Origin of the sequence: Candidatus Protochlamydia phocaeensis (assembly GCF_001545115.1) — a bacterium.
In the GTDB taxonomy this organism is placed as follows: Bacteria; Chlamydiota; Chlamydiia; order Chlamydiales; family Parachlamydiaceae; genus Protochlamydia_A; species Protochlamydia_A phocaeensis.
Genome location: NZ_FCNU01000007.1, coordinates 402,993 through 460,663 on the forward strand (window position 1 = coordinate 402,993; position 57,671 = coordinate 460,663).

General features: G+C 44.6%; 38 protein-coding genes (2 of these 38 cut by a window edge). 26 read left to right on the plus strand and 12 right to left on the minus strand.

Annotation, left to right across the window (positions count from 1 at the left end; genetic code table 11):
- Together BN3769_RS02680 and yidD are read left to right on the plus strand one after the other, a co-directional pair.
- On the plus strand, nucleotides 1–974 hold the 3' portion of the coding sequence (locus BN3769_RS02680; RefSeq protein WP_068467277.1) for a tetratricopeptide repeat protein. Its footprint begins 4 nt before the window's first position; only the last 974 of its 978 coding nucleotides appear in the window; its start codon lies beyond the left edge, outside the window; its stop codon occupies nucleotides 972–974.
- A 1-nt stretch (nucleotide 975) separates the two neighbouring features.
- Nucleotides 976–1,359, plus strand: a complete 384-nt coding sequence (gene yidD / locus BN3769_RS02685; RefSeq protein ID WP_068467280.1) for a membrane protein insertion efficiency factor YidD — start codon at nucleotides 976–978, stop codon at nucleotides 1,357–1,359.
- A gap of 143 nt (nucleotides 1,360–1,502) precedes the next feature.
- On the opposite strand, the gene BN3769_RS02690 is transcribed toward yidD, so the two are convergent.
- Nucleotides 1,503–3,446 (minus strand): SulP family inorganic anion transporter, encoded by a 1,944-nt coding sequence (locus BN3769_RS02690; protein ID WP_079989372.1) that lies wholly within the window; start codon nucleotides 3,444–3,446, stop codon nucleotides 1,503–1,505.
- A 630-nt stretch (nucleotides 3,447–4,076) separates the two neighbouring features.
- Between BN3769_RS02690 and der the strand changes: the two genes are divergently transcribed.
- Genes der through BN3769_RS02705 form a run of 3 tightly spaced genes read left to right on the plus strand, consistent with a single transcriptional unit; the run spans nucleotide 4,077 to nucleotide 7,144 of the window.
- Nucleotides 4,077–5,564, plus strand: a complete 1,488-nt coding sequence (der, locus tag BN3769_RS02695; RefSeq protein ID WP_068467282.1) for a ribosome biogenesis GTPase Der — start codon at nucleotides 4,077–4,079, stop codon at nucleotides 5,562–5,564.
- A 13-nt stretch (nucleotides 5,565–5,577) separates the two neighbouring features.
- Nucleotides 5,578–6,048: a hypothetical protein gene (locus tag BN3769_RS02700; RefSeq protein WP_068467284.1), complete on the plus strand. Its 471-nt coding sequence runs from the start codon at nucleotides 5,578–5,580 to the stop codon at nucleotides 6,046–6,048.
- Complete coding sequence (locus tag BN3769_RS02705; protein ID WP_079989373.1) at nucleotides 6,005–7,144, plus strand: hypothetical protein; 1,140 nt, start codon at nucleotides 6,005–6,007, stop codon at nucleotides 7,142–7,144. Before BN3769_RS02700 ends, BN3769_RS02705 begins: the two co-directional genes overlap by 44 nt.
- Nucleotides 7,145–7,215: 71 nt before the next feature.
- Here BN3769_RS02705 and BN3769_RS02710 read toward each other — a convergent pair whose 3' ends face one another.
- From BN3769_RS02710 to ald, 4 genes are all read right to left on the minus strand, one after another.
- Nucleotides 7,216–8,823 (minus strand): protein kinase domain-containing protein, encoded by a 1,608-nt coding sequence (locus BN3769_RS02710; RefSeq protein WP_068467289.1) that lies wholly within the window; start codon nucleotides 8,821–8,823, stop codon nucleotides 7,216–7,218.
- Between the two features lie 478 nt (nucleotides 8,824–9,301).
- Entirely contained in the window at nucleotides 9,302–13,072 is a 3,771-nt protein-coding gene (locus BN3769_RS02715; protein ID WP_068467291.1) for a DEAD/DEAH box helicase, read from the minus strand.
- A 152-nt stretch (nucleotides 13,073–13,224) separates the two neighbouring features.
- A complete protein-coding gene (locus tag BN3769_RS02720; RefSeq protein ID WP_068467492.1) occupies nucleotides 13,225–15,993 on the minus strand; it encodes a hsp70 family protein in 2,769 nt (922 codons plus the stop codon).
- 221 nt (nucleotides 15,994–16,214) lie between these two features.
- On the minus strand, nucleotides 16,215–17,327 hold the full coding sequence (gene ald / locus BN3769_RS02725) for an alanine dehydrogenase (RefSeq protein ID WP_068467293.1): 1,113 nt from the start codon (nucleotides 17,325–17,327) through the stop codon (nucleotides 16,215–16,217).
- A 283-nt stretch (nucleotides 17,328–17,610) separates the two neighbouring features.
- On the opposite strand from ald, the gene BN3769_RS02730 reads away from it, so the two are divergent.
- Both BN3769_RS02730 and BN3769_RS02735 read left to right on the plus strand, forming a co-directional pair.
- Nucleotides 17,611–18,804, plus strand: coding sequence for a hypothetical protein (locus BN3769_RS02730; protein ID WP_068467295.1), 1,194 nt, complete (start codon nucleotides 17,611–17,613; stop codon nucleotides 18,802–18,804).
- 27 nt (nucleotides 18,805–18,831) lie between these two features.
- Nucleotides 18,832–19,389: a hypothetical protein gene (locus tag BN3769_RS02735; protein ID WP_068467298.1), complete on the plus strand. Its 558-nt coding sequence runs from the start codon at nucleotides 18,832–18,834 to the stop codon at nucleotides 19,387–19,389.
- A 7-nt stretch (nucleotides 19,390–19,396) separates the two neighbouring features.
- Here the strand turns inward: BN3769_RS02735 and smc are convergent, their stop codons facing one another.
- Nucleotides 19,397–22,945, minus strand: coding sequence for a chromosome segregation protein SMC (gene smc / locus BN3769_RS02740; protein WP_068467300.1), 3,549 nt, complete (start codon nucleotides 22,943–22,945; stop codon nucleotides 19,397–19,399).
- 291 nt (nucleotides 22,946–23,236) lie between these two features.
- On the opposite strand from smc, the gene serS reads away from it, so the two are divergent.
- The 4 genes from serS (at nucleotide 23,237) to BN3769_RS02760 (ending at nucleotide 28,769) form a co-directional block, all read left to right on the plus strand.
- Nucleotides 23,237–24,514 (plus strand): serine--tRNA ligase, encoded by a 1,278-nt coding sequence (serS, locus tag BN3769_RS02745; protein WP_068467302.1) that lies wholly within the window; start codon nucleotides 23,237–23,239, stop codon nucleotides 24,512–24,514.
- A gap of 751 nt (nucleotides 24,515–25,265) precedes the next feature.
- Nucleotides 25,266–26,231 (plus strand): hypothetical protein, encoded by a 966-nt coding sequence (locus BN3769_RS02750; RefSeq protein ID WP_068467303.1) that lies wholly within the window; start codon nucleotides 25,266–25,268, stop codon nucleotides 26,229–26,231.
- A gap of 193 nt (nucleotides 26,232–26,424) precedes the next feature.
- On the plus strand, nucleotides 26,425–27,453 hold the full coding sequence (gene mnmH, locus BN3769_RS02755) for a tRNA 2-selenouridine(34) synthase MnmH (RefSeq protein ID WP_068467305.1): 1,029 nt from the start codon (nucleotides 26,425–26,427) through the stop codon (nucleotides 27,451–27,453).
- Nucleotides 27,450–28,769, plus strand: a complete 1,320-nt coding sequence (locus BN3769_RS02760; RefSeq protein WP_068467307.1) for a M18 family aminopeptidase — start codon at nucleotides 27,450–27,452, stop codon at nucleotides 28,767–28,769. The genes mnmH and BN3769_RS02760 overlap by 4 nt, the downstream gene beginning before the upstream one ends.
- A 76-nt stretch (nucleotides 28,770–28,845) precedes the next feature.
- Here the strand turns inward: BN3769_RS02760 and BN3769_RS02765 are convergent, their stop codons facing one another.
- Nucleotides 28,846–30,234 carry a hypothetical protein gene (locus tag BN3769_RS02765; RefSeq protein WP_068467309.1) on the minus strand — a complete coding sequence of 463 codons (1,389 nt, stop codon included), beginning with the start codon at nucleotides 30,232–30,234 and terminating at the stop codon, nucleotides 28,846–28,848.
- A 417-nt stretch (nucleotides 30,235–30,651) separates the two neighbouring features.
- On the opposite strand from BN3769_RS02765, the gene BN3769_RS02770 reads away from it, so the two are divergent.
- Nucleotides 30,652–31,416: a VIT1/CCC1 transporter family protein gene (locus tag BN3769_RS02770; protein ID WP_068467312.1), complete on the plus strand. Its 765-nt coding sequence runs from the start codon at nucleotides 30,652–30,654 to the stop codon at nucleotides 31,414–31,416.
- Nucleotides 31,413–33,428, plus strand: coding sequence for a heavy metal translocating P-type ATPase (locus BN3769_RS02775; protein ID WP_068467314.1), 2,016 nt, complete (start codon nucleotides 31,413–31,415; stop codon nucleotides 33,426–33,428). Before BN3769_RS02770 ends, BN3769_RS02775 begins: the two co-directional genes overlap by 4 nt.
- Nucleotides 33,429–33,469: 41 nt before the next feature.
- Here BN3769_RS02775 and BN3769_RS02780 read toward each other — a convergent pair whose 3' ends face one another.
- A complete protein-coding gene (locus BN3769_RS02780) occupies nucleotides 33,470–34,003 on the minus strand; it encodes a hypothetical protein (protein ID WP_068467317.1) in 534 nt (177 codons plus the stop codon).
- Nucleotides 34,004–34,259: 256 nt separating this feature from the next.
- On the opposite strand from BN3769_RS02780, the gene BN3769_RS02785 reads away from it, so the two are divergent.
- The 6 genes from BN3769_RS02785 to dnaK all read left to right on the plus strand — a co-directional run bounded on the left by BN3769_RS02785 (nucleotide 34,260) and on the right by dnaK (nucleotide 43,126).
- Nucleotides 34,260–35,111: a phosphotransferase family protein gene (locus tag BN3769_RS02785; RefSeq protein ID WP_068467319.1), complete on the plus strand. Its 852-nt coding sequence runs from the start codon at nucleotides 34,260–34,262 to the stop codon at nucleotides 35,109–35,111.
- The gene (locus BN3769_RS02790; protein WP_068467322.1) at nucleotides 35,098–35,769 is read left to right on the plus strand and encodes a nucleotidyltransferase family protein; all 672 of its coding nucleotides are present in this window, start codon (nucleotides 35,098–35,100) and stop codon (nucleotides 35,767–35,769) included. The genes BN3769_RS02785 and BN3769_RS02790 overlap by 14 nt, the downstream gene beginning before the upstream one ends.
- A gap of 276 nt (nucleotides 35,770–36,045) precedes the next feature.
- Nucleotides 36,046–39,108, plus strand: a complete 3,063-nt coding sequence (locus tag BN3769_RS02800; protein ID WP_068467326.1) for an NAD-glutamate dehydrogenase domain-containing protein — start codon at nucleotides 36,046–36,048, stop codon at nucleotides 39,106–39,108.
- Between the two features lie 97 nt (nucleotides 39,109–39,205).
- Nucleotides 39,206–40,372 (plus strand): heat-inducible transcriptional repressor HrcA, encoded by a 1,167-nt coding sequence (gene hrcA / locus BN3769_RS02805; RefSeq protein WP_068467328.1) that lies wholly within the window; start codon nucleotides 39,206–39,208, stop codon nucleotides 40,370–40,372.
- Between the two features lie 128 nt (nucleotides 40,373–40,500).
- Complete coding sequence (grpE, locus tag BN3769_RS02810; protein WP_068467330.1) at nucleotides 40,501–41,094, plus strand: nucleotide exchange factor GrpE; 594 nt, start codon at nucleotides 40,501–40,503, stop codon at nucleotides 41,092–41,094.
- 40 nt (nucleotides 41,095–41,134) lie between these two features.
- Entirely contained in the window at nucleotides 41,135–43,126 is a 1,992-nt protein-coding gene (dnaK, locus tag BN3769_RS02815; protein WP_068467332.1) for a molecular chaperone DnaK, read from the plus strand.
- Between the two features lie 95 nt (nucleotides 43,127–43,221).
- On the opposite strand, the gene BN3769_RS02820 is transcribed toward dnaK, so the two are convergent.
- Nucleotides 43,222–45,852, minus strand: a complete 2,631-nt coding sequence (locus BN3769_RS02820) for a RasGEF domain-containing protein (protein WP_068467334.1) — start codon at nucleotides 45,850–45,852, stop codon at nucleotides 43,222–43,224.
- A 245-nt stretch (nucleotides 45,853–46,097) separates the two neighbouring features.
- Here BN3769_RS02820 and BN3769_RS02825 point away from each other — a divergent pair, with 245 nt between their 5' ends.
- A complete protein-coding gene (locus BN3769_RS02825) occupies nucleotides 46,098–47,681 on the plus strand; it encodes a hypothetical protein (RefSeq protein WP_068467336.1) in 1,584 nt (527 codons plus the stop codon).
- Between the two features lie 182 nt (nucleotides 47,682–47,863).
- Nucleotides 47,864–49,540 carry an alpha-keto acid decarboxylase family protein gene (locus BN3769_RS02830; protein WP_068467338.1) on the plus strand — a complete coding sequence of 559 codons (1,677 nt, stop codon included), beginning with the start codon at nucleotides 47,864–47,866 and terminating at the stop codon, nucleotides 49,538–49,540.
- A 135-nt stretch (nucleotides 49,541–49,675) separates the two neighbouring features.
- Here the strand turns inward: BN3769_RS02830 and BN3769_RS02835 are convergent, their stop codons facing one another.
- Complete coding sequence (locus BN3769_RS02835) at nucleotides 49,676–50,179, minus strand: cytidine deaminase (RefSeq protein ID WP_228840596.1); 504 nt, start codon at nucleotides 50,177–50,179, stop codon at nucleotides 49,676–49,678.
- 84 nt (nucleotides 50,180–50,263) lie between these two features.
- The gene (locus BN3769_RS02840) at nucleotides 50,264–51,088 is read right to left on the minus strand and encodes a C40 family peptidase (protein WP_068467340.1); all 825 of its coding nucleotides are present in this window, start codon (nucleotides 51,086–51,088) and stop codon (nucleotides 50,264–50,266) included.
- A 221-nt stretch (nucleotides 51,089–51,309) separates the two neighbouring features.
- Between BN3769_RS02840 and BN3769_RS02845 the strand changes: the two genes are divergently transcribed.
- Genes BN3769_RS02845 through BN3769_RS02865 form a run of 5 tightly spaced genes read left to right on the plus strand, consistent with a single transcriptional unit; the run spans nucleotide 51,310 to nucleotide 56,697 of the window.
- Complete coding sequence (locus BN3769_RS02845) at nucleotides 51,310–52,902, plus strand: peptide ABC transporter substrate-binding protein (protein ID WP_068467342.1); 1,593 nt, start codon at nucleotides 51,310–51,312, stop codon at nucleotides 52,900–52,902.
- Nucleotides 52,903–52,919: 17 nt separating this feature from the next.
- On the plus strand, nucleotides 52,920–53,849 hold the full coding sequence (locus BN3769_RS02850) for an ABC transporter permease (RefSeq protein WP_068467496.1): 930 nt from the start codon (nucleotides 52,920–52,922) through the stop codon (nucleotides 53,847–53,849).
- 1 nt (nucleotide 53,850) lies between these two features.
- Nucleotides 53,851–54,762: an ABC transporter permease gene (locus BN3769_RS02855; protein WP_068467344.1), complete on the plus strand. Its 912-nt coding sequence runs from the start codon at nucleotides 53,851–53,853 to the stop codon at nucleotides 54,760–54,762.
- Nucleotides 54,759–55,766 carry an ABC transporter ATP-binding protein gene (locus tag BN3769_RS02860; protein ID WP_068467347.1) on the plus strand — a complete coding sequence of 336 codons (1,008 nt, stop codon included), beginning with the start codon at nucleotides 54,759–54,761 and terminating at the stop codon, nucleotides 55,764–55,766. Before BN3769_RS02855 ends, BN3769_RS02860 begins: the two co-directional genes overlap by 4 nt.
- A complete protein-coding gene (locus BN3769_RS02865; protein WP_068467348.1) occupies nucleotides 55,744–56,697 on the plus strand; it encodes an ABC transporter ATP-binding protein in 954 nt (317 codons plus the stop codon). The genes BN3769_RS02860 and BN3769_RS02865 overlap by 23 nt, the downstream gene beginning before the upstream one ends.
- Before the next feature lie 275 nt (nucleotides 56,698–56,972).
- Here BN3769_RS02865 and BN3769_RS02870 read toward each other — a convergent pair whose 3' ends face one another.
- On the minus strand, nucleotides 56,973–57,671 hold the final stretch of the coding sequence (locus BN3769_RS02870; protein WP_068467350.1) for a hypothetical protein. The gene runs 813 nt beyond the window's last position; 699 of the gene's 1,512 nt are visible here — the last part of the coding sequence; the start codon falls outside the window, past its right edge — the gene reads right to left on this strand; its stop codon occupies nucleotides 56,973–56,975.

Consider the following 57,671-nt stretch of genomic DNA (forward strand, 5'->3'; position numbering starts at 1 on the left):
CCTTGAAATTGGATCTTGGCAAGCGCTTCATTCATGTGCTCTTGATCGGTGGGCTGGCTTTTGCAGGAACAAGCTGCCAGCCCGTTCAAAGCAAAATGGATCCGGTAATTATCTACACCCCTCCTCCCCAACGCATCAGCGAGCTGCCCTCTGCTTTTTCTCCTTTATCCGAAGAAGAAAAACAGCAAGAATGGGCCCGAGAGCTGCTCATGGGAGATGCATTTGCCCGCGAATGGGATTTTTACCGTGCCATTACTTGCTATAAAAGAGCGCTTATCCTTATTCCTGATCAAGCGATAGAAAGGCGTTTGCAGCTGGACTATGACATGATCCTCTGCTACTACTTGGGACATAAGTATCAAGAAGCCATCAACATTTTTGAAGCAAGCGATCTGATTCAAGTCAATCCCCTTTTCCCTGCTTTTAACAATTTGCTGCTCATTCTTTACGAATGCTACCAGCAAACGCAGCAAGAGGAAAAAGCGGAGTGCATATGGGAAGTGATTAACAAATGCTCACCCGAAACGGCAATGGATCTATCCCTTTTCTGGCACCTTAAAAAAGGCCAAATTGAGGAAGCGCAGGCCGAGGTTTGCGGGCACCGCGATTTTCAAACCATGCAGCCGGACTTAGATCTCTATTATCAATATGCCAAATCTCCCACCAAGGCCAAATACTTAAATGCGATTCTACCGGGAGCTGGATATTATTATGTGGGACAGCGCAAAGCGGCCGTGACCTCTTTTATTATCAATGCCTTGTTCACAGCGGCCGCTTATCAATTCTTCCGGCATGGCTATCCGGCTGCCGGCCTGATTACTGCTAGTTTAGAAATGGGATGGTACTACGGAGGAATGAATGGAGCGCGCATTGAGGCGGAAGAATTCAATAATCGCCTTTATGAAGGTGTTTCTAAAAAGATTCTAACCGACCACCGCCTCTTTCCAGTTTTGATGTTTGAGACTAGCTTTTAATATGTTTAAAATGTTTTTGTTTGTTTTTTTTGGATTATTTATCTTTACGAATAGCTTACTGCTCGCCAATCCTTGGGGGAAAGACGCGGATCTGGCTCTTCCTCCGCCCGCCGCTTGTCAGCCTAGCTCCCCTTCATTGCTCGCTTATTTCGGAGAAAAAGCCATCCGCTTTCATCAAGACGTGATCTCCCCTGCAGATGGACCAAGAAGCCATTTTATTCCCAGCAGTTCACAATACACGCTGGAAGCCATGCGCAAATATGGCTTCTTCCAAGGTTATGTCATGGGGTGCGATCGGCTGATGAGGGAAAACAGTGAAGAATGGGTGTATCGAAAAATTCTCGATGAAAGAGGCCGCCTAACAAAATGGGATCCCGTCCCCTGATCTTCAAAAGCGGACTACAGCCTGCTCATTCCCATGAAAATCTTCTCATTTCCTTGCAGCGCATTCATTGCAACTAGGATTTGAGAAACGCCACACTCAGGTTAGGAAGGGATGGAAGACGATAATCTTGCTGCCGCCTTCCTTCATTTACCCTCCGCTAAGGCAGGCGTCAAATTCTCCTTTGGCGAAGAATGGGCGTCTTGAACGACAGGTAGAGCAGGAGTTAATGCAAGAGTAGGAGAAGCAGCCGCAGCCATTTCAGCTGCCTTGGCACCTTCTAAGCGCAATAATTCATGCGCCCTCATAAAAGCCTTTTGCACGGATAATTGTGGATGGCGTTCATCAAAAATAAATAAATTATTTTTTCCCATAATATCAATCATGCCTGAATCGCTCAGAACATCCCATATTTGATGGGTCAGGCCGCAACCGATTAAATGGCGTCCCGAGCTCTTTAAATAATTATAGAGCTGCTGAAGCGCTAAACAAGCCGTGGCATCGATATCTCTCGCATTCTTAAGCTGCAAAATGATCACGCGCGTTGTCGTATCATCTTCCGTAATTGACTTAAGAGCCGATTGAAAGAGATCGGCAGCGCCAAAAAAGAGTTCTCCCTCAACTTTGATAAAGCGAATTTTCCTTGGCTCATGCTGATGCAGATGGTCAATGCTATGCAAACTGCCTGATTCATCTACTGTGAATTCAACCAGCTGAGGGATGGCGGCTTTCTTCAAATAAAGGGAAATCGAGATGACCACACCAATATAGAACGCAATATCCAAGCTAAAAAAGATGCAAGATAAAATCGTTAAAACCAGGACAAAAGCATCGGATCGCGTGGCTTTTAGGCATAAGAAAAGCTGTTTAAAATTAACAATATTGCTAGCTGAAACAATTAGAAGGGCGGCAAAGGCAGTGACAGGGATATGCCGGATCAAAAATCCGAAAGCAAATAAAATGACAGCTACAAAGAGAGAATGAAAGATGGCAGCTAAACGCGTTTTGGCCCCATTTTCATAGCTAAGCGAACTACGCGATGGGCTTCCGGAGACGGGCATAGCGGCAATAAAAGAAGAAAAGAAATTTCCCATTCCAACGCCGAAAATTTCCTGATTAGTCGATAAGCGCTGTCCTGAGCTGGCTGCAATGGCTTTAGATGCGGATGTGGACTCCATGACACTAAGCAAGGCGACGGCAAAAGCCACGGGAAGCAAATTATTCATAATCCCCGTATTAAAATAAGGCCAGCTCCAATGAGGAAGCAATCCATCTCCTTTGGTATCCCCTACAACAGCAATGTTCTGAGAAAGCGCTTCAATCTTTTCCCAATCAAGAAATTGATAATCATGCGCCACAAAATAGTTGAAAAAATAACCGGTAAAATAGGCAATGACGGCGACAATTGCCAGCATAATCGCTCCGCTAGGCATCTTGCGATCAATCCGCCTTAATAAAATCAGTATTGAAAGGCATGTGACGCCAATCAAGGCCGTCGGCCAATCCGCCAAATTTAAGTGCATCAAAATATACGCGCTTCTTTCATACAAAGAAGAAACAGTCGAAGGCACTTGCATTCCCAAAAGAGGAAATGTTTGGTTGATGATCAAAGCCAGGGCCACCCCAGAAATATAGCCCACAATCACCGTATGGCTCACAAAATGAGTCAGACGCCCTAATTTAAAAAAAGCCGCTAAGATTTGAATAGCTCCCACCAGCAGCATCAATTGGGTCAAAATTTGCAAAACAAGCTCTTCCCTTTCTGGACCGGTTACATCGCGATAATAAGTAAATAAGATTGATGAAATCCCTCCTTGAATGAGAATGGCAATGGCATTACTCGGCCCTACAATTAAATGGCGGGAAGAGCCAAAAATAGCGACAATGATGGCAGAGAATATAGAGGCAAAAATTCCGCAAGAAACAGGCAGGCCGGCAACCAGCGCATAAGCCATTGCCTGAGGAACAGTTAACATAGATACGGAAAGGCCGGAGAGCATGTCCAAGCGAAAAGCTTCCCAAGAATACTTCTCAAAGTCTTTTTTAAAACAAGTTAACGAAATGTCGTCTTGATGAGCCGTATGTGACATAATAATGCAGATTTAAACAGTAAAACTTGGAATTAAGAAATAAATTCTGATAAGTTCATTATGAATATGAACGTATTTTTTTATATCCTACTTCTTGCAATAATTAAATAGCTAAAGGGATCGAAGTTCTAAGAGGATTTCTTAAAGTCATAATAACCTATATTTAAGATTATTTTCTCCCTTACGCGGATCCTGTCCCAGGAAAAAAGAACGCGAATCTAGATCATCAGCGGTTTTAATACGCCCTCTCAAAGTGAGCTCCATCCAATGAAAGGATGTGAAGAATTTAATAATATCATTAAATCTTTGCATTCAATTCTATAGATAAAAAAAAGCACTCGCGCTTGATTATAATTCTTTTAAGAATTATTTCTAAACAATAAATTAAAAAAACATATATTTTTAATCGTTTTTTATTTAAAATTTTCCATTCGGAAGAAAAATTTTTCGAGGGTGTTGGCAACTTTAGAGACTGCCGCCGAATTGCTAATTGTCTATATTCAAGATTACTTTAAGAATTTGAACTTTAGCCATTATGAATTCGACGATAGTCTATTAAATTATCTAAATTGCTAAGGCATATTAGAAAAACTGTAGACTTACCCTCCTGTCATAGAAAAAGGACTAGCCATGACGCATTTACCTAAATTAGCTATTGTCGGCAGACCCAACGTAGGCAAATCAGCTCTTTTTAACCGCATTTGTAAACAAAAAATTGCCATTGTAGATGAAGCGGAAGGAGTTACCCGCGATCGCCTTTATGCAGAGAGCGAATTATTTGGCTTTCACTTCCAAGTGATCGATACGGGAGGAATTAATTCTCGTTCCAAAGTTTTATTCAATGAGGAAATCAAACGGCAGGCAGAGATTGCCATTGAAGAAGCGGATACAATTATTCAAGTTGTCGATGCGCAGATAGGCATAACTGAACTAGATAAAGAAGTATCCAAAATTTTATTAAAAACGAATAAGCCTGTCTGCTTAGCAGTCAATAAAATTGATAACATGCAGCAGCTTCCTCTTATGCATCAATTCCACTCCTTAGGCATTAGCCGCTTGATCCCTGTTTCCGCTTCACAAGGATGGCAGATAGCGGAATTGCTCGAAGCAGCATTTGAGAATGTTCCTCATGAAACCGAGCCAGAACCTGATTCTTCTTCCATTAAGGTAGCCATTGTCGGCCGTCCGAATGTCGGCAAATCGTCATTAGTCAATTATTTGCTTGATGAAGAGCGCTGCATTGTCAGTCCCATTCCTGGTACAACTCGAGACAGCATCGATATTTCTTTTACTCAGGATGGCCATCTATATACTTTTATTGACACAGCAGGCATTCGGCGCAAAAAGGCCGAGCATGAGGTGGTGGATAAATTTGCAGCCATCCGAACAGAGCGGGCTATTGAAAGGGCGGATCTCTGCATCCTGATTTTAGATGTACAAGAGGGCATGACGGCGCAAGACAAAAAAATTGCCAATACGATTGAAGAAGCGGGTAAAGGCTGCATTATTTTGCTCAACAAATGGGATCTGGTTAAAGGTTTCCGCATGGAGCATTGTTTAAAAAGCATTGAGGAAGAAGTTCCTTTTCTCAAGCATTGCCCCAAAATTTTCACTTCGGCGAAAACCGGACGCAATGTCGATAAAATTTTCCCCCTTATCCAAGAAGTCTACCATAACTCTCTTAAGCGCATTACGACACACCAGCTTAATAAATTTATTGGATCCGCGCTTCAAAAAAATCATCCTCCTATGATCACAGGCAAACGCCTTCGCATTTATTATATGGCGCAAGTAGATGTCCAACCGCCCAAATTTATCTTGTTTGTCAATTATCCCGCTTTGATGACGGAAACGTATAAAAAGTACTTGTATAATCAATTTAGGGAAACGTATGCCTTTACGGGCGTTCCCATTTTGATGTATTTGAAAGGCAAAGAAAAGCGCGAAAAGCCTGCTGCCCGTTCAACAGATCCTGCCGATTTCGGACAGGAGCGAGAGCCAGAAGAAGAAGAAGGCTTTGCCTATACAGCTGAAGAGCACAGCGAGGATTATTCCGAAGATTCGGAAAGCGAAGATTATTTCTTTGAAAATGAAGAAGATTTAAGCGATAAGGAATAAGCGCATTCATCCAATGGCAGGGCTAGCAGAAAAAATTGCAAAAATTGAGGCGCTGATTGCACGGACCACTTCAGAAGGCGAGCGTCAAGCGGCTCAATTGGCAAAGCAGCGCCTTTTAGAGCGGCAGGATCAGCTTCCGGTAGAGTTTAAAATTTCTCATCAAAATATATGGAAAAAGAAGCTCTTTATGGCGCTTTGCCAAAAATATGGACTGGCGCCGTATCGCTATAAAGGCCAAAAACGGACAACGAGCATGGTCAAAACAAGCCCTTCTCTCATGGAAACCTATCTGTGGCCGGATTATCAAAAGCATGTGAAATTATTCGAAGGGCTCGTTGAGGAGGTGTTTGCCCACCTTCTAGCTAAGATCGAAGAAGAGGAAGAACGAAAAGAAGAAACAGAGCCCCGTCTATCAATTGATAAAAAGGAAAAGATAATTCATGCACGTTCAAATGATAGCCTCATGTCCCCAAGAAAATTATGAGCAAGCTCAATTCTTGTCTGTCGCTTATCCCCTATCTTCTACAGCCATAAAAGTAATGGAGCTTAATCCCAGTTTTATTTTAGGCCAATCCCACTTATTCCATTATAATTCCGCCAATCAATGCCTTACACTCTCCCCTCCCTTTCAAGAACTTTTAAGATTACTTGTCGAATTGAAAGAATTAAATCCAAATGTTTTAACAATTGAATCTCTTTATGAACTTAACACCATTCTCCAGCAGCCCCAAGGAGAGACTGGCGGCTTAATGCGCAAAGAGGGAACGGAAAGATGGCATTTGGAAGATAATTCCACTAAACGGCAACACCGCCAGGAATTAGAACAGCTGTTGGAACGATTGGGTTTTGTGCACCCTCTCTCTCTTGATCGTCAAATGATAGTCAATCATTGCTTACTCTTTGGAGCGCGGACAGAACGCATGGAGAAACGGATAAGAGAGACATTGCACTATTTAAGAAATACGCTTCAAGTGACCGATCACATTTTCTTGCTGGGATCTAATCGCGCACTGATTCCTGAAGAACTTGTGTACCTTAAAAGCAAGATGGAAAGATTGGAAGAGGCTGACAAAAGCTTTTGGAATGACGTTTTTAATGACTCAAAACAAGCGACTGAAGCCAACGCTTTTAGATGTTTATGGGAATGCTTAATTTGCCTAGAGCCACCAGAAATTCAAATGTCCCTAAGAGAAAAGGTCATTGGAATTAAATCAACACGAATCGGCTACTCTTATCGCGACAGCTGCGGCCATCGCGCCACTGCGGAAACAACTGTCGAGGACTGGATGTCTTTCTATAAAGAGAACGAGCCTCAGGCTATTTTCGCCCTCGCCGAGCAACCCTATATACGCTTGACCGATCAATTGCGCTTTACAGTTCTATCGAAAGGAAAAAAAGCCTCTAGGGAAGAGCTCGTCACTCGAATTAAGAATGCGACCTTTTATTTTGCTTCCCCGGTTCCCGATTCTCACCCTCTGCTGAGTGTCAGATTCGATGAGATCGCCCGCCATGTCTATCATGCGGTTAATTGCTTAAAATACCTGGAAAGTTTAGGAGAAGCGCCCCTTACTTCTAACTAAGTAAGCCACACGAGTGACGCATGGGCAGTAGCCGCGGGTATAGGCGTAGCCGAACCCCAGGGCTATTTTCCTTAATCTTCGTTAAATATGCTCGTTTCCCGATAAATTGATCCCTTTTCCTCTAAGTCTGCTAGCTTGCGCTCAAAAAATTTGACCACTTGATCCGCTGAAGGCCGTAAATCTTGAGAAAGACTCAACATACTTAAAATCATGTGCTTTACTTCGCCATCTGCAATTTCCTCTTCTAGAGCCTTCCAAGTTTCCGGCTGCTGCTTCCACGCCAAGCAAGCCGCGTGCTTTCCATTATGGGCATAGCCAATAGCGGCTGTAAAATCTTTTTCCCCTGCAAAATCCTGGAAGAGAGCTTCCAAATCCTGCATGGAATAGTTTAGCAGAATCTGAAAGGCGATTAAGCCTAACTGATAAACATCCGAAGCTGGTGAGAAAGTATTTTTCCATCCTTGGATCTGGTGCCAAGACGGATCCATATATAGAACGTGCGGAGAGCACATGGCATGTCTATTTTGAAGATCCATTAGAGAGCTGTGGCCAAAGTCCGTGATTTTTACCTTTACAATGTCTTGGATTGGATAAGTCATCACATATAGAACGTTATCCGGTTTGATATCCCGATGGATAACGCCTACAGCATGCAGCTGAGCAACTCCTTTAGCGATCCCGCAAATAAGCGTTAACCGATTCTCTTCGGTCAACATAATAGCGGATTGAGATCCAATTAACTCGTTGATATTCCCGTTAAATAGCTCGGCAAAACTGCCTTCATAGCTCTGCCTTAAAAAATCGCACTTTGGAGCCGACCTGTCTACGCTTTCTCCCTCCAGTTCGGTATGGCCTGTTCTATAATAAAAGCGAAACTCCTCATCAGAAAGATTAACATGCGATAAATTCTTGCTTAGGCTTTGATACTTAAGATAAGCGAGAATCTTTGCTTCATTTGTACTTGGATTCTCTAACTGATTTGTATCTACAGAATTGGTTTGAACGCCCTTAACCTGCTGCTTTAACGGTTTTTTCGAAAGAGAGACAGCCCTGGACGGCGGCAACTTAGACAAAAAATGATAATTGACGGCGACTTCTTGAACCGCATAAGTGCACTTAAATCCCCCCTCGCCTACTAGTTGCTGACTATAATAGGCTCGTCCATTAGGAGAAAAAAGCAAAAAAGAGCTGCCCTTCTGATTTAAAGGAAGAAGATGATAGCGTCGGGACTTCTCCGCTTCCAACCACAATCTCCGATAAAGAGAATCTCCCGTCTTTTCTTGTCCTTCACTTGTTTGATCTGACAAGAATAATGCCCTTGTTGCTAAAGAAGAAGATAAATCAAAACTCTCATCGTCATATCCCATATAAACGGATGCTGATCTAGAGGCATTTTCACAATTTCCGTCACTTGCGCGTTGTGAAGCCGATTTTTCTACCATCCAAGAAATCTGCCGATCCCCTTCAAAAGCCATCTCTTCATCCCTAAGCGAACTCGATTCTTGAGAAGAGGCTAAAATAGAGCGGGCAAACTTAACCATTGTTTGATCCAATCCATCTTCGTAATCCGACATTTGAGCTAACTCTTCGTCGTAATCTGAATGGGAAGAATTCTCCACTAAATGCGGAGGGATAAATGGATTCTGAGATGAAAAAGAAAAAAATTGAATATCATTCATATGGCAACTAAACTTATTAAAGTTAAAATTTAAAGATAAACACAAATTAAAATAATAAGAATATTTAGTTAAAATAAAATAAAGAAAATAAAAAGAAACAAACAAATATATTTCAAATTAAACAAATTAACTAAAATAATTTAATTTAGATGGAGGTTATTAATTAGGAAAGAGAAGGAAATATTGAAGAGCAGATAGTCTGGAAGTTATTTTGATAACCTGAATTTGGAGGTTATTAGCTTTACCCTTTTACATCCTTGATTCTTATTGCCAGCAGCTTTTTCACTCTTTGAAAGGTATGCTTCATATAAAAGGATGACACATCAAGTGATCCAGCTCAATGGCAGTTATACACCATCCGATAATTGAGTCAACTTGGATGCCAATGCAAAGGAGGGTTTAGCGGCTTAGAGGATTTCTTAAAACCGCTAATGACCTAGAGATTCGAGTTCTTTTCCCTTAGCGAGAAGTGGGCTTATCAATCGATATCCGATACGGTTGGATGCTCTTCTTCCGTTTCTGTCAATTCGAGCAAATCTAAAAGCTCTGCTCTTGTAAACTTCTTAAGCGTATTTTGGTCGTCGACTCCAACGACATCTTCCATTAATTGGCCTTTGCGGGCAATCATGGCATCGATTTTTTCTTCGAATGTCGATTTAGTCACGAGTTTAAAGACCTGTACGCCGCGAACTTGCCCGATGCGGTGAACGCGGTCGGTCGCTTGATTTTCACGCGCTGCATTCCACCAGCGATCATAGTGAATGACAACAGATCCGGCAGTTAAGTCCACGCCCAATCCTGCGGCCTGCAAGGAGCCGACAAAGACCTCGCATTCCGGATCCTGGTTAAAGCGTTGCAATTGCTCCTTGCGGTGCTGTGTCGCTCCTCTTAAAGCCGCAAAGCCAATTCCTTGATCGCTCAAATAGTGTTCTATAATATCTAACATGCCTAAATATTGAGAAAAAATGACGACTTTCTGTCGGCTTTCTCTGGCTTCGCGCAAGAGCTCCAAGAACAACTCCCATTTGCCCGATGTATATTTTGCATAATCCTCAGGCTTCTTAAAATACACAGCTGGATGATCGCAGATTTGCTTCAAGCTGGAAAGGAGGGCAAATATATGTAAATAAGGAATGGATGTCTGCTCGTTTTTCAGTTCTTCGACCAAATGCCGCCGTCTCTGTTCCAGTACTTCGGAGTAGAGCTGGTGCTGATAAGGGGAAAGATCGCAATAAGCAATTTCTTCTATCTTTTCCGGCAGGTCTGTCAATACATCTTCTTTTTTTCGTCTAAGTGTAAAGGGCTTGATCAAGCGATTGAGCAGATCTTTCCGATGGGGATTATGCTCCTTCTCGATTGGTTTAATGAAGAAGTCGCGGTAGTCCGTCTCATTTGGCATATAAGAAGGCAGAACAATATCGAAAAGGGATTTCAACTCGCGCAAATGATTCTCAATGGGCGTACCGGTCAAGCCTAGCTTCATTTTAGCCTTTACGCCTCTCAGCGCTGCATAGACTTGGCTGAATTGGTTTTTGGCTACTTGGATCTCGTCAAAGATGGCCACTTCGAATGAGACCTTGGACAGCAGCTCCTTCTCATTGCGCAAAATGCCATAAGAGGTCAAAAGGACATCGTATTGCTGATGAAATTCTTCCAGGCTGCGCTTGGTCCCATAAAAGGTGCAAACGCGCAGCTTGGGCAAGAAATGATGGAGCTTTTCCTGCCAATGATAAATCACCGAGGTCGGGCAAACGACTAAGAAATGGTGCTGGCTGCCTTCTGCATAAGATTGAAAGAGATTAGAAACGCTGGCCACAAGCGCCATTGCTTGGTGCGTTTTACCCAATCCCATGTCATCGCATAGTAATCCGGACAATTGCTGGGAATACAAAAACCACAGCCAATGGACGCCCAATTCTTGATAAGGCCGTAAATGACTGACTAAGCCGCCGATATCAGGGACTTCGGGCGTATGCAATTGAGTCAATTCATCAAAATACTCCTGGCTCTTTCGATGCCTTAGTTCTTCCCCTTTCGTCAGATAAACAGAGTCAAACGCATTTAAGCGCATAAACTCCAAAGCCGATAGCAAAATCGCATTTTTCTCTTTGTCAAAGCGGTCTTTGCCAAGACGCCTAATCCAGTCAAAGCGTTTGCTGTGCAAATCAAGGAGTCCCGCCTCAAAGAAGGCAAAGTGCTGTCGTTTTTTATTGAGCGCTTGGCGCAAAGCGAAGAGGGAAATTTGGCCGGCTTCTGTTTGATAGAATAAGTTGAACCAATACCATCCCCTTCCTTTATCTTTTGCTTGTTCAATTCCCTCTGTCATTAAGGTGAGACTTTGCGGACGGACTAAGCGCGGATCCAGATAAGTGATATATTTTTTAATTTCATTGATTTCGTAGCTTAAAAAAAGATCTAATTCTTCCCCTTCCACCTCGGTTGGATAGCGATATTTTTCTGGAAGGCGAAGCTCTATAGGCAACTCATGAAATCCTTCTCCTTCTAAGTAAACAAAATCATCGAACAATCGTACATCCTGCCCGGCATACTCGGAAAGCACATCATAGTGAGGAAAAATCTGGATTAAATGCTTATCTGCCAATTCAACGCGAAGTCCTGTTTGTGCAATTGGGCATTTTTCCGTAAAAAACTGGGGGATCAAAGCCAATTCATCCCGGTTCATGCGGATAAATAAGGGAATTTGTTCGGCACTAAGAGAGACGCCCGGTTTTAAAAGATGGCCAAACGATCCGGCTGCCTTAGCATAAAATCCATATCCTTCCAGATAAACCCATGCTCCAAAGTCTTGCATGCGCGCCTGTTCTTTAGCCTTGGCGAGCGTGCGAGAAAATGTTAACCGATTATTTTCGCTGATATGATAGGTCAATTGATATTCAATACTTCTCACATGCGTATGGAAGCCTTCTTGCGCATTCAACCACGCCCGATTTTGGGTTACAAAGTCCGCCACTTGATAAATGGGCACGATCATTTCGGCCTCATCAAATCGCTTTCCTTCAATTGGATAAAATCCATCTCCGTCCAAATAAGCCCAGTCACCGATAAGCTGTGAGTGATCGGCGCTGAGATCCCCCTCTTCAAACAAGTAAGCCTGAACATGCAAATTCCAATAAGAATCAAAGGCAAGCTTATAAGACAGCATCTGGGGATTGCGATGAATCGTGCAATCATCTAAAAGCGTTGCGATAAAGCGGCCATGTTCCGTCAAGGCTATAGACAGATCTTCACCTGCCAAATCAGGCGTCTGAAGAAGGATGTGCGGTTCATCCGTATAAAATCCTTCTTCTGGAACAAAGGTCCAGCCTTCTATTTGAATTTCCCCTTCCTCCTCCTTCTTTTTCTTTCTCGCTTTAGGCGTCTTTTCAGGGGGCGCGGATTCAATGTGCAAGACGCCTTCTGCGCGATCGTAATAAATGCGTTCAATGCCTTGATTGTAAGTATTGCGGATGGCAAGAGGACCCTTAACTGTTTTAAGGGATGGAATAATAAGCGGAAGATTTGCTTCCGATAAATAAAATCCAATATGGACATCTTCAAAGTCAATTTGAATCCAATTAGGCAGCTTCCTTTTCGAGTACTGGAAGGAAATCTGATAAGGCTGCTGCTCCTCTTGCAAGCGCATCAGCCACTTGGCAAGATCGCTCCAATAAGAAAGATCGTAGCGCAATTGAGGATTGGGACGCCCTTCACGCCATAGCAAAATGTCTTCTGCCGATAAATTAGAAAATTTCAACGATGTCTCTTCAGTCTCTTGAGAGCGGCGGCAAAGCAGCTTGCTTAAAAATTCAATAGCAGTTGGAGTGCAAGCTTTTACAGAGAAGACGATCTTGTCCAAGTTTGTTTGAAAAACATAATGACCGGGCCCTAAATTGAGCAGGATGGACGAGTCGTCACCCAAGCGGTCTTCATATAAGCGGCAAAGATGATCCCACAAAGAGCGGGCAAAGCGCTGATGGAGCGGAAGCGAATAGTTATCAAATAAACTTAAATAGGCAACGGCCTGATGCAGGCATCTTTCATGCCCCTCTTCGCAAGAACAGAAAATATCCTTGATCTGCCCGCTTCCTTCTAATTGCAAGAAAACCCAATAATTTTTATGGCTATGCAAGTCTTGCACTAATACCTGATAGGTAGGGCCGGAAAACTCAATATCCTTAACGAGCTTTTGTGCTAGGGATTTTTGGGCGTCTTGGCGATAGGCTTTTAAATAAGAAGGCAGTTGTATCATAAATTTTCAATTGAACCGTTGGCAAACTTGCTTTTAGAAGGCATATTAAACCGCTAATGACCTATCAAATTCTTTCCCTAGAAGAAAAATAACCTCAAATATAGGTCATTATGGGTTTTAATACACCCTCTTAGAGGGTGTATTAAAAATTCTTAAACTAATTCCAGAATTAATCCAGGCGGCAAGCGGTCGCCAAAGACTTGTTCTTGTTCAGCAGGCGTCAAGATTCGATCTTTCAGCCGATTTTGAAATCCTTCCTGCGGAAATTTTTCAATGATTTGGTTGATTAAAGCATCGGGCAAGTTAAGCTCCCGATGATCTGTCTTACGCGCTAGCTGCTCTAAAGCAAAGAAGTAGGATTCCCCTTCTTGAGAAGGGGCTTTAAGAAGTTGCTCTACCCATTTTGCACACATGTCTTTTGGCACAACCTGCCCAACAGATCCATAAGCCAAATGCCTGGCTCCGATACGGCCAAGTGCCCATAAATCATAGCTATCGGCTTCTTGTTGAGCAATTTTAGAAAGCAAAGCCTCTCCCAGCCGAATTTTCAAAGGCAAGTCAATCCTTTCCAATGCGGCCAACGCTCGGATTTTCTCCGAATAAGCATAGGAATCCCCTTTTCTTCCGCCCTCAAGCTTTCCCGTTCTCTTATCAAATAAAGAAGCTGTCAATTCGCTGGCGATTTGCACCTGCTGTCCTTTACTTAGGCCGCCTGCAATTCGGCGAAAACAAATCCAATTTTGAATCTGACATTCTTGACTTTTAGCACTCTTCAAGTCCCCTAAAATAATTTTCCACATCTCTTTAATGCGAAAGTCATCTAAAGGAAAGCCGAATCCAGGCCGCAAAAAGAAACCGGCAAGATTCCACCAACGCGCCTCGTGCTCCGGCGTCATTTTTCTTTGAGGCGCGCATTTTAATAAAGATTCCCATAATTCCCTTAGCACACTCGGTGCCCAATCCCGTCTGGTCATTCCGATGCTTTCTTCCAACTTGTCCATAATTTGGTTGGGCTTAATGGGGGGAGAGGGTTGAAACAGCGATTCCACTGTCTGTCTAGCCTCTTGCAAGTATCCTTTCTCAAAAGTCTCATCTTGTTGCTTAGCGCGCGTATTATTCATCAGATTATGGTCTTGTCCGGAAGCCGATCTCAACTGAAACTCTAGATTCCAACGGTGATCGGTCTTCTGCGACTCTACCCATAATTCCAGTGTTCCCACCGCCGTTAGCCGAATTCCTAAACGAACAGGGATCGTTTGTTGTTCTTCCTGATCAGTTTGTTTGCGGCCAAAGCGTAGAATGGTCTGAATAGGAGGAAGCCTCTGCATCTCTTCTTCTTGGATCTCTATTATTTCTCCTTCTCGATCAAACAAACGCACATGGGAAGTCAATAAATGGAAAGCAACAGGCCTATTAGGGCGCAGGGAAAAAATTTGATCGGGCTGAAAGTGATGCCCTTCTTCTGCACCTCTAGGCAGCAAAGTTAAAGCTTTTCTGACCAGCCCCCCCTCGGCATTTTTGATATCCATTTCCAAATAGTAAGAGCGCGGCAGCCCTCCGCCTATCGAAATTCCCATTCCGCGGCGGACCTTTCCATAATAAGCCGCTCCGCGTGCGACTGCTAAATCCAAGCTAGCTGAATCCAGTTGCTTGAGGGTTGATTGCGGAAACCAAGCCACCAGAGCTTGCACAATCGCCTGCTGGAAAGGCTCTGGTTTCATCGTTCCGCCATTGAACAAAAGGTAATGGATTGCCTTTCCGGGTTCTAAATAACGGGCCTGCTGCAAAAAGTGGGCGAGGTGCTTGACAATGGAAGGCTCATCTTCATAGGGGAGGCCTACCGTCCTAAATCCCCGGCTTTTTTTGAGCTGCAAAGCTTCCGATAGCGGATAATGGCCAAAGAATCCCTGTACGAGCAAGTTCTCTAATTCCTGTCTTTGAATAGCTGTCGCCAAGCTGCCTTTAATGACGGAAGATCCCGTTCCTTGTAGAACAATCGAATAAGAGTCGTGAAGCTGAACATGAGGTTGAAGGAGATGCTCCTTGGCTGCACGCGCTTCGGCCTGCAATTGAAGCCATTGAGTTGATTCAAGACCCGGATAGCCCTGCTGCAGCTTGTTTTCCAGATAATGCGCCAAAGCAACGTCCATATTATCGCCGCCCAAAAGAAGATGATCTCCAACAGCCATACGCTGAAAACCCAGCTGACCGTTCTTCTCTTGCACTTCGATGAGACTGAAGTCTGTCGTTCCTCCTCCTATATCGCAAACCAGAATGCTTTCGCCTGCCTTAAATTGCTGCTCCCAATTTTTCTCATGCTGGGAAATCCAGCTATAGAAAGCCGCCTGAGGCTCTTCCAATAAAGTCACATGCGTAAGGCCGGCCAGGCGCGCCGCTTCAATTGTAAGCGTACGAGCCACTTCATCAAAAGAAGCGGGAACCGTCAGAAGAATGTCTTGCTCCTCAAATTCTGTTCCGGCCTCCTTGGCAATCGTTGCATTCCACGCTTCCTTTAAATGAGATAAATAGCGGGATGAAGCCTCCACAGGACTTAACCGTTGGGAAAGGTCAGCCGCTTCAACCGGTAAAATCTTATCACGTCGATTAGCCGCCACATTGCATAACCAGCTTTTTGCCGACTGAACCAACCGCGTCGGCACACGCGCTCCTTGTATTTTGGCCAGCTGGCCAACAAAAAAAGCCGTCTCTTCTTTCCAAGGTAAGCGCAATGAACCCGCCGGCCATTCCCCTTCTGCCGCTAAATAGCAAAAGGAAGGCAGCGAGGACAATGCATCGACTTTGCCCAAGGCAGTCAATTGAGGAATGGAAAAAAATTGCAACGGCCAATGAGCCGATTCCGTATCGATAAAGGCAACCGAGCTATTGGTTGTTCCCAAATCTATGCCAATAATATAACGCATATGATCCATTTCATTTTTGAGCTGGAGAAACGAAGCTGCTTTATAAAATTGAATTGAGCTTCAAATAGCGGCCATTTTTCTCAAAATGCTGATAAAATCAAACAAACAAACTTCTTTTATTTTAATCTAAACCTGAAAAAAATTTGAAGATAAGCCCATGTTAACAGGGCTTATCTTCTTAATCAATTACCTGAAGAAAGTATTCTAGTAGATAGGCGAGTTTAAGCCAATAAACTCTCGGCGGGAACGTAAGAATAGCCCAAATCATGTGCAACTGATTCATTTGTCACGTGACCATAGCAAACATTTAATCCGTGACGCAAGCCCACATGGTCGAGCAGCGCTTTTTTCCACCCTTTATTGGCAATCATTAACGCATAATCGCTAGTCGCATTCGTTAACGCTTGCGTAGATGTTCTTGCGCATGCCCCCGGCATATTGGTCACACAGTAATGGAGCACGCCATCGACAACATAAGTCGGATCCCCATGCGTCGTCGGCTTAGAAGTCTCTGCGCATCCTCCCTGATCAATGGCAACATCCACAATCACAGATCCAGGCGCCATTTTTTGAATCATTTGCCGTGTAATCAAGCGCGGTGCCGTTTTGCCAGGAATAAGCACTGCACCGATAACCAAATCCGCCCGTGCCACAGCTTCCTCTATCGCTAGAGGAGAAGAATATAATGTTTTTAAGGCGGGACCAAACAAAGCATCCAATGCACGCAACCGCGTAAGATCCCTATCTAAAATAGTCACGTCTGCTCCCAACCCCAACGCCATGCGGGCAGCCTCTGTTCCAACCACTCCTCCACCAATGACGACCACGCGCGCAGGCGAAACGCCTGGAACGCCTCCTAATAGCACTCCCCTTCCGCCATGATTGAGCTGCAAACTGGTCGCGCCAACTTGAATGGCTATGCGACCTGCAATTTCACTCATGGGAACCAACAGAGGAAGACGGCCATGGCTATCTAACACGGTTTCATAGGCAATTGCCACGACTTTTCTTTCGATAAGATGCTTAGTTTGAACAGGATCTGGCGCAAGATGTAAATAACAAAATAAAATTTGCCCTTCTTTCAGGAGGGGAAATTCCGAGGCCTGGGGCTCTTTCACTTTGATGATCATCTCTGCATTATAAATGTCTTCTGCCGATTGCACAATTTTGGCCCCTGCAGCAGCAAACATCCCATCATTATAGCCAATTTTATCGCCTGCATGTGTCTGTACAAGGATTTGATGGCCAGCTTCCACCAATAAGCGAACCATACCGGGAGTTGCTCCTACACGGTATTCGTGATTTTTAATTTCTTTTGGAATGCCAATAATCATAACGACCTCAGTGAGTTATTAATAGACAAACGAATGGCGTAAGTGTAGCGCAGAGAAACGATTTGTGACCAATAAAAAATAATTGAAGAAAAGGAGCAATCCGATAAGGGAACCATCGAATCTAGGCAGTTAATGGTTTTAGAACGATCTAAATCGAAAATAATTTAAAGCTTCCACACAAATTAGACCAATTAACCATCAAATTAAATTTAAATAATAAATTTATTTGAATTATGCTATACTATAATTATTACAAGACATTATTTTCAAATTAGGAGAATTAATGAATATTAATCCTAATTCATTAGTTAATTCTCAGGAATTAGCCGGTTTACAAGCACGGGGCATTACAGTTAAAGCTGATGCTCAACAAAAAATGGGAATTATTGAAGTAAACGGCAAGGCTTTTTCCGTCAAGCTCGCGTCCATTCAATCCGATCATCCCTTGGATGAGGCAGCGCTTACTCAATTAGCTGCCAAAGTCGCCTATATGCTGCTCATGAAAGATTTCTTTAAAGATGAATTTAGCGGAGCGCAGATCAATCGCGAAGGGATCAAAGATTTAAGGGACCACAAAATCGTTCCCCATCATGAAGAAGGGAAGGCAGATACGAGCGGCCACTACCAGGCAATCCAAAACTTCATTGGCCAAAGGCTATTAGGTAAAGAAGAAGAAGAGAAGCCGCCCCCTCTTCCACCAAGAGAAGACGAGCATTCCGTTCAAGAGGAGGAAAAACCGCTTTCTGGTGAACAACCAGTCCCCTTGCCGCCAAGAAGAGAGTTAGATACCTCTAAAGACGAAGTCTCTCCGGAAGCAGCGATTGAAAGCGGAGAGAAAGCGCAAGTTAAAGAATCTGTTGAAAAAAACACATTCGCTGTGGAAAACGAGCCACCCATTCAGCCCCCTGAAGAAGGGGTAAAAGAAACAGAAACGCCTCAGACGGGATTGAGTTCTACTCTTGCACAAATTCGTCAAGGCAATTTTAAATTAAAGGATGCGAAAAAACGCGAACTGGCGCCTCATACAAAACCACCTAGCAGCGAAACTCTCACTATTGGCGATATCCTCATAAAAGCTATTTCGAATGTTCCTAATCAAGAAGACACGGAAGATAGGGCGGAAGTCGATGAATTTGAAGATCAGCCTTCTCCGCCTATTAACAAGGAAGAGCCTGAGTCGGTCTATCTCAAAAATGTTGAGGAAAGCGACCATAGTGGGAAAAAGGAAGATCCATTAGAGGAAGGCCGCAAAGCGCAAATAGATCAAGAAGCAGAGAAAAAAAAGGAAATAAGCGAAGCAACGCGCAAACAAGAAGAAATTAAAAAAGAGACAAACGAGAAAGAGACGAAGCAAGAACACGAAGAGAGCATACAAAAACTTCAGCAAAAGCTTGCAAACGCTTTGTTTAATAGACGCCAAGCTATAGCAGATCCCGATGATCTCAGCGAGGAAGAAGAGGATATTTCGGATTTTTAATTAAAACCTTGAAATCATTTTAGAGCTATGAAGACATATTATCTGTTTGGCATGAAGCTTCTCAATATCGGCCTGAGCAAGCTCGCATTAAATAAATTTGCCTTTTTTTCCTCTTCCCAGCAAGAGGGATTTGCGAAGGCGTTAGAGGAGCTCCTGGGAATTTTCAACAAACCATTGGAAAGCTTTATGGGTGCTTGGCTGGTAGGAAAACTAGCCAAGGATTCCGGAGTCTCCCAAGCAACGATTGCAGAGGCTGGCGGGATTTTTTTTCCTCTAGCGACAGCCGTCCAAGCCGTAGCCCAAAAAGCTTTCGATGCCATGGGCTGGCAGCCAAGCCAATGGCGAAATTGGACGGAAAAGTCCTTAGTCATCATCAGCTCCGCCGCGCTTGCAGCCAAAATTGCCGTTGAGCTAGGCCTTGTCTCTTCCATCAAAATGGGCTTGCTCTCTGTCGCTAGTGCGGCGCTTTATGTGCTAGCGCCCCTTCTTCTTGTGCGCAGCGTAGCCGAGGCTGCCCGTTTGATGAAAAAATATCGGGACAAGCGTCAAATGGCTCCTTTAGCCATCCCCTTCAAGCCCCATTAAGCAAATATTAAACGATTGCCACTTCCGGCGTTGCCTCATGGGCGAATTCGAGCGAAAGCAGCTTTGAAACGCCTTTTTCCTCCATTGAAACCCCGAAAAGAACATCGCCTATCGCCATTGTGCGTTTATTGTGCGTGACAATCAAAAATTGGCAGCGGTCGATGAAATGCTTGACGACATTGACAAAGCGCTCCACGTTGGAGTCATCCAAAGGAGCATCGATCTCATCCAAGATACAGAAGGGAGCGGACTTTACTTCAAAAATGGCAAATAGAAGAGCAACAGCCGTCAAGCATTTTTCTCCCCCTGAGAGCAAGCTTATTGAGCGCATTTGCTTGCCCGGTGGCTTAGCGCTAATTTCGATGCCGGCCTCTAAAATATTATCCGTTTCGGTAAATTGCAGATCCGCTTCACCGCCATTGAACAGGATCTCGAAATTCTTTTTAAAATTGGATCGAATAGCCTCAAACGTCTCTTTAAACAATTTGCGGCTTTCCCCATCCAACTGGGTGATAATCTGCAAGAGTTCCTCTTTAGAGTGCTGCATGTCGCCCAGCTGCTGGCTTAAAAAATCATAGCGGACTTTTTGCTTTTCCAACTCTTCAATCGAGGTCAAATTGACATCCCCTGCCGCCTGCAAGGCCTGCCGTAAACTGCGGATTTGCTTTTCTGTCTGTTCAAGCGTTTTATCTAGGGGAAGAGGAAATTTGAGGATGTCTTCAATCGTCAATTGATAGCGCTCATATAATTCGCTGCTCAAAGCCTCTAAAGCAGACGCAATATGGGCTTCTTGGATTTTTAATTGGGTCAAATCGTTTTCCACTTTTTTGACCTTCTCGTAGTGTAAAGAGAACTCCTTTTCAAGAGCTTCCAGATCAGCCTTTAATGTTTCTCTTTCTTTTTCTAAAGCATTGCATCCCTCTGCAGACTCAGCCAACCTGTTTTCTATCGCTGCAAAAATTTGCTTGTGCTGTTCAGCCTTTTCCTTCAAAAGGGCTTGCTGATCGCCAGACTCCTCCAATTCCTCTGTCAAGCGCAGCACGTGAGCCTCATGGTCTTGTTCTTTTACTTCCAATAAGCGGGCTTGGTGCAAAAGTTGGTGCTTATTTTCCGATAATTGCCGATAGGTTTCTCCCTTTTCTTTCTGATCTTGCAATTGGATGCGCAAGGCCCCTTCTTGCTTATCCAATTCCACTTGAAGGACATCCCTTTCTTGCTGTTGCTGAATTAATTCTTGCCTCAAGACAAAGTGCTTGTCTTGCAGGTCTTTTAGCAGTCCTGCCTGTTGATCGATCAGCTGTTCGAGCTGGCTCCTATCTTTTTCATTTTGCTCTTGTTCAGCTTTGAGCTTTTCTTGGTCTCCAAGGGCACGTTGCACTCCAAAATTAACCTCTACGAGCTTCATTTCGTCGCGCCTTAGCATTTTATCCAATTCGGCTCTTTCCATTTGCAATTGGGCGCGGCGCTGCTGCAAGTGAAGCAACTTTTGCTCCAAGGCTGCCACTTGCCCTTCTTTATCGAGCAATTCCTCTTCTAACTGCTTTAATTCCGATTCACGCAAAAAGACTTGGTTTTCGCTGGGTTTCACTTTAAAGAACACCCCGCGATAATCAATGAACGCTCCTTGAACGCTCCATCCTTCGCGTTGTCCAATCGCTTGCAAAAGAGCGAGGGCTTCTTCATGAGAGGCCACTCTATCAACATTCTTCAAAAAATGTTCGGCAAGCGGATTAGAAGCTACGAATTTTAAGAAGCTTCCTTTATTTTCGATTTTGGAATTGCTTTGAAGTTTGTTTATCATTTCTATGCAAACCAAAGAGTAATCCTGAATCCCTTCTTTTTCAGCAAATTGGATTAAATGTTCGAAATCCGTTTGAGCGTCTACCACCAATGTTTGAGAATATAGGCGCAAGATAACTGCTAAAGCCTCTGCCGCTTCAGGAGAAGGAGAAAGGAATTCATAGAGAGGGCGTAATTTTTGATAAAAAAGGCTCGATTTATTTTGCGATTCTTGCAAAAGTCGCTTACTTCCGGAAGAAAAGCCCTCATGGTCTTCGCGCATACGCAAGAGAACTTTTTGACGAGCCTTTCCTTCCATAACTTTTCTGCGCAGGCCTTCCGCTTCCTTTTGCCTGGTTTCGTTTTCTTGAATCGACAGCTTCAACTCTTCCTCATATTGATCCAAACGATCTTTATGGGAATCAACAAGCGCAGCCACTTGCTGAAGATGCTTTCTTTTTTCTTGAAGAATTTGAGCCAACTGCGTCAGCTCTTCCACCAGTTCGCTTTTGCGTTTTTCCAGCTGCTTTTTTCTTTCTTGATTATTTTCCAAGCGCACTTCGGCCTGCTTGATATCGCTGACAAATTGATTTTCCTGCTGCAAAATTTTTAAATGCATCTGATGCTTGGCCTGCAAGTCTTGACGCATCTGAAGGACTTCTTTTTCTTTAAATTTAACTTTATCCTGCTGATGCGATAGCTTGGCCTCTATTTCCTTAAATTCTTCCTCCAGCATCTTTTGCTTTTGCTCGATCTCTTGAAGAGCCTTTACACGAGTCTGTTTGGCAAGCGCCAGTTCTTCTAGCTCTCTTTTGACCTTTTTCTCTTTTTGCTGGATCTCCTGCAGGCGTTGCTGCTGGGCTTGCTGATCGCGTAGAAGCAATTCTTTTTCATTTCGTACTGTAAAAAGCTCTTCATTTTTGGCCTTTAAATTTCTCTCATTCAGTTGAATGGCAAGCTTAATCTCTTCCCCTTGATTATGCTTCAATACCGACTCTTCCTGGCATTCCCTCAACAATTCCTGTTGCTTGAGCTGCTTATCGGCAATTTCGCCTCTTTTTTTGTCAAAGCTATTCCAACGAAGAGCGAAGGCCGCTTTTTCTAATCCTTCCAGCTGGGTTTTATTTTCTTTAAAAACAAGCGCTTTTTCAGCCTGCGCCTGAAGCGTTTGAATATGCTTTTCAACTTCTTGATGGATATCTTTTACGCGTGAGAAATTCAAATCAGCCTGCTCAAGCCTCTTGAGGGCTTCTTTTTTGCGTTGCAAGAAGCGTAAAATCCCCGCTGCCTCTTCAAAGATATGCCGCCTTTCTAGAGGCGTATAACTGATGACCTGATCTAATTTTCCCTGCTCGAAAATCGAGAAGGCGTTACGGCCAATTCCGGAATCCAAAAATAAGCTCTGAACGTCTTTGAGGCGTACAGGATTGCCATTAATAAAATACTCCGACTCCCCGCTTCGATGCAAGCGCCGCGTCAAGGTAATTTCTTCATAATCAATTGGCAAAGTGCCTTGCACCTCAGTCAAAGTCAAGGACACCTCGGCGAAATTCAGAGGCTTGCGCTGGCTTGTTCCGGCAAAAATAACATCAGGCATTTTATTGCCGCGCATGGATTTAGCAGACTGTTCCCCTAAAACCCAGCGAAAAGCATCGGCAATATTCGATTTTCCGCATCCATTGGGACCGACAATACAAGTAATCCCCTTGTCAAAATGCAAAATTGTTTTTTCGGCAAATGATTTGAATCCGATAAGAACAAGCTTTTTTAAGCGCACGCAAGACCTCCTTTATGCAACAGCAAATAGCATACAGAAGGAAGAATTCACAATCTAGCCTGATCCATCGGTTTAAGATATTTTAAAATTTCCTATAAAAGAAAGACGGCCTATGCAGCTAATAAATAAGAAGGGGAGCAATAAAACCTGTCGCCAAATTCATGGATTCAAGTTTTTATTAGAATCGATCCTTCTTTGCCTTAAATTCTTTCCTCCTTCTTAATTTCCTTTTTTTAAAGAATAGAGTTTTTTATAATTAAACAGGAATTAGACTTAAGAAAGGTTTCTTTTATGATTGACATTCGCTTGATTCGCAAAGACCGCCAGGCTATAGAAGCTCAGCTAAAAACCAAAGATCCTCAGATAGACCTCTCTTTGGTCTGTGAGCTGGATCATCAAATTCGAGAAGGGAAGACGCGCGTTGAACAGCTTAAGGCTAAGCGCAATGAAGCTTCCCAAAAAATCGGGGAACTCAAAAGAAGTGGACAAGACCCTTCCGAGTTAATGGCGCAAATTTCGCATTCCGCTGAAGAGATCCATACCCTAGATCATCAAATTAAAGAATGGGAAGAGCAATTTACAAATGAACTAGCTAAACTTCCTAACCTTCCCATGGACGACATTAAAATTTCTCAAGATCCAAAGGAAAACGTTGTCCTCAAAGAAGTCAAACAAAAACCCCATTTTGATTTTCCCTTTAAAAATCATGTGGAGCTCAATGAGCGCCTTCACCTTTTTGATTTTAAACGCGGCGCTAAAATAGCAGGAGCAGGATGGCCTGTCTATAAAGGAATGGGAGCACGGCTAGAATGGGCATTGCTTCAATATATGATAGAAACACATATTAAAAATGGTTTCATGCAGTGGATCCCTCCCCTCTTAGTGCGCCGTGAGATCATGTTCGGGTCCGGCCAGCTACCTAAATTCGATAATCAGCAATTCAAGATCAATGACGAGGATTATCATCTTTATTTAATTCCCACAGCAGAAGTTCCTCTCAATGGCATGCATGTGGATGAAGTGATCCCTACAGAGGAGCTGCCGGTAAAATACGTCGCTTATACGCCTTGCTTCCGTCGCGAAGCCGGAGCTGCTGGATCGCAGGAACGCGGCTTGATTCGCATGCATCAATTCAATAAAGTAGAAATGTTCTGCTTCACTAAACCTGAAGACAGCATGCAAATTTTTGACCAAATGATGGCCAGCGCCGAAGAAATTTTGCATGGTTTAGAACTCCATTACCGCAATGTCTTGCTTGTCACAGGAGATATGTCCTTTGCTTCTGCGCGCACGGTCGACATCGAAGTTTGGCTGCCAGGGCAAAATCGCTACTATGAAGTCTCCTCTGTCTCTAACTGCACAGATTATCAAGCCCGCCGCTCCAATATTCGCTTCCGCAGAGAAGATGGCAAATTGGATTTTGTCCACACCTTAAACGGCTCAGGACTAGCCACTTCTCGTTTAATGGTCGCTTTATTGGAAAATAACCAAGAGGCGGATGGATCGGTTCGCATTCCTTCTGTTCTACAGCGCTATGTAGGCGGACAGACAAAGCTGATCCCTTCTTAATAGGCGTCCACTAAAATCCGAGTAGCCTATAGAATAACTATAGGCCCTCGGATTTGACTTCAATTCTTTTAAAAGCTTTTTCCCTGTTTCTTGCTAGTTCCGTCCAACTAATCTAGTTTATCTTTTTGCTATAAGAAAATTAAAATTTGCTTATCCAATTTCTTGCAAAAAAGACAAAAGATTCTTTATAAGGCAATTCGGTTTTGTCAAAAGAGCTATTTCTTTTAATTGCCAAACCATTCAACTAATTTTTATGTCTGCTATAAATGCAATAGTTAGGATGATAATCACTTTGAAGAGGGATTGTCAAACTAGCTAAGTTGAAAAACAGTTAATTTAGATGGAATTTTAAACTAAGCGTTAATCTTTTGACAGAACTCCACTCTAACCTCTAGCGCAAATCAAATTTTTATGTTTTATAAATAGCTTAATATCAAGGCGCTAAAATAATAAAAATTTCCCGAAAAAAAACCTTTGACAGATAATTAAAAGATGGTTGATAGTGACGTCGAATTACGCAGAGTTTTGTTTACAGATTTGCAGTAATGCATTTTTTGTTGTTAACTTATCTTCATTCCCTTCAAAACTAGTTTTTGAAGTCTAAAAGCAAGATAGGCCAAGCAACAGTGGTTAGGAAGCAATATTATTTAGGACTAATCACAATTAGCTGTCCCTTGCCAGGCAAGTGTTTCAGCGAACAAAGCCAAGTGTGGAACTTTAAGGTAAACTTCAACGTTAACAAGGAAAAAATATGCGAAAGTGGATAACCTTCTTAATGACGTTTTTAGTAGGAGCAACTGCATCCTATGCCAACGCTAATATGGGGCAAGTAAATTTCGAAGCGGGCTATCGTCATGACAACATTAGCTGGAGACAGCATCATGGTGGAGCCTTTCATACAAACACAAGATTCAAAGATTTGGATATTTTCCAAATCGGCGTTAAAGCCAGAAGCATGGTAGGCTGCAACTTCTACGTTCGCGCAGCAGCTCACTGGGGCTGGATCTTAGACGGTGACTTTGAGCAATCCGTTTCTACGTTTGCAAGCACAGGCATCGGCAGCGCATTTTATGGCAGCTTCTCTGATGACATCGAATTCACAGCTCGCAGCCGCGATGTAATCGATGACAGATATGTTTACGATTTAAGCGCAGCGATCGGTTACCCATTCTACTTCTGCGATTGCACATTAGCTTTAGCTCCAGTTGTTGGTTATTCCTTCGATGAGCAAAATCTCCGCGTTCAAAACGATTCAGTTGACTTTACATCCGGTGGTTTTGACACATCCGTATTTTTCCCAGTTGTTGGAAGCGGCTGCTGCTGGCACAAGTTTACTAACAAGTGGTACGGACCTTTTGTTGGCGTAGATTTCGTCTATCGTCCATGCAACGAGTGCTGGAACCTCTATGCTGAAGTTGAGTACCATTGGGCACAATTTAAAGGTAAGAGCAGCCGTTCATTTAACGATGAGTTCAACCACCGCGCTAGAGATGCACACGGTTGGGTATTTGCTCTTGGTGCAGACTATGATTTCAGCAACTGCTGGACACTTGGTCTGTCTTTAAAATTCCAAGATTACAGAGCCAACAGACATCACAGACATCATCATAGCAGCTATGGCAGCGATGATTCAAGTTTCTTCGGCAGTGGAAGAGAAAGCAACAAGCATAAGTGGGATTCTTACGCTATCAACGTAACAGTTGGCCGCGATTTCTAATCTTGCTTGAGCATTCTATTAGTCGTATAGGGCAACTCTCTGGGTTGCCCTATGCGCTTTTCCTTTTCTTATAAGATTCATTGTCAATTAATCCCAAAACAGTTACGCTGAAGCCTTTAAGAGGCCTGATTTAAAGGAAGTTAGAGGATTTCTTAGAACTTTTTTTACTCGTTCCGTTTCATGGGATTGATCTATGCCCGTTTCGCTGTGTATCAAAGATTTTCTCTTATCCCCCGGCTCCATTTTGGATGTCAGAAGTCCGTCCGAATACAAGCAAGGCCATCTCCCCGGCTCTTTGTCTTTTCCGCTCTTTACCGATGACGAACGCGCCCTTGTGGGAACCCTCTACAAAAGGAAAAGCCGGCAGGAAGCGATCGAAGCGGGATTAGACCTCATGCAAGCTAAGCTTCCTTCCCTCATTAGCCAAGCCGATGCGCTATTGAATCAATCGAGCAGAGTTCTATGCTGGAGAGGCGGCATGCGCAGTGGGTTTATTGCCCGGTTCCTTGAAGCCTTGGGCTATTCTGCCGTCACTTTGCAAGGAGGCTATAAAGCTTTTCGACGCCATGTCATTCGCCTCTTTAATCAGTTAGCTGTCCACCCTCCGCGTTTTTTCATCCTTGGCGGTTTTACAGGCAGTGGGAAAACAGCTATTTTGCAAGTATTACGACAAGGTGGAGAACAAGTCGTCGATTTGGAGCAATTGGCCTGCCATCGCGGCAGTGTCTTTGGAGGAATCGATCTTCCTGAACAGCCCTCGCAAGAACACTTTGAGAATCAGCTAGCCTTTTCATTGGAACAATTCGATTGGACGCGTCCTATTTGGCTTGAAGACGAGAGCCGCCTCATTGGAAAGCGCCATCTTCCAACCGAGCTCTTCCAGATCATGCAACAGTCTCCCTTGTTCTTTTTAGACTGCCCTTTTGAAGAAAGACTGGACCATTTAATGCATCTTTACGGACAAGCTTCAACCTTTGATCTTTTAGAAGCGATCCGGCGCATTACCAAACGCTTGGGCAGCCAGTTAACCGGTGAGGTAAGCAATCTGATCAGGCAAGGGCATAAGCGCCAAGCCGTTCACCATCTTTTAACTTATTATGATAAGGCTTATCATTATCAATTAGCCAAGCGCCAGCATGTGTATTCTTTAACTGAGCCATGCGGTTCAATTGAAGAATGGGCGCTTCATTTACAAACTGCAGCCAAGCGAATATCCTTATGAATGACTCTCAAAATTCTTTAATTAAAGATCTAATGAGTTTCTTAGACGGCAATCCAACAGCCTGGCATGCCGTGGCCTCTATTGCAGAGAAACTACGAGACGCCTCTTTTACAGAACTCTCTCCGAGCCGAAGCTGGCACCTTGAAGCGGGAAAAGCTTATTTTGTCAGGCAGCACCATTCTTCCCTATGCGCTTTTATTCTGCCATCCGCAATGCCCTCGCGTGTGCGCCTGCTCGCTTCCCACACGGATAGTCCGAGCTTTAAGCTCAAACCCCAACCGGAGATACGCAAACATCAGTCCATTCTTTTGGGAGTAGAAGTGTATGGTTCTCCCCTTTTGACATCCTGGCTCAATCGCGATTTAGGCTTGGCGGGCCGGGTCATCTATTATGATAGCCAGCATCGCCTTCAAGAGAGTTTGGTGCGCTTAGACAAGCATCCGTTGACCATTCCTCAATTAGCCATTCACTTAGACCGCGAAGTCAATGAAAAGGGATTGCTTTTAAATAAACAAGAGCACTTGAATGTACTGGCAGGCTTAGAGAAAGACTTTCCCAAAGACCGTTCTTATTTAGAGGCTCTTTTGCGGGAAGAGATAGACTGCGAACAATTAATTAATTTTGATTTGCTGCTTTTTCCCTTAGAAAAAACGCGGTTGATTGGCTATCAGCAAGCCTTTTTAGCTTCTTATCGCATTGACAGTTTGTCCAGCGTGCATGCCATTTTAAATGCGTTCCTGTATCAGCCTTCACCTCTTGAAGAAGATATCCAGATGATGATTATATGGGATAATGAAGAAGTCGGATCAGGAACAGCTCAAGGAGCAGAATCTCCTTTCTTCAATCAAACTTTAGAGCGCCTTTTGCTTGCCCGCAATTTGGGAAGGGAAGACTATTTTAAAATCCTCAGCCGCTCTCATTGCGTTTCTGTCGATCTGGCCCATGCTCTGCACCCTAATTATGCCGAACGCCATGATGCCCAACACCAACCGATGCTTGGCCAAGGAGTGATCCTCAAAAGCAATGCTCAGCAACGCTATGCCTCGGATGCGCGCTCCTCGCTTCCCTTGCAGATTGCTGCAGATACAAACCGGATTCCCTTGCAGCGATTTGTCAGTCGCAATGATATGCCTTGCGGCACAACGATTGGACCGATTCAAGCCTCTATCTCTGGCATATCTACGGTAGATATTGGTTCCGGGCAGCTTTCTATGCATGCAAGCCGCGAACTGATTGCTTGCCAAGACCATCTCTGGCTATGTCAACTTTTGCAATCTCTTTTAAAGATGAAAGACTGGCCCGAATTGAATTCGTAGCCAGATAAAAAAAAGCGGCAGCTTTCATCGTATTTAAAATCGAATAAGCCGCCGCTTAAGAACTGAGTTTGCCTTTTTAAGCAGGACGATTCTCCAATTTTTTGCTAGGGTCATCGTAAGCGAATACTTGCGTAAAAACCTTAACGGGATCCAGCATACTTTCAATAGAGTGGCTTTGCCCAATATAGTTCAAGATTTCTTCTATTGTTTGTGCACGCTCATCTTGTGTAAGAAGGCCTGAATCTAATTGTCCTTTAATCAAGCTAAGTAGAGTCGCCGTCAACTGTTCCTGGGTTGTTTTTTGCTTGGAAGGATCCGGTCCAGCAATTGTGCCGTTTAGGATGTCGCGAAATTCTTGTGGCTCCATTCCGCCATATTTTCCTGATTGCACTTTGCCCACCTCAACAGAATAGAGCAAACTTAGGGCTACGCTTGCCAAAATCAATTTCAGCATGGTAGCCATGCGATTCTTCGCTTCTGTATTCATTTGGTCGGCCCCTTCCATCTTATTGACAAAAGTGACCATGATAAAAGCCGGATCGCTGACCATTTTAATGACATCTTTGGCAAAATTCTGCGCTGTCTCGACATGACTGTCGCGCTCCCGCTCTTTAATATTACTGACCGCTTCATCCCACGCATTGAAATAAATGGGAGGCATGACCATCAAATTGATCATGGGAATCACATCTTGCATGGCTATCTGCGGATAAACAGGCTGCAGGCGTTCGATCAGCTCAATCGGATTGCTAAAGGAATTGCCGCTCATTCCATTCACGGCAGGCGTTGTCATGTTTGTTGCAGTCAGAGCCAATCCCCCTCCTATAATTAAAGCAGCGGTCAATGGAATGACCACCGTTCGCGCTTGATCGCTAGGCGTTGACGTGTCATCAGGAATGTTCGCTGTGGGAGGGATGCGTTCCAAGACTTGAAGCCGGTCAATAGCGCCTAAAAACGTATAAGGCGGTTGATTCGCTACGGCGGGATTAGCGGCAGCGGCATTGGCGGAAGTCACATTTTGAATCCCCGATACATTGCCTTGCTGCTGGTCCCCTCTTATGCGAATTTGCTCTTTGTATTGATAGTCAGCAGAGTTTAGCATAGCCCGCACTTGATCCTCGATTTCATGAAGATTTTTTAACCAACCATCTAGGACTTCATTCGTCACTTCATCCATTTTTAGCTGTTCGCTTTTAAGAAGGTCGACAAAGGGCTTGCCGCTAGAATCAATAGAGGCAACGGCAAAGGCTAAATAATCTTGGTTATCGTTAGAGGGAGGAATTAAAACCGGAAAATTGGCAGGAGGAACGATTAAAGAAGCAATTGCTTCGCTTTTTTCGATAGTCGAAAGGCTGGACTCCTGTTTTTGATCCTTAGAAGACGTCGGTTCCACGCCAGGCAGAGAGGAAGGGCTTAAAATAGACCCATAAGAATAGTCGGGTATTTGGGAATTTAAATCAGACATAATTTTCCCCTTTCTAGTAATGACTTTTTACTCAAGCCTATATCGAAGCGTATGTAGATTGTTTTTTTCGACTGCGCCAAAGCCTCGGTATAACCTGGCCAAAAAGCCTAAATTCTGTCGAATAGAGCCATAAAATCAGTTATTTTACACAAACTCTCCATTCTACATTCTTATTATAACAGATTTAATTTATAAAAAAAATTATTTAGATTGCTTTATCTTAACTTGTCAAAGTTTGTTTATTAAATTAAAATAAAATTAAGCTAACTTTCTCAACCAGTGAACTTTGCGCCTAAAAGAGGTCTTTCGAAGAGAGACCGCTCTAGCAAAAACCGCATCATTCATCTTTTTATTTTATTTTATTCAAGTTAAACCTTATCCATCTAGTTTTATCATTGGATTCCATAAAGGATTGATATGGCTTCTTCAACAGATCATTTCAAAGGGAAAAGCGCAGTTGCCCATATTATAGAGGCTCAAGCTCGCGGGCTGATTGCCGCCTCTGAAATTCATGGGACAGAAATTCCCGGCTCCCTCTCAGCCGGAATGGATGCTGCACGCGAGACAGTCATTGTGCTTCTTCTCTTAAATCTTTTAGCTGCTGAATGGATTGGAACTGTCCCGCTCCTCAATTTATGGCTGATTTTTTTATTTGGCTGGCTCATTTGGAAAACAGGGAGAAGCGCTTGGCTAGGTTGGTCGCGCTTAGAGCGGTTGCATCGCATTTTAGAAGAAGAACGCTGGGAAATTGAGCATAACCGCGAGCAGGAAAGGGAGGAATTGCGCATTCTCTATGCAGCAAAAGGATTTGAAGGGCAACTTTTAGAAGATGTATTGGATGTTTTAATGGCAGACGGGGATCGGCTTTTAAAAGTAATGGTAGAAGAAGAATTGGGCCTTTCCCTAGAGGCCTATGAGCATCCGCTCAAGCAAGGATTGGGTGCGGCAATCGGCGTGAGCGCTGCTGCCCTATTAAGCTTGGCAGGTTTTTGGCTATGGCCTGCTGGCGGGCTTTATGCGATGGCAGTCCTTATTCTTAGCCTTAGCGCTTCTTTATCGGCCCATTACCAAGGCAATCGATTGATTCCCTCTATTGTCTGGAATATAGGCCTAACTTTCTTAGCGGGGGGAGCGGCCTATTTTTTATTGCATTACTTTCTTAATCAAGGATGGCTGTCATGACCGAGACCGTTGCCATCCCCCGCCCCCCACATGTCAAGCCTGCCGTTTTCGAAGAATTCTTCGGAACAGGCAAAGAAGAGGTCGCAAGCCCTTTTTTAACACCCCGAGCAAGAAAATGGGCTGCCAATTTAACGCTTAAAACCTCGTTAGTTGCAATGGGACTGCTTATTTTGGCCTTTTTGCTGTCTTTTTCCTCTTCAGCCCAGCCCCTTTCGTCTTTATTCCTTGTCGGCGTCTATTTTCTTGCCGGCATTCCCTCCCTCATTGAAGCCATTGAAGACCTAGCCGATTTCGACATCAATATCGACACCCTCATGACTTTGGCGGCCTTTTCTTCTGTGTTGATTGGAAGCGGCATGGAAGGGGGATTGCTTTTAGTCTTATTTTCCCTATCCGGATCCATTGAAGACGCCGTGACGGCGAAAGCCAAAGGCTCCCTCAATCAATTGCATAAGCTATCGCCTTCAAAGGCAACCGTTTTGGATGCGCGAGGCCACCTGCGAGAAAGAGCGGTTAAAGATATTGTCATGGGAACGCATATTCTGGTAAGGGCCGGAGAAATCGTCCCCTTAGACGGAATTGTCATTGACGGCATTTCTAGCGTCAATTTAGTTCACTTAACCGGTGAAAACATGCCCATTACAAAAAAAAAGGGAGATGAAGTCCCGGCAGGAGCGCGTAATTTGGAAGGAACGCTTACCTTGCTTGTCACGCATACGAGTGCCGATTCCACCATGACGCGCATTATTCAACTGGTTACGCAAGCGCAAGAAGCCAAGCCCAGGTTGCAGCGCTGGTTCGACCGTTTTAGCCGAACCTATGCGTTAGCGATTATTTTGCTTTCCGCTTTCTTTGCTTTAACATTTCCCTTTCTCTTATCCATTCCCTTTCTAGGTTTTGAAGGTTCGCTGTATCGCGCATTGGCCTTCTTAATTGCCGCTTCCCCTTGTGCGCTTATTTTAGCCCTCCCCATTGCTTATTTGAGCGCTGTCAGTGCATGTGCACGCAAGGGAATATTGCTTAAAGGTGGAATTGTCTTGGATGCGTTGGCTCAATGCTCCATCATTGCCTTTGATAAAACGGGAACGCTGACAACAGGCGAGCTTTCTTTTAATGGACTTCGCTCCATTGGTCCTTCTCAATTGCAAGCCTCTCAAAAAGAGATCCTGGCCATTGCTTATGCCTTAGAAAAAAATGCTGTCCATCCCATTGCCAGAGCCATTACTACTTATGCGCAGGAAAAAAATATCCTCTCTTTTCCTCTCCAACACTTCAAATCCATCCCCGGCTATGGAATTGAAGCCTCAGTAGAGTGGAAGCACGCCTTCTATCCGGCTTTCATGGGGCATCCGGATTACGTTCAAGATCGATTAACTTCTTTTCAGCAACAACAGTTGGAAGCAGCCGTCGAAGCTGTCCGCCAAGACGGACATCTCCTAGCCATTTTGCTTTTTGGGCCTGACTTATATCTTTTCACCTTTCAGGACAATCCACGTCCCTATATTAAGGATACCGTTCACAGGCTTAAGCAAACGGGCGATTGGGAATTGTTAATGTTAACAGGAGACCATGAAACAAGCGCTAGGCGGATTGCAAAGGAATTGGGAGTCGACGAATTTTATGCAAATCTGCGTCCTGAACATAAACTCGAGCACGTCACCCGCCTTGCTCAAGACAAGGGATTGGCCATGGTGGGAGATGGCATAAATGATGCACCGGCTTTAGCCCGTGCTACGGTGGGAATCTGCATGGGAAAAATTGGCAGCGGAACAGCCGTTGATGCAGCAGATGTCGTGCTCTTGCACGACAACCTTGAATCGCTCGATTGGCTCATGGCCAAAGCTCAAAAAACCAGATCCATTGTTCAGGAAAATTTGGTGATTGCCATTGGAGCCATCTTCATCGCCAGCTTTCCGGCCCTAGCGGGATGGGTGCCTTTATGGTTAGCCGTCGTCATGCACGAAGGAGGCACGGTCTTAGTGGGACTCAATGCCTTGCGCTTACTGAGATAAAGCCAAGTAAGGCTGAATGAACAGCCTTGCTCAGAAGTGGATTAAAACAGGTAAATCACTTGATTGGCCCCTGTAACGACTGTCGAATTGAAATATTCATGCCTAAAAATCATGCCTCCCGGCGTGAAATCGACCGAATTGAAAGGCTTGATGGATAAGACAGCCCCATCATAGGCGACCCTTAATTGACATCCCCAATTAATTCCTTCTAAAACAGTAATAAGAGAAAAATGAGAATAGTGCCCGACATGGCAAGGCGCCCCGTCAATGAAAGATAACTCTTCATAAATAGGCGTCACAATTAAATAGCTCGGATAGCTAAATAGGCTTCGCACTCCTGTAGCGGCAGGCGGGACGCTCGAACGCTCTTTAACGTCCGCAACCATCGAATCACCCAATTTATTCTCTTGCTCTTTTCTCGACTCATCAGCCAATTGCTCAAGCTTGATTTCTTTAAGATGAAGGCTTTCCAAAACCTTTTTTTGCGAATCAGACAGATGAGCCTTCTCTTCTGCCTGCATGTGCCCGACCATTAAACTAAAGAGGATTAAAAATAAAATTTTCATGTACTTCATAGTAAAGACTCCTTATGGTTAAGTTTTACTAATGATAATATAAATTTATATTCAACGATTAAGCATAAAAAACACTCCCCTTATTCATCAATTAAAATTAATCAATAAACCTTAAATAAAAAATGCTTTTTATTTTTAAATAAATTGATGAAGATTAGCTTTTGCAATACTTTATTTGAAAACACTATCACTCTTTTGAAGAGTGGATTAAAACTGAGAATGAATTTAGGGACACGCCCTAGAAAGCGAGAAAGCGATGCAGGAGGAAGAACAGATCAGGGCCTTGCTTGATTTAATCGGACTTTCAGAGTTTACTTCTATAGAAAAAGTTACTAAAGGATTTGAAGCCTCTATTTTCCGTCTGGAGAACAAGCAAGGAACAAGGCTTGCCTTAAAAATTTATCCTTTGTCTGGGGCCCTGTCAATGACAAGAGAAAGCCTTGTGCTTCAGCACCTTGCCGCTTTTCCCTTTATTGCGCCTCGCGTGTTGAAAGAAGGGCGCTGGGAAAAGGGATTTTATTTAATAGAAGAATGGAGAAAAGGCGAACCGCTATCGGCCTATCTCCTGTCTCACCCCGCAGAAATGCAAGATGTGGGCTATCAATTTGGCCAATGGCAAGCCCGTCTGCACGCCATTCCTCTTCCTCAGGAGATATCCACTCTATTGTTTTGGAAACCGTTAATTGAAACGCCTCAATTGGAGGCGATTCAGCAGCAAGCCGTGCCGGATACGCTTTGTCATTTTGACTTTCACCCAGGAAATATTTTAATAGAAGGGGGAAAAATTGCCAGTATCTTAGATTTTGGCGTTGCTAGGCAAGCCGACCGTCGAGCGGATTTGGGAATTACGCAAACGCTTTTAGATGTAGGCCCTCTCTTATTTGACGTCGATCCTCAGATTTTATCTTCTTTTATATATGGATGGAGAACAGGCTATCAGTCCGAGGCCGGCGCTTTCCCTTTAATCCCGCTGTTTCACACGTGGGCTGCCTATTATGTACTAAATCGATCGCGGCGCGCCTTTCCTCCGACTGCTCAAACCCTTCGCTTTTTAAACCGCCTTGATGGCTATGCAAAAGAACAAGGACATTTATATGGAATCCTTTAATTCCCAGACTGTCGGGCTTATTCTGGCTGCCGGCCTCTCTTCCCGTTTCGGCTTTTCCAAGGCTCTTATCAAAGTACAAGGGAGGCCCCTTGTAGAAAGGCTTGTCCAGCTTTATGCCACTTGCTGCCAAAGCGTCTGTGTCGTAACGGGATTTCAAGCCGAAGCTGTTGCCCAGGCCTTAAAGGAAAGCAAAGCGCAAGTCATCTATAATCCGCAGTATGAGCAAGGCGTTTTGACCTCTTTAATGATCGGCCTTAAGGAAGCATTAAGACTCGCTCCTCATGCCAAAGGCATATTGATCAGCCCCGTCGATTTTCCTCTCGATGATGAAGAAGTTTCAAAAAAAATCATTGCAAATGCGGAGCAAAGCTCTTGTTTGATCGCCATTCCCACTTACCAAGACAGGAAAGGCTATCCCATTTGGATCAGCAGCGAAGCCATCCGCCTTTTGATTAAGCCGCAGTCGGAGCTATCTAAAGAAGAAGAAGAATTGAAAAAACTGCTCCTTGAAATTCCCAAGGGAATCTCCATTTTCCATCCGCCACCAGAAGCCGCGGCGTGGATCAGCTATATTCCCGTTCCGAATCCGGATATTTTGGTCAATTTTAATACGATCGAGGCTTTTCTAAAATGGCGCCTTTTTTCCCAAAAGTTTTAAGAGGGTGTATTAAAACTGCTAAGGACCTATTTCTAACGGCTAAATGGCTAGGACGCATTAAGCAGCCTGCCTATAAGCCGGCTTATTGGACAAAACTTTTACAAAGGGGCAAAATCCCTTCTTTCTTTTACTTCCCCCTCCCTTCCATGAAGATTTGTATTTTTTCTACACTTTTGCCATAGTCAATTTTAAATGCTGAAGATCGAAATATCTTCTACCACATAAAATATGCTAAAATTACCTCTACAGGCCACTTAAAGCATGAAGAAAACATCTATGGAAAAATCAGATTACCTCCCATCCAGCAACCTCTCCCAAGCTATTCAGCAGGAAAGCGAAAAATTCCAGGAATATTATTTGTGGTTAGAAGCCGCTATGCCCGCTACTTTCTTTGAAGAAGTCAGCCGAGACAATTTGATGTTGATCACCCACAGCTTGATGGGGTTCGATCTTCAAGATTATTTTTCCATGATCAACTTAAAGAGCGCTGCCATTGCACTCTGTCTAGATAGCCCTGATGCGGATCTGCGCATTTTGCGCAACTATACGCTGTATGGCATCAAAAACTATCAGTCTTATGTGTCTAAGATTCCCTTTCCCGGCACTAATTCTCTCTTGCGAGTTGCCACAATCGATTTTACAGGCGCCATAGAAACAACCGACCATAGCTTTCTAGAAGAGTGGCGATCTTCTTTACGCACTTTAGTCAAGCAAGAAAATCCGGATATTACCGATCAGGATTTCGAGCAGCTATTGCCTAAGATGAGTTCCATGTTCTTGCATTCCCTTCCTCCTGAGCGGCTGGCTATTGCCTTGAATATGCTTTATCGAGCACAAACGCGAGATAACTGCCAATACGAGGCCCGCTACGAAGAAAATTGGAATGAAAAAGACTCTGCCTCCATGCATATCATGCTGGCCTGGCGCAATACGCCCAAGCATAATTTTCTTTATCGTCTGGCTCAAGTCGTCCATCGGCATGGCCTTAGCATGCGGCGCGTCAATGCGACTTATATGGATCCCTACAGCAAGCAAAGCGTGTTGGTCATGGCCCTGAGCTTGCACGGCAGCAATGGACAGCCCGTTTGGGATGTAGCCGATATCCCCGATTTTTTGCGGGAAATGGCCACCATTAAATATTTTGAAACAGGCGATCGCATTGATGAGCGACTGGTAAATCCCCGCATTATCTCCGGAAATATGGGCAATCTGCTGCGCGCCATGGTCAACTTTATTCATCAAGCCCTTGTCCACATTGACAGCAACTTATACACGGTAGAAAATATCGAAGAAGCGTTATGCCGCCATCCCGAGCTTACCCTACAGCTTTGCGAAGCTTTCAGGTTTAAATTCGATCCCCACAACCACAATATTGACCGCTTTATTGAAGCGCGCAAGCGCTTTTTAAACGATGTTTCCCAATTGGATACCGGGCAAGAGAGCAACGACACCCGTCGGAAAAATGTGTTGCGCCAAGGCATGAATTTCGTCAGCCATACTCTTAAGACAAACTTTTATCGCTTAAATTATACAGCGTTGAGCTTTCGCTTGGATCCCAAATATCTCGATGAAATTCCCTTCGACCGCAGCAAGAAATTTCCGGAAATTCCCTATGCTATCTTTTATATGCGCGGCATGCATTTTTTTGGCTTTCACATTCGCTTTAAAGATTTGGCCCGCGGAGGCCTGCGCACGGTTTATCCCGAACAGCTCGAACAGATGCTGGCCGAGCGCAATAATGTTTTTACTGAATGCTACAATTTGGCGTGGACGCAGCATAAGAAAAATAAAGACATTCCGGAAGGAGGCGCTAAGGCGGTCTTATTTCTTAAGCCTTTTGATCAAATTGATTCGGAATCCCAAATCCTCAAACGAGAACTTGAATGGCTGCGCTTAGAACCCCAAGAAGTCGAACAGCGCGTCCGCCATTTCCGCCAAGAACAGAAAGTCGAATACCTCTATCAATCCCAGCGCGCCTTTATTCAAAGCCTTATTACCATCGTCAATTGCGATCCGGATGGCAAAATTCGCGCCAGATACATTATCGATTATTGGAAAAAGCCTGAATATATCTATTTAGGACCTGATGAGAATATGCATGATTTTATGATCCAATGGATCGCCAACTTTAGCAAAAGATATGACTATAAGCCCAAAGGCGCCTTTATTTCGAGCAAGCCCGTCACAGGGATTAACCATAAAGAATATGGTGTCACCTCTTTAGGCGTCAATGTATACATGCACCAAGTCTTGGAATATATGGGCATCCATCCAGAAAAAGACGTTTTTACGGTCAAAATGTCAGGCGGACCGGACGGAGATGTCGCAGGCAACCAGCTTCTCAACCTCTATCATTTTTATCCCCACACAGCCAAACTTATTGCTTTAACGGACGGGACCGGCACAATCCGGGATGAACAAGGACTAGACTTGGGCATCATCAAAGATTTATTTTATCAGGGAAAGGGAATTTGCTTTTATCCTCCCGACAAATTATCTCCTGGAAGCTTCCTGGTAAACAAAGGGCGTAAGCGCTATCCCTCCGCTTATATTCAAGAGACGCTCTGCTGGCGCAAGAGCGAGGGCAAAGTTGTCGAAGACTGGCTGTCAGGAAGCGATACGAACCATCTTCTGCGCTATAACCTGCACCAAGCCAAAACGGATATTTTCATTCCTGCCGGCGGACGCCCTCGCACCCTAAACGAAACGAATATCCAAGAGTTCCTGGATGAAACAGGCAAACCCACTTCACGCGCCATCATTGAAGGCGCCAATCTCTATCTCAATCCGGCCGCACGCAAGTATCTAGAAGAAAAAGGCGTCTTAATCGTCAAAGACAGCTCGGCCAATAAAGGTGGGGTCATCTGCTCTTCCTTTGAAGTCTTATGCGGTCTTGCCCTGGATGATGAAACATTTATTGAGCATAAAGCCATCCTGGTAAAAGAAATTTTAGAAAGAATCAAGTTATGCGCCTTAAATGAAGCCGATTTATTGCTTCGAACCCATAAACAAACAGGCGAATTTTTAACTGACATTTCGGAAAAAATTTCCGCCAGAATCAATCAATATACCTACCAGCTTTTGGATTACTTGGATTTATTACCCCTGCCTTCTAGCTTTCAAGACCCCATGATCCGCAGCTTTCTCAACTACTGCTTACCCACTCTGCGCAATCAATTTGCCGTTGAATTGCTCAATGAAATCCCCGAACATCACAAAAAAGCAATTATTGCGTGCCACCTGGCCTCTTATATGGTTTATAAAAAAGGATTGGATTGGTCCCCTTCTATCGTAGATATTTTGCCCCTAATTTTATCAGGAACCGCTTTAACAAGTTAAATTCAGCACTTAAACACATCAAGTGCTAAATTTATTGACGAAATTGAACTCTCATTCTATAATAAAGAGGAATGAGGAGAGCAGGATCTTAAAAATTATGAAATCCGTTCCAATTAAACGACTGGGAAAACAAGATCGCGAGCGCAAGGTTTTGCTTGGTTTGGTTGATTACTATATCAGGACTGGCAAGCCTGTGGGATCGAATACCTTAAAAGAAGCAGGCTTTGGAGATTTAAGCTCGGCGACTATTCGCAATTATTTTGCGAATTTAGAAGAAGAAGGCTATTTGCTTCAATCTCATTCTTCCGGAGGGCGCATTCCGACTCATTTAGCCTATCGCGCCTATGCGCATGCGCATGCTTCTTCGGACAAAATTGGCCTAGCAAGCGATTCATTCGCCGACTTAAAAGAAGTTGAGTCGAGAGAGATTGCGGCTTTTCTACAGCAAGCGGCAGAAAAGCTGAGCCAGGTGACGAATTGCGCGGTTTTTTTATCGGCTCCGCGTTTCGACCATGACTTTATCCGCGATTTGAAATTAGTTCCCTTGGACGCTTACCGCTGTTTATGTATTTTGATTACGGACTTTGGCGTCATTCAAACGGAAGTGATGCATTTGCCAGTGAAGCTCTCTTCTTTTGCCATCAAGCGTATCGAATGCTACTTTCATTGGCGTTTGACAAATTTGGGACAGCCGGAGAATTTGGAGCCTGAAGAAGAAGCCATTGGCCAGAGTTTTTATAATGAACTCATGCTGCGTTATATTGTTGGATATTCCAATTTTATCGATGAGGATTTATATCGGACAGGATTTTCGCGGCTGCTCGTTTATCCCGATTTTCAAGATACAAGCCTATTGGCTAGCGGATTGTCCTTATTTGAAAATGCCCATAGCATGCGCCTCTTGCTCAAGGAATGTAAAGCATTGGATCAATTGAAATTTTGGATTGGGGACGATCTAGATGCCTATGCCAGTTCAAGTCCTAGTTGTTCGGTCCTTGCCATTCCTTACTATATCAATAAGAAGGCGGTAGGGGCAGTCGGGCTGTTAGGTCCCATGCGAATGCCTTATCAAACGCTATTTCAAGTATTGAGGGAATTTTCCGAGAATGTCAGCGAAACGTTAACGCGAAACATCTATAAATTTAAGATTAGCTTTCGCCAACCCGAGACAAATATGCTTTATTTGCAAAAAGAAGAGCACCGATTAATTGGACAATCTCGTTTAATGCTTTTAGAAGACAAACGAGAAACAGATAATCTTTAGAGAAGATCTCTTAGATCTGATTTCACGACTATTTAAGTTTCCCAACTCACTTAGCTGTCTTTTCAGCTTATTTTAATAGAGCGAAAGGAGGGCTAATTTAAACCGGCTATGATTGAGGAGAAAATGCTATGGTTGATCAAGATGCCTTTAATACCGAACAAGAAAACGGCAAGCCATCCGAAGGAGAGCAGGCCGCGGAATTTGAATCTGCGCCCAATAAGCCTAAACAGGTCTTGATCACAGATGAAGATCTAAAAGCGCTGCAAAGAGAAGCGTTAGACTATAAGGATAAATATTTGCGTCTTCTTGCCGACGCCGAAAATGCGCGCAAGCGCATGCAGAAAGAGCGGCAAGAAATGACGCGCTATGCCGTGGAAAATTTGATCGTTGATTTTCTTCGTCCGATTGACAATTTAGAGAATGCCCTTAAGTTTGCTCAAGAAATGTCGGAAGAAGTGAAGAATTGGGCGTTTGGATTTCAAATGATCCTTGCTCAGTTTAAAGATGTTTTAGCCAATAATGGAGTCCTCTCGATCGATTCTCTTGGAACGCAGTTTGATCCGCATATGCATGAAGCCGTAGAGATGGTCGAGACAACAACAGAGGCTCCGGGAATAATTGTAGAAGAATGTGTACGTGGCTATAAAATGGGAGATCGCATCATTCGCCCCGCACGCGTCAAGGTGGCCAAAGCCCCAACCGCCAAAGAAGAGCCACGTTAATAAAATTTATAAACATTTAATTTAGGAAGGAGTTTTGACTATGAGCGAAAGTCAAACAAAGAAAGGACGAATTATCGGAATTGACTTGGGAACAACTAACTCTTGCGTAGCCGTCATGGAGGGAGGAACACCCAAAGTCATTGCGTCCGCTGAAGGAACTCGTACAACCCCATCTGTCGTTGCTTATAAGGGCAATGAGCGTTTAGTCGGGATCCCTGCTAAGCGCCAAGCCGTCACCAATCCGGAAAATACCATTACCTCTTCCAAGCGCTTTATCGGGCGCAAATATCAGGAAGTGCTCAATGAAATTAAAACCGTGCCTTACAAAGTGACGAGCAACAGCAACGGCGATGCTGTTTTTGAAATTCAAGGCAAGATTGTGACGCCGGAAGAAATTGGCGCACAAATTCTTATTAAAATGAAGGAAACAGCGGAAGCCTATTTGGGCGAGAAAGTGACAGAAGCTGTCATTACGGTTCCCGCTTACTTCAATGATTCCCAGCGCCAATCAACAAAAGATGCCGGCCGCATCGCCGGTTTGGATGTCAAGCGCATTATCCCTGAGCCAACTGCTGCTGCGCTTGCCTATGGCCTGGACAAAGAAAAAACAGATAAGAAAATCGCCGTTTTCGACTTAGGTGGCGGAACATTCGATATTTCCATTTTGGAAATCGGCGACGGCGTCTTCGAAGTGCTGTCCACAAACGGGGATACCCATTTGGGCGGAGACGACTTCGACAATGAAATTCTAAAGTGGATGCTTGAGACTTTTAAACAAGAACACGGCATTGACTTGAGAAATGACAAAATGGCCCTTCAGCGTCTGCGCGATGCGGCCGAGAAGGCAAAAATTGAGCTGTCCGGCGTTCAGCAAACAGAAATCAATCAGCCTTTCATCACCATGGATGCGTCAGGCCCTAAACACTTGACCATGACCCTGACCCGCTCCAAACTGGAAAGCCTGACTCACCACTTGGTCGAGCGCACACGCGAGCCTTGCCTCAAAGCGCTGAAAGATGCCGGACTCTCAAAAGACGACATCGGCGAAGTCATTCTCGTAGGAGGAATGACCCGTATGCCTGCTGTACAAGAAGTGGTCAAGACCATATTCGGAAAAGAGGGCCATAAGGGCGTCAACCCCGACGAAGTCGTGGCCGTTGGAGCTGCCATCCAAGGCGGAGTCTTAACAGGGGTCGTCAAAGACGTGCTTCTGCTGGATGTCACGCCATTGACACTGGGAATTGAAACGCTGGGCGGCGTGATGACTCCGCTTGTTGAGCGCAATACCACTATTCCAACGCAGAAAAAGCAGATTTTCTCCACAGCAGCCGATAATCAGCCCGCTGTGACGATCCGCGTTCTGCAGGGTGAGCGCAAGATGGCCAACGACAACAAGGAAATCGGCCGCTTCGACTTAGCTGATATTCCACCAGCTCCACGTGGCATGCCTCAAGTTGAGGTCGCTTTCGACATCGATGCCGACGGTATTTTGCATGTCTCTGCGAAAGATCTGTCCAGCGGAAAAGAGCAAAAGATCCGCATTGAAGCGCAATCCGGTCTGCAAGAAGAAGAAATCAAGCGCATGGTCAGGGATGCTGAATTGCATGCCGAAGAAGATAAAAAGCGCAAAGAGGAAGTCGAAATTCGCAATGAAGCGGACTCCTTGGCTTTCCGTGCGCAAAAGGCCTTGGATGAGTACAAGGATAAAGTGCCGCAAGACGTGGCCAATGACGTAGCCAACAAGATCGATGCCGTCAAAAAGGCCCTGGAAAGCAATGATGTGGCACGCATTCGCGCTGCTAAAGATGATCTGGAAAAGCACATGCAGCACATCGGCGAAGCCATGGCAAAAGCCGGACAGCATCCTGGCGGCTCTCAACAAGCAGGCGCAGGCAGCTCCTTTACAGGCGGAGAAGGCCAGCACCAAGGCCCAGGTGGGCAGCAACAACAGCAACAACGTCAGCCGGGCGGAAAATCTCCCGATGACATCGAAGAAGCTGAAGTAGAAATCATCGACGACAATAAGCCTTAATTTAGTAAATAAGGCCTAGAAAAGAAAGCCCTTGGCTGAGAATCATTCTCTCGGACAAGGGCTTTTTATTTTATCTGCTCAATACGTGCCAACGCCTATGCGCTTTTTCTGGCGGCTTCGCGAGGCTCATTTTTAAGAGAAAGTTTATAGTAATAATCTTCGAAGAATGAATCTTTATTTTTTCCTTCTGGAATTTGGCTATCAGGAACAGGAGCAGAATAAGTATACCACGCTTGGGCATCCTCTCTCTTTGTAGAAGGATACTCCCTCAAAGGAGTAGCCAATGTCGCAAATTCATCGGCAAGCGTATTCAATTCTTTTTGATATTTTTCTATTCCTATTTGATAATTTTTAATAGCCGCGTCATTGCTTTCTTTGAACTTATTTAAGAGACTAGCAATATTTGCACGAGCGTCTAAAGGCTCATCTTTCGATAAAGTTTCTAAACGTTTTTGAAATTTTTCAAACTGTTCAATTTCAGCCTTTACATCTGTTAATCTTGTTGATAACTCTTTTTTCTTTACAGGTTCTTCTTCCGTTTTGGCTCTTTTCTCTAAATCGACTGCCTTTTCCTGCAAAGACTTAAGGCGAGCTGGCATATTAACCTTATCACTCATTCTAATATGAACCATAAAGTCCCGAACGTCCTTGGCCTCCTTAAGTTGGGCTTCCAAATCTTGCTTTTTAAAAGACAATTTTAAAGTTGAGCTTGTCGTGTTGTCTATTTGTTTTTGGACATCAGAAATTTGACGCTCGATTTGTGTGATGGATGCCTCTAAAGATAAAGGATTGCCACTCTGACTTATATCCTGTAACGCTTGATCAATGAAATCATTAGACCAATTCAAATTTCGTAATGAATCCTTCAAGGGATCTTGTTTATCAGAAGCGAACGTGAGAGGAGACAAGAAGGCCATGGCGATAGAAGGAATAACGGGCAATCCCTGCTCATTGCCTGGATACTTAAGCATAGCCGCTCTTTCTAGAGGAGCCGTTTCCAACGAAGGACTTCCTTGCTTAGCTTGAAGTCGCTCAAGCATAGCCTGTGCATCCTTTGGAAGCGCTTCTTTCGTCTTTTTTAGACGAGCCACATGGGCTAAGCTCAATCCCGCTAAAACGGACTGAGATGTCATGAAATCGCCTCTTTGATCGGCCATATCCGCCAAACGAATGTACATTTCCATTGTCTTGACGCGTTCTTTAAAATTCGCCTTCGATACAATTCTATCAGCTACACTATTACTCATATTGGTAGACGCTTGAATCAATTCATTAAGATGTGGGCAATTCTTAGCATAAGTGGATTTACCTGAGTGGCTTCCGCTGGCAAAGAGTTCTTCTTTGGTGACTTGAGAAAGAAGCGAAGCAAATGTTCCCCCGGATTGATTGCAACACTGCTTGAGTGCAGCTTGTTGAACTTCTTCGAAATTGGCTCTATTGCTAGCACTCGCGCGCAACACTTGCCTGCCCCAATGGGTTGACTGCATTTTATTTAAAAGTTCTAGAGCGGATAAAGGATCTTTCTCTACTTCACTTGCAGCCGTTTTAAGCATTTCTTTCATGGCCGCCCTCGACTTCTTATCAACCGAGATAGAGCTCAGGGGCCCCTTATTTTCTCTTACTTGTATGCTCTTGTCTTTTTCTGAAAAAGACAACTTATAGTCACTTCCCTTGCTTTGGATGATATCTAGTAAGTCGGTGTAGTCTTTTGAAGTCGACTTCTGGAAAATAGGCAGGGTAGCTTTTAAAGAAGATCGATCGACAGAATGAGATGAAATAGCCGGATTTTGAGAAGCAACGGCTTTTGTTTTATCCTTGCTGCTTGTTAAAGCTTCCCATTTAGTTTTAAACACCTCTCTAATTCCGCCCAACTTCTCACCAGTGCTTCTTTTCAATTCCCCTAATTTGTCGCCAGCCTCTCTTTTCATTTCATTCAATTTTTCTCCGGCATCCTGTTTCAATTCGCCCAGCTTGTCGCCGGCATCCTTTGTAATTTGTCCGCCTTTCGTTTCATAGGCCTCTAATTTAGGCTCAAGCCGGCTTTTTAAATCCGCCACGCCATCCTTCATTTTTTGGGAGCCAGATTCGAAAACGGCAATGCTCTTATCCTTGAAATAAATCGCCGCATCTTTTACGCCCCTTGTCAATTCTTTCCTTCCCTCGGCTGACCCCAGCTTTTTGAAAAAAGAAGTCGTCGCCGTATTGACTTTTTTGAAGGCTGTTTTAAGGGCTTCAGGCGCATTGTCCTTAATCTCTCGCACTCTGCCAGGCAAAGCCTCTTTGACCTCCGTAAATTTATCAACTGCCGCATCCCTTAATTTTCCGGCTTTTGTTTTGATGTCCTTGAAGCCTTGACTCATTTGAGACTTCACGTCTTCTCGCCCTTTTTCTGTCGCCAATTTTTTACCGAATTGCAATAGCCTAGCCCCTACTTGAGACACTTTGGAAGCAAGCGTTTCCACAAAAGTGGCCGCCGCTCCTACCGCAATATTCACAGCACGTCTAGGCTTACTCGCCACTTCCTGCTGCACGTCTAAACGCGCGTCGGTAAAACTTTTCTCGGCCTTGTGAGTTTCTCCGGATTTAGGGACGTTGGCAGAAAAATCATGCCCCCCTTGAGTAGAAACATGCTTGCCTTCTTGAAGTTCAGCCGAATGAGCTTCTTGAGGTAAAGATGTGGTTTCAACAGTAAAAGAAGAAAAAGAAGATCGCTCATGAACAGACATAAAAACCCTCAAATCTTTTTATTAAAACTAATAATTCTCTCAAATTATATTATAACAAATCGAACTAAAAAATCACATCTCAATAATTTAAATTATTAAATTTATTAAAAAACACACTAAAAACTATCATTTTAATACATTTATGGTTCTCAAAATAGAAGTCTTTGCAAAATTTAAATCTGGATTTAATTTCTCATTAATAAAAATTAAGTATATAAAAGTTTGAATTAACAAAGGAAATCCTCATGTGCACATCTTTATCTCAAGCATTAAATCAAGAATTTCCTCAAGGTTATTATGAAGGGTTAGGACAAGGAAATTGGCTTAAGTGGCAGAAAAGTTATTTATCGCATACCCACGAAGGATGGAGGATTGTTCATTTAAATTTATTTCAACGCATAGCCCGCCACCTATTTGGCTCATATGCCTCTACCCATTTAAAAGTTGTGACTCATTATCTCAGTCAAGAGCGGGATTTAAGCCCTGTTTTATTAAATCGCATGAGAACCGTTTGGCAAAAAAACTATCCGCAACATCCCTGCCCTCTTCCTTCTTCGCCATTTTCTGCAAGGCTGTCTTCTCTTGCACCAATTGAGTCTTTTATTCAGGGTAGTCGCCTACCGCAGTCTATCCCTTTTGAGCAAAGTCCGTGTTCAGAACCCTCCCCTATAAATATTTCGCTCTCCCTTCCCTCTAATTCTTTGCCAATGCCGTCCTTGCCTTCCGAACAAAACATAGAGGTGAAGCCTAAAGCCACATCTCCTTTGCTTCCATCTTCAAAAACGCTATCTCTGTCTATCGAGCGTTTGTCGCAAGTAAAAGGCATCATTGAGACTTACCAGGATCCTCTCCTTGAAATAAAGACTTTGGAGGATCTTAAAGCTGTTGTTTTAACAGATGGAGTGACGGAAGAAGAATTCGATTTGGTATGGTCTAAGATGAACGGTCTTATTCCTAAAGAAATGGCTCCGCCAATTCCTACGTTCTCTAAAGAACGCTTATCCGATGTAAAAGCCCGCATTCAACCTTACCTAGAGCTTGGACTAGACGAGCTGGCTATTCAATCTATTGTAGTTGACGACGGAGTGACAAAAGAAGAATTTCAGATGGCTTGGGCTGACATGCCTATAGAAAAAAAAGAAGACCCCGCTCCAAAGGAGAGTCCCTCTATTCGCTATGCAGGCCTGCCCGGCGAGTGGTATAAAATGGCGACGTCGCAGGTCAAGCAGCAAGCTCCTAATGCCTGTACATCGATTGCCCTTTTCTCGCTGAACGCCCTGCTGGCGGATCCCGCGGCTTTTACTCCTGACGCCTTCAATAAATGGATAGAAGACGGAAGTTCGAGCCATTTAGCCAAATATGGCAATGGCCCTCTTAACCGCTTTGTCAGAGAAGTGATTGTAGAGCTGCATTTAGATCGTTTGAATTCGATTGCCGAACTGACTTTTGATCCTGCTTTAGCTGGAATTTTAGAAGAGGCCCCTCAAACACCGAAAGAATTAACAGCTAAAATGATTGAAGCCGGAAAGGGAAAGCCTTTTGCCGCGACCTTATCGGATGGAAGGGAAACGATTGCCCTTTATTATAAAAGCGATAAAGAAATCTATGTTCTCGATTCCCATCAAAAGAGCTTTCATCCCGCCTCCCAACCAGAGATTCATCTAGAAACAGCTTATATCGTTAAATGCCAAGATAAAGGCGAATTGGACGACTTTTTGTTTAAACACCGCTATTTATTTGATGCGGAAGCACAAGAAGACATTGCACAGGGATGGGGAATAGGCACCTTGAATGGAGCCAACCAGATCGATGTGACAATTTTTCAATAAATGCCCTTAAAATAAAAGCGGACTTTCTCCCTTTCAGAGAAGTCCGCTTTCTTTATTTAACCTGACTTATAACAAAAACATTTGGAGATATTCCCCAATTTTCGTTTGAAATAGCACAGAAAATAAAAAAAAAGCTATAGCTATTGACTGAAATTAACAAAGCAATGGTTATGGAGAAGAACATGCAAGCAAGATCCTCTGCAGGGCAAACGACAATCGGCTATTATTTATTGGACCGCCTACATGAATTAGGCGTCGAGCATATTTTTGGCGTTCCGGGCGATTATGTCTTGCGATTCGATAAACTAATCGAGCAGCACCAGATAAAATTCATCAATACAACCCGCGAGAATACGGCCGGGTATGCCGCTGATGCCTATGCCCGCCTGCGCGGCCTTGGCGTCGCCTGTATTACTTATGGCGTGGGAATCAATATCACCAATGCTTTGGCGCAAGCCTATGTGGAAAGCTCTCCCTTAGTCGTCATCTCGGGAACCGTGGGAACCGATGAATTTAAACGCCATACCACCCTCCATCATCTCATTAATAAATCGATTACCATTCATGGAGACCGTACGCAATTTGACGTCTTCAAAAATGTCACAATTGACCAGGGCATTTTAGATGATCCGAAAACGGCCGGAGAAATTATCGACCGCGTGCTTCTTTCGTGCTGGCAGCATAAAAAGCCCGTTTACCTAGAAATTCCCCGCAATTTGGTGGACCAACCGCTGCCTTCTTATCCTTCTACTCAATCTTTTCGTTATCCGCCCAGCGATCCCGACGCGTTGAGGGAAGCGCTGGAAGAGACGCGCCATCTTTTCTCAACCAGCCGCCGCCCCCTCATTTGGGCCGGCCATGAAGTTTTGCGCTTTCAGCAAAGCCAAACGCTTCTGGATTTTGCCGAACGCAATCGGATTCCCATCGTTTCTTCCTTGCTCGGTAAGACAGTAGTGGATGAACACAATCCGCTCTTTGTCGGCGTCTATCAAGGAGGGATGAGCCCCAAAGAAGTGACAGATACGGTCGACGAATGCGATTGCATCTTGATTGCCGGCGTGATCATGCATGACCTAGACACAGGCATTTTTACAGCTAAAGTCGACCATGAGCGCCGCATTGTCGCCAATAGCGACTCGTTGACCATCGGCCATCACCACTATCATCACGTGAACTTAGTCGATTATCTCGTGGGACTTAATACATTAGATCTAGGCCTTTCCCATGCCCCCTTTCACACATCCCGCCATGCCCGCCTTTCTGAGTCCTTCACCCCCCAGCCGGACGCAAAAATAACAACCAAGCGCGTATTCGAATGCCTTCAAAGCCATCTTCGTCCCGAGCATATCATTGTCTCCGATGTAGGAGACTGCTTATTTGGAAGCGCAGACCTCGTCTTGTCGCATGATTCTTTCCTCGCATGCCCCTATTTTGCCAGCTTGGGTTTTGGCACGCCCGGCGCCGTTGGCGCCCAAATTGCAGAGCCCAATCGACGCGTCGTCGGCATCATCGGCGATGGCGGCTTTCAAATGACGGCCATGGAATTGTCGGCAGCCATCCGCTATGGCTTGGATCCTGTCATGATTATTTTAAATAACCACGGCTATGGAACAGAAAGGCCGCTTTTAGAAGGAAGCTATAACGACATTTTAAATTGGAATTATACAGAAATTCCTCGTGTTTTAGGCGGCGGCATCGGCATTAAAGTCGAGACGGAACAAGAGTTAGATAAGGCTTTGCGCCGCGCCTTTGCCGAGCGCGGAACTCTCTATCTGATTGAAATCGAGCTTGGAAAACTCGATTTTTCACCAGGTCTTCACCGCTTAGGCGAATTGCTGGGAAAAATTGTCAAAGGCTAGCCGGACGCTTGAGTCAATACATCGTATCAGAGAGGGACGCTTCCCTCTCTTGGTCATTTCTATTCGGCCTGCTAAATCAAAGATTCTCGGAAGCGGAGTGTTAATTTATGGCAAGCCGCTGATTGCAGGGGAATATCAATCCAAGTTGTGAGGGCCGAAGGCATCGGGCAAGAGCTGGCTCAGCGTTGTTTCTTTCAGCAAACGCCCGTTTTCATCTCCAATCAAAACGATTAAATTGGGATTAAATTCATTCATGACCTGACGGCAAGCGCCGCAAGGCAAGCCCCCATCTTTGGTGACCACGGCAATCGCAACAAAATTGTTGATCCCCTCTGAGATAGCTTTAAACATGGCTACCCTTTCCGAACAGCATCCCAGTCCATAAGATGCATTTTCAACATTGCACCCTTGGAAAACAGTTCCCCTGTTTGTTAATAGGGCAGATCCCACCAGGTAATGGGAATAAGGAGCATAGGCATTCTTGCGCGCTTCGCACGCTAATTGAATGAGGTCCTGTTTTGTTTTTTCTTCCACAGTTTTAATCTCCTGAATCGGAAAAATCGCTGGCATCGGTAAAATCGCTGACAAGGATTGGTTGATGGTTAAAGATAACGCTAGTAGCCATGCCTGCTTAAACATATTTACCCTCCTTTTATTGATTTGTCATGCATATAAGCAAAATCAAATGAAGAACTCAGCCATTCATCTTTATATTCAAAAAGTTTAGCTATATGTATGCGGATTCGCTTTTAAGTTCAAGCGGCGAAACGTGCGGTAAGCAAACCGCTGCTTTAAACTCGGCTCATCTAGAGAAGAGACTTGCACGATGGGAATAGGTTTGACAGACGCATGGATCAAACGATCTTGCTCAAGATAGAGAGCGACATGCTTAATCTGCGATAAGGAGGAACCGAAAAAGATCAGATCGCCTGGCTGCAGCTCCCCTTGCACCTCTTGGCACATAGGCGCCTCAATCTGCTGCCGAGCATCCCGAGGAAGCAAAATTCCCATTTGCTTGAAAAGCATTTGAATAAACCCCGAGCAATCATAGCCAAAGCTTGATCTTCCCCCCCAAGTATAAGGAAGCCCCAAAAATTGCCGGCTCAAGTCTAGCATTTCTCTCAAACTTAGCGGCGCAGGATCGACGCGTACATGCCCGCGCTGAATCCAGGCCGGCTGCCCAGTGACCAGCTGGACTTGAATCCAGCGAAAATCCTCTTCCGGCGATTCAGTCACTACATTTAGCTCTACTTCGAAGGGAAGAGTCAATAGCGGCTTCTTTCGATTGACAAATGGCTCAGCATAGACATGGGCCGCATTATGGCGAATTTGAACTTTAGAGGCAAAAGAGCAGCTTTCAGCGAGCGCATGCAGTTGATCCGATGCAATCCATCCTTGGTAGCCGTCTTCTGTCTGAATGCGCTCAAATCCCTCTTGCCGGTCAAGCACGTTTACTTGCCATCCATAAAGCGCTTGAGAGACGACTTCGCTGTCCTCAGATGGACGAACATACAGATTAGCAGCGGGGTAAGAGACGAATTTTTTCATCAGACTAATTTCTGTAAAATTTTATTTGTTTTTAATAATTATACATCAATAAACTTAAAAATTTGAATCAATTAAAACAAGAGAAACCTTGCATTCGATTTTTAGTAATTCATATTATTATTTCCTTTTAATAAATATTTTAATTCGATCATTTCTCTTTTAACTTTTCTATTCATCTCGTATAACAATTGAACGGATAACCTTTTTAGCGGAGAAATGGCATGGTCTATAAACTCTCTCTCTTTCTTTTTCTTTTTACATGCGCGCTTATTTGCGCTGCCTGCCGTCCCGAAAAGCCCGTCGCCGATCAAAAAGTCTTGCGAATCAGCTGCGAAGGCGACCCGCAAACATTGGATCCTAGGCAAGTCAGGGACCTGGCAACAGCGACGACCATGCACCTGTTGTATGAAGGATTGATGCGCAATCAGGCCGATGGACAGCCGGCGCTAGCGTTAGCGGATTCCATGACGCTTTCTCCCGATCAGAAAACGTATACGTTTAAGCTCCGCAAAAGCGCATGGACGAACGGTCAGCCCGTCACGGCTTATGACTTTGAGCAGTCCTGGAAAAGCACGCTCGATCCCGCTTTCCCCTCTCCCAATGCGTATCAGCTCTATGTAATCAAGGGAGCGCAAGGGGCTAAAGAGGGCAAGTCTCCTTTGGATCAAATCGGCATCCATGCGCTTGATCCAGAAACGCTTGTTGTGGAATTAGAGGCGCCCACGCCTTATTTTCCCCATCTATTAACGACTTACTTTTATTTTCCCGTTCATGAAACGCTGCGCAACAAAAAGACGGCTGCTTCCCAGGTCGATCTAGGTGTCGACACGGTGACCAATGGTCCCTTTCAATTAGAGAAATGGGCCAGGCACAATGAACTGTCCGTCAAGCCAAACCCCCATTATTGGGACCGATCCGCTGTCCGCTTGGATAAACTGACTTTTGTGGTTTCCGATAATCCAACGGCTCTAAAGCTTTTTCAAAATCACGAGCTTGACTGGACCGGCTCTCCTTTATCGACTCTGCCAACAGATGCGTTGATGTCTTTAAAGCAAACGAACCACTTGCAAGTCATGCCGGCCGCAGGCGTGTACCTTTTTCGCTTAAATATTGAAAAGCCTCCCTTCGACCACCCCAAAATCCGCCAGGCAATGGCTTTGGCCTTGAACCGACAGGAGCTCGTCGAACATGCGCTGCAAGGCAATCAGATTCCCGCCATGGGATTGATTCCCCCCTCTTTTCTCGCTTCCCCTCCGTTCTTTCAAGATCACGCTACTCAAAAAGCCCGCCAGCTGCTTCAAGAGGCATTAACGGAAAACCAGATGACGCTGCAGGACCTTGCCCCCATTTCCCTATGCTATGCCGGCAACGAGCGGTCGCATAAAATCGCCCAAGTCGCTCAACAGCAGTGGAAAACAGGTTTGGGAATAGATGTCCGCTTGCAAAGCTGCGAAAGTAAAGTCTTTTTTGACCGTTTAAAGAAGCAAGACTATCAAATCAGCATCGGCTCTTGGTTTGCCGATATCCGCGATCCTATTTCCTTTTTAGATGTCTTTAAATTTAAAAATAATGGAACCAATAATACGCAGTGGGAAAATCCTCGCTATATTGAGTTGCTTGCCCGTTCTTCGCAAACAGCGGATTCCACCCAAAGAGCGAAGCTATTAAAGGATGCCGAAGCAGTCTTGATGCAGGATATGCCGATCATTCCCCTCTTTTATGCGTCGTACAACTATTTGAAAGCACCCGGCATCAAAGGGGTGTATTTTTCAGAACTCGGTTATTTAGATTTCAAGAAAGCGGAGTTAGACTAAGATCATCAATTATGACCATGCTTGCTTATGCGTTTAGAAAATTCGCCTATTTCTTCTGTTCTTTATGGATAATAGCGACATTGACTTTCATCTTAATGAAATCTGTTCCAGGAGATCCCTTTGCCGAGGAACAGGTGCTGCGCAATGATATGCAGGAAGCCTTGAGCCAGCACTATGGATTGAATGATCCCTGGCCTGTCCAATATAAGAATTATATGCGCTCTCTTTTACAAGGCGATCTGGGCTATTCGCTTAAATATCCAGGGCAAAGCGTCAACCGCATTATTCAAGAAGGTTTTCCCGTCTCGGCACTGCTTGGCCTGGAAGCTTTTTTTTGGGCCATCAGCATAGGAATCGCCCTGGGCACACTGGCAGCTTTGCAAGCTGGCAAATGGCAGGAGACGGCAGTTTTATGTGTGACAACCATTGGCGTCTCCGTTCCGAGCTTTATTCTGGCCGCCCTTTTGCAATATACCCTGGCTTTAAAATTAGGTCTTTTTCCCTTGGCTCGCTGGGGAACTTTTGCTCAAACGCTTCTTCCTTCCCTTGCTTTGGCAGCACTGCCGCTTGCTTTTGTTGCCCGCCTGACGCGCGCCAGCCTGATCGAGGTTTTGCAAACGGATTATATTAAAATCGCCAGGGCCAAGGGCTTGTCTTTTTTCGCATTGATTAAATCCCATGCGCTCCGCAACGCCCTTTTGCCTGTTTTAAGCTATCTGGGCCAGCTGATGGCCAACATTTTAGTGGGAAGCTTTGTTATCGAAAAAATTTTCAGCATTCCGGGCCTTGGCCAATGGTTTGTCAATAGCGTCGTTAATCGAGACTATTCGCTCATCATGGGCCTAACTTTATTTTATAGCGTCATTTTAATGACCTCCCTTTTCTGCGTCGACATGGCCTATGGGCTGCTAGATCCCCGCATTCGCCTTCTCAAGAGGGAGGATTAGCATGCAGCCTTTAGAAGACGATTTGTTTGTTCCCGCCCTTGCTTTAAAAGAAACCGAGGACCCCCCTTATCCTGTTTCCACTGCTTGGCAGCGCTTTCGCCAAAGCCGGTTTGGCTTGTGCGGATTAATGCTCCTGGCAGTCATCGCCATCCTGACGCTGAGCGGGCCATTCCTTTCCGGTTACCCCTATGATGCGACCCACTTAGCGCTAAAAAATCAGCCGCCTTCTTCTCAATTTTGGTTCGGCACAGATGATCTGGGGCGCGACCTTTTTACGCGGGTCTGGTACGGTGCGCGCATTTCCCTCTGCGTTGGATTATGTGCGGCCATCATGGACTTATTTATCGGCCTATTATGGGGAGGGATCGCGGGCTTTTTCGGCGGAAAAATAGATGAAACAATGATGCGGCTAGCCGATATCCTTTATTCGCTTCCCTATTTGCTTGTCGTGATCATGCTGACAGTGGTATGGGGATCGGGACTTTTCTCAATTATCGCCGCCCTGGCCTTGATCGGCTGGATCACAATGGCGCGCATCGTTCGCGGCCAAGTCCTCCTCCTCAAAGAAATGGATTACATTTTGGCAGCTAAAGCCTTGGGCGCCGGACCTTTCCGCCTCTTGTTCAAGCATCTCTTGCCCAATGCCATGGGCCCGGTAGTAGTGACACTTACTCTGACTATCCCCTCTGCCATTTTTTCAGAAGCCTTTCTAAGTTTCTTGGGCCTAGGCATACAGGCCCCTATGGCCAGTTGGGGAACAATGGCTAGCGAGGGCTTGCCAGCCATGACTTTTTACCCTTGGCGGCTGTTTTTCCCGGCTTTTTTCATCAGCTTGACCATGCTCTCTTTTCATCTGATAGGAGAAGGACTAAAAGACGCATTAATCAAGTCCGAACAGGTTAATCTATTATGAAAATGCCCTTGCTTGAAGTCCGCCAGCTAAACCTTTATTTTCCCACTCGAAGAGGATCCCTGCAGGCGCTTAGAGGTGTCGACTTTAAACTTTATCCGCAAGAGATTGTGGGATTAGTGGGCGAATCAGGATGCGGAAAAAGCCTGACTGCCCAAGCGATCCTTCAGCTTTTGCCCTCGGCCTCTCATACGCTGCAAGGACACATTTTCTTTGAAGGGAATGACCTATTGCTCAAAGCGGAAAAAGACATGCGCCGCATAAGAGGCAAAAGAATCAGCTTGATTGGTCAAGATCCGGCAGCCTCCCTCAATCCCACGCGCCGCCTTGGCGACCAATTGATCGAAGGGCTCATGCAGCATGAAAAGTTATCTAAACAAGCCGCCTTAGCCCAAGGCATTGAATGGCTAGAAAAAGTCGGCATAGGCGATGCCTCTTATCGCATGCGCCAATATCCCCATGAAATCAGCGGAGGCATGAAACAGCGCATTTTAATTGGAATGGCGTTGGCCAACCGTCCATCTTTAATTCTAGCCGATGAACCCACAACTGCTTTGGATGTCACCATTCAAGCACAAGTATTAGAGCTGCTCAAATCGGCAAGAGATGAGCACAAAACAAGCATTCTATTCATTACCCATGACCTAAGCACAGTAGCCGCCTGCTGCGATCGCGTGCTTGTCATGTATGCCGGGCAGATTGTCGAGTCCGGACGAGTCGAAGATATTTTTCGCTCCCCTCAACATCCCTACACCCAAGCACTTATACAAGCCAAGCGCAGTTTAACAGAAGCGATAGACCAGCCCTTGTTTACCCTTTCGAGCACGTCTCCCATTCAAATTAATCTGCCGCCTGGATGCCCTTTTGCCGCCCGCTGTCCGCATGCGATGAAGATCTGCCAGCAGCAGCGCCCCTCTTCTGAGGAAACGCCAAGCGGGCAGGCTGCTTGTTGGCTTGTTTATAAGAAAAACCAAGGTTGTTCTCATGCTGCCTCTCCTAACCGTTGAGAATTTATCCAAGCAATTTCGCTTGAATGGCCGCCCTGTACAAATTATCCATCCCCTGTCTTTTTCACTAAATCCTGGCGAAATTTTTGGATTGGGTGGAGAAAGCGGCTGCGGAAAATCGACGCTTGCCAAATTGTTACTACGCTTGATTGAGCCTTCTTCTGGATCTATTTGGTTTGAAGGAAAAGATCTCGTGCAGCAATCAGCCTCGGCCTTGAAGCCCATTAGACGTCATATGCAAATGGTCTTTCAGAATCCCTCAACTTCTTTGAATCCGCGAATGAATGTAGAAGACATCTTATATGAACCGTTTTCGATCCATGGACTATTAAGCCGTCCGCAGCGAAGCGAGCGGGTGAGGGAACTTTTGCGTCAAGTCGGCTTGCCCGGCCAATTTTTAACGCGCTTGCCTCAAGAATTAAGCGGCGGACAAAAGCAGCGCTTGGCCATTGCGCGGGCCATCGCCCTAGAACCGCGCCTATTGATCTGCGATGAGCCCTTCTCGGCCCTGGACATTTCCATTCAAGCGCAATTGGTCAATCTGCTAAAAGAGTTGCAAAGCCGCTTAAAGCTTACCTATCTCTTTATTTCCCATGATTTAGCCGTCATGCGTTATTTTACCCATCGCATTGCCATTATGTACTTGGGACAGTTTGTCGAGCTAGCTCCTAGCCAATCGCTTTTTGCCACTCCCCTCCATCCCTATACGCAAGCCTTGATTGCTGCCGCTCCAGCTTTGGATTTCAATTTTGAGAAAAAAAAGTCCCTGACAGTCCTCAAAGGAGACATCCCCAGTTTGTTACATCCGCCGCAGGGATGTGCCTTCCATACGCGATGTCCCTTTGCCTCCGCTGTGTGCAAACGCGTGAAGCCTGCTTGGCGGGAAGTCTCCCCCCAGCATTTTACCGCTTGCCATTTACATAAAGCCTGAGTTCTTTTCCCTTTAATCCGTGTCAAAACCTCAAATTAAAATATTAACCGCCAACCTGAGTTTGGAGTTTTTCGATCGGTGAAAGCTTTCACGGCGGCCTAAAAGGCAAAAGCTCAATACTCAGCTTAATAGCTAAACAAGTTTTTATTATTTTAGAGATTTCTGCCTAGACAAGGGGTATTTGAATACTGGATTTACAACCAGATAGCTCATCATGAAAGACATGTGACAAGCCCCTTTTGATTGCTCAAAAGGGGCTTGTCAATTAGACAGGTTTATTCTTCACAGACAGCTTCAAAAATATAGAGAGGATTAAGGCCTGTAAAGACCGGAGGACTAGATAAGGAGCTGGCAGCAAAAAAACGAGTAACGTGTCCATTAAACAATAAAGGAGACGAGAAAGCCCCTCCCTGTCCAAAATATTGAAAGGGCTGTCCATTCGGATTCAGTAAAGTAGGCAGTTGTTGCCATACGCCTCTATGACGGCGGAAAACCAACATGCCGCCTTGTTGCAGGCCAGCCGGACCCGAGCGATTGGAATCCGAAATAATCGCTAGGCGATCTTGAAGCTGAACATAGTTAAAGCCAATTTCAGTGGAATTGAAGTCGTCGGATGTAACTTTTTGCGCCTTTATCCATCGGTCTCCTTGAAGTTTATAAAAATAGGCAGCTCCTAAGGGAATAGTAGAATTGAGAAGATTTTCAAAGGGGCATGCAATAAGCGCCCATCCATCATCCATAGAAGTCCATACGCCAAAGCCATCGCTTACACCGCTTGTCTGTGTAACAGCTAAGCTTTGATCGCCTATTAAACGTTGGACATACCTCCAGCCATGATGCGTCGACAAATGAAATACATAGACTGTCCCGTTTTGTATGACCCCATTAATCGGCTCCGGCTGGTCGCTAATAAAGGCAAAATCCTTATCCATGGCAACGGCGCTGCCAAAAAAATTGAGGGCCCGAACACCAGT

Coding starts and splice junctions, on each gene's coding strand:
- BN3769_RS02830 (WP_068467338.1), top strand. CDS start 47,864: ATGCAAGCAAGATCCTCTGCAGGGCAAACGACAATCGGCTATTATTTA.
- BN3769_RS02860 (WP_068467347.1), top strand. CDS start 54,759: ATGAAAATGCCCTTGCTTGAAGTCCGCCAGCTAAACCTTTATTTTCCC.
- BN3769_RS02730 (WP_068467295.1), top strand. CDS start 17,611: ATGAATATTAATCCTAATTCATTAGTTAATTCTCAGGAATTAGCCGGT.
- BN3769_RS02760 (WP_068467307.1), top strand. CDS start 27,450: ATGAATGACTCTCAAAATTCTTTAATTAAAGATCTAATGAGTTTCTTA.
- BN3769_RS02785 (WP_068467319.1), top strand. CDS start 34,260: ATGCAGGAGGAAGAACAGATCAGGGCCTTGCTTGATTTAATCGGACTT.
- BN3769_RS02750 (WP_068467303.1), top strand. CDS start 25,266: ATGCGAAAGTGGATAACCTTCTTAATGACGTTTTTAGTAGGAGCAACT.
- BN3769_RS02765 (WP_068467309.1), bottom strand. CDS start 30,234: ATGTCTGATTTAAATTCCCAAATACCCGACTATTCTTATGGGTCTATT.
- grpE (WP_068467330.1), top strand. CDS start 40,501: ATGGTTGATCAAGATGCCTTTAATACCGAACAAGAAAACGGCAAGCCA.
- BN3769_RS02720 (WP_068467492.1), bottom strand. CDS start 15,993: ATGCGTTATATTATTGGCATAGATTTGGGAACAACCAATAGCTCGGTT.
- mnmH (WP_068467305.1), top strand. CDS start 26,425: ATGCCCGTTTCGCTGTGTATCAAAGATTTTCTCTTATCCCCCGGCTCC.
- BN3769_RS02705 (WP_079989373.1), top strand. CDS start 6,005: ATGCACGTTCAAATGATAGCCTCATGTCCCCAAGAAAATTATGAGCAA.
- ald (WP_068467293.1), bottom strand. CDS start 17,327: ATGATTATTGGCATTCCAAAAGAAATTAAAAATCACGAATACCGTGTA.
- BN3769_RS02775 (WP_068467314.1), top strand. CDS start 31,413: ATGACCGAGACCGTTGCCATCCCCCGCCCCCCACATGTCAAGCCTGCC.
- der (WP_068467282.1), top strand. CDS start 4,077: ATGACGCATTTACCTAAATTAGCTATTGTCGGCAGACCCAACGTAGGC.
- BN3769_RS02850 (WP_068467496.1), top strand. CDS start 52,920: ATGCTTGCTTATGCGTTTAGAAAATTCGCCTATTTCTTCTGTTCTTTA.
- BN3769_RS02820 (WP_068467334.1), bottom strand. CDS start 45,852: ATGTCTGTTCATGAGCGATCTTCTTTTTCTTCTTTTACTGTTGAAACC.
- BN3769_RS02735 (WP_068467298.1), top strand. CDS start 18,832: ATGAAGACATATTATCTGTTTGGCATGAAGCTTCTCAATATCGGCCTG.
- BN3769_RS02800 (WP_068467326.1), top strand. CDS start 36,046: ATGGAAAAATCAGATTACCTCCCATCCAGCAACCTCTCCCAAGCTATT.
- BN3769_RS02855 (WP_068467344.1), top strand. CDS start 53,851: ATGCAGCCTTTAGAAGACGATTTGTTTGTTCCCGCCCTTGCTTTAAAA.
- BN3769_RS02700 (WP_068467284.1), top strand. CDS start 5,578: ATGGCAGGGCTAGCAGAAAAAATTGCAAAAATTGAGGCGCTGATTGCA.
- BN3769_RS02770 (WP_068467312.1), top strand. CDS start 30,652: ATGGCTTCTTCAACAGATCATTTCAAAGGGAAAAGCGCAGTTGCCCAT.
- BN3769_RS02835 (WP_228840596.1), bottom strand. CDS start 50,179: ATGTTTAAGCAGGCATGGCTACTAGCGTTATCTTTAACCATCAACCAA.
- yidD (WP_068467280.1), top strand. CDS start 976: ATGTTTAAAATGTTTTTGTTTGTTTTTTTTGGATTATTTATCTTTACG.
- BN3769_RS02840 (WP_068467340.1), bottom strand. CDS start 51,088: ATGAAAAAATTCGTCTCTTACCCCGCTGCTAATCTGTATGTTCGTCCA.
- BN3769_RS02865 (WP_068467348.1), top strand. CDS start 55,744: ATGCTGCCTCTCCTAACCGTTGAGAATTTATCCAAGCAATTTCGCTTG.
- BN3769_RS02845 (WP_068467342.1), top strand. CDS start 51,310: ATGGTCTATAAACTCTCTCTCTTTCTTTTTCTTTTTACATGCGCGCTT.
- BN3769_RS02710 (WP_068467289.1), bottom strand. CDS start 8,823: ATGAATGATATTCAATTTTTTTCTTTTTCATCTCAGAATCCATTTATC.
- dnaK (WP_068467332.1), top strand. CDS start 41,135: ATGAGCGAAAGTCAAACAAAGAAAGGACGAATTATCGGAATTGACTTG.
- BN3769_RS02825 (WP_068467336.1), top strand. CDS start 46,098: ATGTGCACATCTTTATCTCAAGCATTAAATCAAGAATTTCCTCAAGGT.
- hrcA (WP_068467328.1), top strand. CDS start 39,206: ATGAAATCCGTTCCAATTAAACGACTGGGAAAACAAGATCGCGAGCGC.
- BN3769_RS02690 (WP_079989372.1), bottom strand. CDS start 3,446: ATGTCACATACGGCTCATCAAGACGACATTTCGTTAACTTGTTTTAAA.
- serS (WP_068467302.1), top strand. CDS start 23,237: ATGATTGACATTCGCTTGATTCGCAAAGACCGCCAGGCTATAGAAGCT.
- BN3769_RS02780 (WP_068467317.1), bottom strand. CDS start 34,003: ATGAAGTACATGAAAATTTTATTTTTAATCCTCTTTAGTTTAATGGTC.
- BN3769_RS02715 (WP_068467291.1), bottom strand. CDS start 13,072: ATGATACAACTGCCTTCTTATTTAAAAGCCTATCGCCAAGACGCCCAA.
- BN3769_RS02790 (WP_068467322.1), top strand. CDS start 35,098: ATGGAATCCTTTAATTCCCAGACTGTCGGGCTTATTCTGGCTGCCGGC.